Consider the following 57,671-nt stretch of genomic DNA (forward strand, 5'->3'; position numbering starts at 1 on the left):
GCCCAAAAATACCATAAAGGTGATGTAAAATGGCGCGTTTTTGAAATTGCTTCCGGACCGGATGCCGGCGGTTACCATATTGTTGAAGGACCAAAAACCTGGGAATCAGAAGACCAACGTGGTGATATCAATGTGGAGCACAACAACGACTGGCATAAAGGGGTAGCCATCTATTTAACCGATAGAGGCACAAGCGGCTATTCTGTTTATATTGATTCGCTGAGCACAGTTGCCGTAGGTGATTATTCGGACAAAGTGCAAATTTCCCATATTTACCCAAAACCGGGACGTGGTGCTAAAGTACTGACTATGTTAAAAAATTTGAGAAAAGTTTGGGCAGCTGAAGGTATTAGTGTGGCCGTTTATGAGGTTAATGCTTCGGGTGAAGCTCAATTTGCAATAGCCCGAAGATTTAAACAAGGCCTAAAAGAAAAAACAGAAGGCTTCAGACCGCCTTTTAAAGAAGCTTATGAAAAGGTACACGGCAAAGGTTCTTTTGATTTATACATCGACAATATTGCGGAATATACGAACCAAAGTTGGAGTGAATTAATTTTCTTCCGGGCAGATCTGAGTTCGAAATAATACTAATTAGTGTTGATAAAAACCTGCAAGATTTCAAGCGTCTTGCGGGTTTTTTTTAAAAATTTAAGTAAGATGAAAAGTAGGCATCATTAGTTAACAATTTAGAAAATAAAGATATAGAACAACAAAGATTAATAGTATCTTTAACATAACTATAGATAAACCAATATGAAAACCAAAAAATTTACGTTCTTTTTTATTCTAATTTTTAATGTATACTCTTTATCAATTTTTGCTCAAAAGAAATTTGAGATAACAGATTATGCTAAGTTTGTCAATATTACTGATCCACAGTTATCACCCAATGGTAAAAGTGTTGTAATTGTTGTTTCTAGGCCTGATTATACCCTGAACAGATACAATGCCGAATTGGTATTGATAGACATCGTTTCGGGTAAAAAAAGATCGCTTACGTCACAAGACAGGTTTAGTATTTCAAGTCCAAGATGGTCACCCGATGGAGAACAATTGGCTTTTATATCCAAAACCGGTTCAGGCAAGGATGCCCTTAACCAAATCTTTTTGCTTTCAATGTCTGGTGGTGAAGCAAGGCAAATCACCAAAGCTCCAAGAGGCGTACAGCATTTTGCCTGGAGTCCGAATTCAGTTGACATCGCTTATGCCTCTCTTAATGAGGCAAAAAATAAGGCCGAAATTGAAAAAGGCTTTACCGGTTTTGAAATAACCAATAATGATATGTTTGTTAGCACTCAACCACAGCCTTCTCATATTTGGTTAGCCAATACCAATACCTCTGAAAATAAAAGATTGACTGATGGCGATTGGAGTTTACCGTTGGTAATTCCGCCAAGTGCACCATCATCTCCGTTTTCCTGGTCGCCAGATGGCAAAACCATTTTGTTTGTAAAAGTAGCCACCGCTTACTCAGGTGATGGAATGAACAGAAGTATCCAATTGCTTAACGTGGCCGACGGCACTTACAAACCTTTAACCACAAGAACCAAACTCGAATCTTATCCTAATTTTTCACCGGATGGCAGCAAAATTTCGTATTGGTATAAAAAGGACAGTAAAATAACCAGTATCAATGAACTATGGCTGACCAATGCTACTGGTGGTGAAGGCAAAGCTATTTCTTCACAATTGAACAGAGACTTGTATTTGTCTGCTTGGATGCCCGACAATAGAACTCTTTTAGTTGGCGCTCATAACGACAACAAAACTTCGCTCTGGACCATGGGTTTAGACGGTAAAACGACCGCAATCAATATAGGAAATGTTTCTCCGTCATGGGCTTTTTGGTTGGATGCTACCGTCAGCAAAACGGGCGCAATAGCCTTTACCGGTACTGAACCCAATAAACCGGTGGAATTGTATTTTATGGCCTCAAGCACTTCAAAATTGGTGCAATTGACAGATTACAATGCTGAAATACGACAGATGACTTTGGGCAAAACCGAAACCATCCGTTGGGAAAATGACAATTTGAAACACTGTGGTATTGTTACTTATCCGGTCAACTATGAAAAAGGCAAAAAATATCCGTTGGTTTTGATAGTGCATGGTGGTCCGAATGCGGCCTCTGTTGAAATGTTTGCAAGACTTCCGCAAGTATTGGCCAACGAAGGTTATTTTGTTTTTGAACCCAATTACAGAGGAAGCGATAATCTTGGTGGTGAATATAAAACCGCTATTGTAGAAGACGCCGGTGCCGGTCCGGGACGCGATGTCATGGCTGGATTAGAAAAGCTCAAAGCAACCGGAATGATAGATACTGAGAGAATAGGAGTAAGCGGTTGGTCTTATGGCGGTTTTATGACTGTTTGGTTGGCCGGACATTATGGTGGCTGGAAAGCTGCTGTTGCGGGTGCTGCTGTAACGGATTGGGTAGACCAATATAGCTTTAGCGATAATAACATTGCTCGTGGTGAGGCACTTGGCGGTTCCCCTTATGTTGGTGATAATATGAAAAAATACATAGCGCAATCGCCCATTACTGAAGCCAAAAATATCAAAGCGCCAACACTTATTTTAGCCAATATCGGTGACCCAAGAGTACCTGTTACCCAATCGTATAAACTATACCATTCACTGATTGATAATGGAACTGTTGCCAAATTTATGGGATGGCCGGTACCGGCTCATAACGCTACTGACCCGATAACACAAATGGAAACCCATAAAACCTGGGTCAATTGGCTGAATACTTATTTGAAATAAAACAATCCATTCAGAATGACAGAAGCGATTACAAAAACCAGAATACAATCCATCGACCTTTTAAAAGGTTTGGTAATGGTCATTATGGCTCTCGACCACGTGAGAGATTATTTTCATTATTCGGCTTTCATTTTTGATGCCACCGATCCGGAGCAAACGACGTGGCCCATCTTTTTTACACGATTTATAACGCATTTTTGTGCGCCGGCGTTTAGCTTTTTAGCAGGAGCATCGGCGTTTATGATTGGTAAAAGAAAATCACCTGCTGAATTGTCAAGCTTCTTGTTCAAACGAGGACTTTGGTTGGTTTTTGTGGAAATCATCATTATCAATTTTGGCTGGAAATTCGATATCGAATTCAGGCATGTCGGTTTGCAAACTATTTGGCAATTAGGCGTTAGTATGATAGTACTGGCCGGGTTGATTCATTTGCCTAAAAAAGCAATTCTTGTATTTAGTCTCGTGATTATTTTTGGTCACAATTTATTAGATAGCATTCATTTTGATGGCAGTTATTTATGGGCAATGTTGCATGATCGACAAAAATTTGAATGGACTGATGGCTATTATGTAAATTTTGCCTATCCGTTAATTCCCTGGATTGCGGTAATGTCTTTGGGATATTGCTTTGGTTCGCTTTACAATAGTTCTGTTGATGCATTAAAGCGAGAGCGAATATTGAATACTTTAGGATTAGGCTGTATTGCACTTTTCTTTTTTCTTATTACGTTCAATGCCTATGGTGATCCGGTGAAATGGACTAATTATGATTATACTTCCCAAACCTTAATGTCAATTTTTAATGTTTCCAAATATCCGCCGTCTTTATTGTACTTGCTGGTCACTTTGGGTGGCTCATTTCTCTTTTTGGCGAATGCCGAAAAATTAAAAGGAAAAGTAGTTAATTTCTTTTGTATCTTCGGGAGAGTTCCTTTTTTCTACTATATCCTGCATATCTACCTCATTCATATTATGGCGGCTTTTGCGGCCTATTTTACAGGATTTGGATGGAAAGCTTTGGTATTGCCAACATTTATTACCCGGGTCGAAGCCTTAAAAGGCTACGGCTTTAATCTGATTGCGGTTTATCTTGTTTGGTTTTTAGTCATCGCTTTGCTTTATCCATTGTGTAAAAAGTTTGATAACTACAAACAATCACACAAAGAAAAATGGTGGTTGAGCTATTTATAAAACGACATTAATTATTGAGTATTATGAAAAAACTATTGAAAATCTCATGTTTACTGCTCATTTTGAGTAATTCACTTTTTGGGCAAACTTACATTACCAATGTTACTCTAGCCGATGTAGAAAAGCAAAAGCTGATTCCCAATCAAACGGTGGTTATCACTAAGGATTTGATTTCAAGTATTCAATCGAGCAGTAAAATTAAAATTCCTGTAAACGCTACTGTAATTGATGCCAAAGGTAAATTTTTGTTTCCGGGATTGGTTGATGCTCATGTTCATTTCTTTCAAAATGGCGGCCTATATACACGCCCGGATGCGATTGATTTTAGAAATGAAAAGCCATATAACAAGGAAATAGACTTGGCACACCAAACGTTTGAAGACAAGTTGCGCAGGTATCTGCAAAATGGCATTACGACTGTAATAGATGTCGGGGCAACTTACAGTTTCTTAAAGCAAAGAAAAGAGTTTGCTGCTGCAAATTATGCACCAACTATTTATATGACCGGACCATTGGCGACGACTTATGAACCATCAGTATATGAAAATTTAAAAGAAGACGAACCTTTTAATTTGGTTAAAACCGTTGAAGATGGCATTAAAATGGTGCAAAACCAATTGCCTTTGCAGCCCGATTTTATCAAAATATGGTACATCACTTCCTGGGAGAAAGACAGTGTTGAAATCAGTGCCAGAAAGAACCTGCCTATCGTCAAAGCAATAATTACCGAAGCTCATAAAAACAAGCTAAAAGTGGCAGTGCATGCCACCGAAAGAATCACAGCACAATTGGCTGTGGAAAGTGGTTGCGATTTTTTGGTGCATAGTGTTGATGATGAACTATTGAAAGATGACTTTGTGCAATTGCTCAAAAAAAACAAGACTATCCTTTGTCCAACCTTGATTGTTCATAATGGGTATGTCAATACTTTTGGCCAAAAAAACCAATTTACCAATCACGATTTATTAAAGTCTGACCCGTATCAATTGGGTTCGTTGCTCGATTTGAAGCATTTGCCCGATACGTTACGCATCAATAATTATAAGCGAAGGGTAAATTCGGAGTCCTTTATGGCTAATGATGCTAAGGAGAATGAAATCTGCTTGCAAAACCTCAAAAAACTATCAGATGCCGGCGTTATCATTGCAACCGGTACCGATGCCGGAAACATTGGGACTTTACACGCTTCTTCTTATTTAGCCGAATTAAAAGCGATGCAAGAAAGTGGCATGACCAATTGGCAAATCATTCAGGCATCGACGATTAATGGTGCCAAAGTCTTGAGTAAAGAAAATGAATTCGGAACCATTAGTATCGGAAAAAAAGCAAATCTGATTTTATTGGATAACAATCCTATAGAAAACCTTGATAATATTGCCAAAATCAATCGTGTTATTAACCACGGAATAGTTTTCAACCCGGTTGATTTAATAGCCGAAACACCTGAAGCTCTGGCACAACGCCAATTGAATGCTTATAATGTGAGAAACATCGATGCCTTTTTGGAGCCTTATGCAGATGATGTTGAAATTTACGCTTATCCCGACAAATTGGTAATGAAAGGCAAAGCACAAATGAGAGAAAGCTATTCAAAATTATTTGAAGAAACACCTAATCTGCATTGTGAATTAGTGGGAAGAATTGTTCAGGGAAATACTGTAATTGATAAAGAAAGGGTTCAGTTCGGAACTGAAATTACTGAAGCCGTTGCCATGTATCATATCGAGAATGGCAAGATTAAAAAAGTATATTTTATCAGGTAAAAAGCCCTAACCAACTAAACTTTATGACAAATTCAAAAACCAATTCTCTTAAAAAAGCACTCGGCGTTAGTTTCGGCATTGCCATTTTAGTTGGAAGTACGATAGGAGTAGGCATACTCAGAACGCCCGGAGCGATTGCCGGAATTCTGGATAGTTATTGGCTCATCATTGCCTGTTGGCTTGTTGGCGGTATTTATGTCTTAATTGGAGTCGGAACTTATGCTGAATTGGCGACAATGTTACCCAAAGCCGGTGGTTCTTATAATTATGTCAAAAGAGCTTTTGGGAATTATGCAGGCTTTCTAACCGGTTGGTATGATTATATCAACAACTCTTTAGCGCCGGCGTTGTTTTGCATTGTCATTAGCGAATTTGTAGTTGTGCTGTTCCCCGATTTGAAAAACCAAACCACGATTATGGCCATTGGGCTTTTATTATCTTTTACATGGCTTCACGCCACTGGTGTAAAAAGCGGTAGCATTATGCAACAAATAACCAGTGTAATTAAAGTTTTGTTTTTTGTTGGTTTTATCGTCGCTTGTTTTATGTATTCGGGTGTGAAGTTTAACCCGATAGAAAGTCAATCTTCCATCCTGGAAATGAGTGTGCTCATCGCTTTCTTCAAATCACTTCAGATGGTTTTGGGTACTTATGAAGGCTGGAATGCCGGTTGTTTTTTTGCTGAGGAAGATAAAGATCCAAACAGAAATATTCCTAAATCATTGTATACCGGAGCCATAGTGGTAATCCTGATATATGTGGTGATGAATATGGCTTTTCTGTATGTATTGCCTGTTTCAACCATAGCCAATTCAACTTTGGCGGCTTCAGATGTTTCCAAAGTGGTTTTTGGCGATAGTGGTGCTGTTATCGTAACGGTCATTGCGGTATTTTCCATCTTGGGCATTCTGAATGCCTATATGATGATTCCGGCAAGGATACTTTTCGGATTGAGCCGCGATGGTTTTTTTATCCAAAAAGGGACAACAGTAAACAAAGGTGGAACACCAATTGTTACGCTTTTAATTTCTTCTTCCATTGCTTTTGTTTTGATTTGTATCGGTTCCTTTGAAATATTGTTTTCTCTCGGTGCTTTTATGGCTGTGATTGTTTGGGGATTGACTTATTGTGCTTTAATTCGATTAAGAATCAAAGAGCCTAACTTACCAAGACCTTATAAATCCTGGGGTTACCCCTGGACAACTATCATTATGATATTGTTTTCAATTGCCTTGTTTTTTGGGTTTGCCTATAGTGACCGAAGAAGTTTGCTGGTTGTCGGTATTATAACCTTGCTTTCTTATCCGGTTTTTTTATTACTGAAAAGAACCAATAAAAAGTAGACAGCTTCTGTTATAAATAACTCAGCCACCATTTTTCTTTGTGGTTTTGCTTATAGTTGTCAAATTTTTTACAGAGCGGATACAGTAAAACAATTACCAATATCCATATTGCATAAGTAACCCAAAGCGGATAACCGAACTCTTTCATCTGGGGCACTTCGGTGACCCAACCTTGTAAAATTAGTTTGTCCCAACCAAAGCCTGAAACTTGGGCAAACACCATGGCTAGCAAGTGGATAAGATAAATGTGCAGGATGTAATAGAAGAAAGGCACTCTGCCAAACGTAGCAAAGAAATTCACTACTCTGCCTTTCAGGTTTTCGGCATTCGCCAAAAATAACAAAGCTACACCCAATGTCATCAGTAAATACAATAAGGAAGGCGGATACTTAGATGGATTTAAGAAGGACATTAAATCCTGACTTAACGAAGGGTAATCCTGAAATTCATTGGCATCGCCATATAGGTTGGTATAACGCAAAATTCCAAAAAGAAGTAAGGCTGTAATTCCAATGATATTAAATAATTTTCGGCGTTTTGAAGCACCAAAAGAAGCATCATAAAAAGTGCCAAAGTAATAACCCAGTCCCATAACGGCAATCCATGGCACAATCGGATAACCTACAAAGAAGTTGTGTTCTCCGTTTATATTCATAAAGAAAGGTTCGTGTAAAATAGCCCAAAAGATATTATTAAAGAAATGAACCGCATCCAAAAGATTATGCCCAAAAATAAGCAGACAGCAAAATATTAAAATTACTTTCATTGGCAGATGGATTAATCCGGCTAAGACAATCATACTGATTCCTAAGGACCAAATCACCAACAAATCATGGCTTCTGAATTGCCAATCAAAATACCACCCAAAATTCACGATGGTCATTTCAATAAAAATCAACCAAAGCCCTCGTTTGAGCAGGAAACTGGTTAAGTCTTTTTTGCTTTTTCTTTTCCCAACCATAAAAGCAGAAGTACCGGCTAAAAAGCAAAAAGCAGGCGCACAAAAATGAGTGACAAAACGGGTCAGGAAAATAGGAAAGGAAGATTGTATAGGATCTGTTGGATCAAAAAAATGGGCTGGCAGATGGAAGTAATCCCTAACATGGTCTAAAGCCATAATTACCATTACTAATCCTTTTAAAAGATCAATCGATTCAATTCGGTACTTGGTTAGTGTTGTCATTTTAGCGGTTTAGGTTGGTTAAACGGCAGGTTCTGTTTAAATGACTTGAGGGCTAACTGAAGGCAGTGCCATTTTGAGTGGCTACTTTTGTAAAAATACATTTTCTTTTTCAGAATCGCTCTTTCGTTGTCAAAAAAGAAAAACCCTCATTAAATCAATAATGAGGGTTTTTAAACTTATTTAAATTAATGTTTATCGTTTCACGACGCGTAGCGTTTTCACTTCTTCGCCCTGAGTAACAATCACGTTGTAAACACCGCTTGGGTACCTGTCTCCGATACTTGTTGTTTCCAATTCAGAAACGTTTACTTTTCTTTGTTCAACCAATCTTCCGACCATATCATAAACTTTAACGTCTATGGCAGCTTGGTTTTCGGTTTTAACATCAATCATAAAGTTTTCCGCAAATGGATTCGGGTGAGCTTTAACTTCAAATGGAGTAGCAGCCACCATTTTCGCAGGGAAAGGAACGATTAACTGACAATCTTTACCAGGATAATAGTTACCAAACAACTGAACGTCAACAATGATTGAATAAGTTGCTCCAGGGGTTAATGGTGCCAAGGCATCAAAATCACTTAATCTGAAGTTGTTAAACGTATGCTCTATGGTTTGGCTATAATCTAGTTCTTCACTGATTAAGGTAAAGCGATATAGACTGGTATAGTTTATTGTATTAGCATACAATATTGTACTCATAGTTGCAGGCGTGATTCCGTCTTCGTCACAAGCAGCCATAAAGGCTTCAGGTGCCATTGGTGTTCTTACGGTACACATTTGACCATAAGGACCCCAAACTTCCTCTCCATCAATGTTTACTTTTACTTTTACTCTTACATTATAATCTGTATCGTAAAGTAATGGTAAGGCATTAGGAGCGCTGTTTACCATAATCATTTGGAAGTTATTGTATAATCTTTCAAATTCTTTCACTACACCAGGATTAGAGGCTAATGCCACTTCAAACTGGTAAGCCAATGCATAGTTAACAGAGCTACATGGTATTGATGACGACATCGAAGTGGCTGTTAATCCACATTGTACCAATTTAGTCGTTGGAACTCCAGGTGTTGAAATTAAACAAGCTGAACTGAATGGCTGTTGTTCACCGTTCACGATAGCCGCCACCGAAACTGAATATGTAGTACCATATTCAATGATGTTGGTCATACCCAAATTGAAGTTTCTGTAGGCTCTTGGCAAATCAACAGTTACATTGGTATTCAAATTCGTTATTCTGAATAAATAAGTCACAGTATAAGGACCTGAATAAGTGGCTGCCGAAGCCGTGATGGTTGCTTTGGCTTTGGTCAAAGTGCTACCACAGAAACTTGGTAGGATAGAAGTAAGCGCTGGTGAACAACCATTATACAATGAACCGTTACAGTCATCATCGATACCATTGAAACAAATTTCAGGAGCACCAGGATGAACAGTAGCTGAATTATCATTACAATCGGTATTGTTTAATACATAGCCAGGTTCAGAAGCATTACAAGAAATTAAAGTAATCGCTGGGTTACCATAACCATCATTATCAGCATCTCTGTAGTAAGTGATGTTTTCAACCACAGTTACTGTAGCTGTTCCGGCTTGTGTTTGGGAACATGTTGACGAACTACTGTCTTGAACGCTAACTAACGAATAAGAATAAACACCTGCTGTAGCGGTTGATACAGTTAAAGTTACTGAATTACCACTTGTAGTAGATATTGTTTGGTTGGCACCACCATTTAATTTATAAGTAAATGTATATGGTGCAGTTCCGTTAGCTCCGGTAAATGTTACTGTTGGTGCAGCTGAATTTCTGCATAAAGTTACAGTACCGGCAATAGTTGCAGTTGGTAATGGATTAACTGTTGCGTTTACTGTACTGCTGGCTTTACAACCATTGCCATTTGTGATTTCTAAAGTATAAGTTCCACTGGCTGCTGTAGTAGCATTTGCTATAGTTGGATTTTGAACAGCTGATGTAAAACTGTTTGGTCCAGTCCATGAGTAAGTGTAAGTATTTGGTGCAAATGTGATACTTTGACCATTAACTAAACTAGCAGCGTTTGATGTATACTGTAATGCAGCTGTTGAACTATAATTAATACCTATAGTAGCACTTGCTCCTGCGTCGTATGTTGCATTTCCGAAAGTTATATCCTGGTAAACAAAATGGATTGCACCTGTCACAGTATTTAACTGAACCTGATAGGTTATACCACCTGTAGTGAACGCGTCATGAGACAGATTAGTATATTGTATGATAAACAAGTTACCTACAGTTTGTGTTCTGATACTTGGTGTAAGTTGTACATCCAAATCATCCCAGAATGGTGCTATGAAAGCATTTCCGGCGCCGTTCGCTGTACTTGGTAGTGCAGCATTTGCAGCGACAATGGTTCCTGAAGTTGAGCCAAATACAATGGCTCCATTGGTTCCAACTCTTGCAGTAGTATAGGCTGTACCATTGAAAGTAAAAGATGGGATTGTGATATTGTTCGAATTGTCATCACTCAACGTTCCAATAGATGTACCAGTAGTACTGATATCAACAAAGCTTACACCGCTGTTATTCGTTAGAGTATATGATGGTGTAGTAGGAGGAGTTGACGTTAAATTCAACGCGCTGCCTTGACAAATTGGTGAATTTGAACTTACAACTGCTGCTGTTGGGAGTGCATTAACAATCACAACCGCTGCACCAACTTGTGTTTGTGAACAAGCTGTTGTACTTGAATCGGCAACACTTACCAATGAATATATAAATGTACCTGCCGTCGTGCTTGGCACTGTCAACGACACACTATTACCTGAAGTGGTCGTTATGGTTTGGTTGCTGCCACCATTAATTTTATATGTAAAGGTATAGGGCGCTGTTCCCGCAGCTCCTGTAAATGTTACAGTTGGTGCTGTTGCATTTTGACAAAGAGTTGTGCTACCTGAAATTGTTGCAGTAGGTAGTGGGTTAACGGTTAATACCGCAATAGTACTTGTTGAATTCAAAGAGGTACAAGTCGATACTACAACATCATAGTTACCAGCTAGAACACCGGCACCAGTTAGCGATAATGAGCTTGATGTAGCTCCTGAAATTCCTGTTCCATTAGTTAAATTACTGCCATTTCTTCTCCATTGATAAGTCATTGTGGTAGCGCTTGTAGCAGTAACACTAAATGACGCTGATGCACCTTGACAGACTGTAGTTACTGCTGTTGGTTGAACAGTAATTGTTGGAGCAGCAGTTTGAACATTCACCAATACTGATGAAGTTGCTGTACATCCTGCATTAGAAGTAGCCGTCAAGTTATAAGTAGTTGCTACACTTGGCGTAACTGTCGGGTTTTGTGAACTCGAGGTAAATCCAGCCGGTGTTGATGTCCAGGCATAAGTAAATGTAGTTGATCCATTATTGATTGGACTAAAGCGATATAAACGTCCGTTATCCGGCAACAATGGAGCAGAGAACGTGCCTAATGCAACAGTGGATGAACTTGAAGTACCTACTGTTGGAGTTGTCCATGAACCGGTATTGCTTAAAGACCTTACGTTAGCAGCTGCAGTAGAAGCACCTTTCAAACCAACCTGAACAGTACCACTTGAAGTTCTTCCTGAACTGGTCGTGAAATCACCATAACGGATTTCAACTTTGTTTGATGTTTCATACAACCATACTTGCACATTTCCTGTATTAGGATTTACAAAAGTGGAGAAGCTTTTCAAGTTAGCCCATTCTATTTTTACAATCCTGTTAGGAGATGAACCCACTGTTTGAACATGATAGGTCTCTCCACTTGTATTATTACTGTCTAAATCTCTTGAGAAAGCAGATATTACATTAGTGATAGAAGTACTGCTTAGCGGAGTATACAGTGGAGCATAAGTCGAATTATTGGTCACAGCTGTATCAAAGCTAATCCATCCATTAGTACTCATCCTGAATGAGGTAAAGTTATTTCCACCAAAATGGAAAGTAAATGGTAAGGTTTGAGCATCAGAAATTCCATCGTCAGTTGTAGCTACCACAGGAGGACTACCAGCACTACTGTTCAAAGTTAAAGCCACAGTTCCACTTCCTCCAACAATAGAGTTGAATGAGGCTATAGTATTTTCAAAAGTATAACTTCCAACTGGAACACCTGTTGTAATTGGTTCGTTCAATACAGCAGATCCTGATAAGGAAATAGATGAACCAGGACAAGATAACGCGGTGTTATTTGTTGCAGATGCTGTGAATGAAGCACCAGTATTAACTGTAGTTGTAGCAGTATTGAAACAGCCAAAAGTATCTGTTCCGGTAACAGTGTAAGTGGTATTTGAACTTGGCGTTGCAATTACTATTGCACCGGTTGTGGCATTCAAGCTACCATTATCTGGTGTCCAAGAATATGTATTCGCACCACTTGCCGTTAAAGTAATTCCAGTTCCCGGTGTACAATAAACTGCAGATGACGGAGTAACAACAACAGTTGGATTGTTTATTACAATATTAGCTGCATTAGATTCAACATCCGGACATTTATCCGGTCCTGAACCTGATCCCGTAATGAAGGCCTTGTAGAAATAACTTCCTACCGGAGTGGCTGTAGTAGTCATAACCGCTAGGTTATAATGATTAGCTGATGGGTTAGTTGCAGAGTATGTCGTACCTGCAGGTAAACCTGCTAAGTTATTCCACGGTCCTGAAGCTGAAGTTGCATATTTCCATACTATAGCTCCAACACTACCCGAAGTCTCAATTGACAAGTTGGTTGTATTGGCAACTTTACATAAGTTAACAGCACTTGTGGATAAATTTTGTACAAAAGTTACCGGAGTATTTACCGTTAAAGTCGCGATTGAACTATCTAAGAAGAAGTCCAATTGGCATTTGAACTGATACCCGTTATGGGCTGCAGTTACACCTGAAACAAATAACGTTTTAGGGCTAAATTCATTAGCACCTGAGAACGTTAATCCAGTAGTTCCATCAAGACCATCAACAATATCGCTAAAGTTAGCTCCATTGTCGGTACTGATTTGCCACTGAACATTATAAGGTTCATCTCCAGTTGTTACAATGGTAAATGAAGTACTTGAAGCACTACATAAATTCACACTGGCCGGTTGCGTAGAGAAACCAGTATTGGTTACGTTAAGTACACCAACAATTGGCACTAAAGTAGTACATGGTGCTAAACCAGTTACTAAACATCTGTACTGATAAGTATCAAAACCTAAAGTAATATTGTTAACATTAAGAATATCGCTCGTTTCACCTGTATAATCCGGATTGGCGGCTAAAATATCCTGCCATCCATCAACATTGTTATTTACTTGCCATTGGTAAGTAACAACCCCTGTAGTTACTACTTCAAAAGTAGTATCCTGACCAGGAGAAACAGTTCTGGTAAGTGTGCTGGAAACTATTGTTCCAGGATCATTAACGGTAACAGTAACCGGTTGTGTAAACTGACAAGCAGGAGTAGTGTCGTTACTTGTAGCTGTAACATTATAAGTTGTTGTTACGGTTGGGCTTACTGAACGAGGGTTACCGGTTAGGGTAGTTCCACCTCCTACAGGAGCCCAGGAATATGAATTACTTCCGGCAGAAACAGCCGTTAATGTACCGGTTTGTCCTTTACAAATGGTAATAGGACTAACAGTAAACGAAGGTAGAGGAGTTACATTGACAATTGTACTACCAGTACTTGTACACCCAACATTGGTTGCTGTGGCTGTATAAGTCACTGATGTAGCCGGTGAACTTGGTTTAGCGTATACGGTAGTGTATAAACCAGAATCCACTAAACCATTTACTCCATCATTTACACTGGCCGCAGCAGCACTTGTATATAGATTTCCTGCAGTAGCTGACCAGGAAAGTGGAGCATTTTGTGGTGGTGTAGTATAATAAATAGTTATCGAAGAATTGCTTAATATTCCAGTATCATTAGCGAAATCATCATAAGCAGTTACTGTCCAAGTTCCATTACTGATACTGAACAAATCAGAAAAAGTAGTTGTATAATTTCCTCCAAAAGTTCCCGTAGCAATCAAACTTGATTCGGCAGTCAAATCTGCTTTGAAAGTACCTGTAAATGGAGCGCTACCTGTTGACATAGCTGAAGCACTAGTGTCAGATGTTATAATTGTATCCGTAAAATTATCACCTGTACTACCTTGATCAGCGAACAAATTAACAATTTTTCCATTTGGTGCTTTAAGGTTTACTTCAACATCTGCATCAAAAATATGTGAAATATTAACTTTAACTTCAACTTTTGTTATTGTTGCTCCGGCAGGAATTCCTGCTACCGCTATATTTTGTGAAACACCAGTTGATGAAACATCAGGTATAGCAGAACCGGTTGTAGGTGACGCTACTGTTACCGAACTCGGAGTTCCGGAAATAAGTCCTCCCGTTGCATTTAGTGTAACTACACTGCCACTACATACTGGACTCGCATTTGAAATTACAGAAATTGCAGATGGTGTTTGGGTAACTGTAACTGTAACAGTACCAGCAACTGCTGTACATCCGTTGGCGTCAATACCATTGGCAGTATAAACTGTAGTCACTGTTGGATTGACAGCCGGAGTTGCTGATGTTGAAGTAAATCCTGCCGGGTTAGAAGTCCATGAGTATGATGCTGCACCTGTAGCCGTTAAAGTAGTTCCTGAACCTCCGCTACAAATTGTAGGAGCGGCAGCAGAAGCTGAAATAGTGGCAGGCGTATTAATCGTTACTGTAATCATGTTTGAATCGGCAGAAGAACTGTTCGTACCACAAGTTACATGCAACCAATAATAGGTTGTTGTTGTCAAAGCTCCGGTAATTAAACTGGCAGGGTTGGATTGACCTGCAACGGGGCTTCCTCCGCTAGGATAATTTGAACTTGATGTTGAAGAATACCATTGGTAGGTAGTTCCTGTACCGGTAGAATATCCTGAAGCTGCAATAGTAGGAGTACCTGAGGTACAAAATTGTGTAGTACCTGTTGCAGTACCACCATTTGCAGTGATACAAGCCGGAATTGTGAATTCATCCGCTCCTAAATCAGGGGTAGTGGCATTTCTTGTTTCGCCATCAAAATCTGTAGTAACAGTTGCAATAGGCGTTCCTAAATTATCTAATCCAAGACTTGCAGCGGTGATATGTAAATCAGTAGCTGAAGTAAAGATAGGAAGAATATTAACTGAATTGGCGTCTTTTGATGTGGCAGTTTGCCAAGCGGTTAAAGTTGCCTGATCAGTAGCATTACTTGCTAAGACATTGCCAGTGCCACCGCCAACATATAAATCATTATAGTCTGAAGTTAAACTGGCCACATCTGCAATTGATCTGTAAGCATAATGCTTTCCAGTACCACCGTTACGGGTGTTACTCAAAATATTGTTCTTGAAGTTTGTCGTACTGGCAATACTGTAATAGTAAGCCGCTGAATTGCTGGCCCCTGTTACAGTTCCGGAAATAGAAATGGTATTGTGATAAATATCATAAAGTCTTCCCGTAGCATTGGTTTCGTCAAAGATACCGTACACGGTTAATGGGGTTGTTGCATTTAAGGAAATGGTATTATTTGTAATCGTTCCTGTAGTACCATTTGTCATATTAGCTAGATCAATTCCATAGACAGTCCCATTAGAAGTAGTTTTTAAATCATAGATTTTGTTTCCTGTAAACGTAAATCCTTCGGCATTTGCAGTTCTAACAATTATCCCTGTTAATGAAGTTGTTTGTGTAGCAACTTCATAGATATTATTTCCGCGGTATATTGTACCAATGGTTCCTCCATTATCTCTAATTCCATTTATAGAGAAGTTAAAGATGTTATTATTTTGAATAATATTTCCAGAGTTTTTGATGGATGCATTGGTAGTTGTACCAGAACCTGAATTCAAAATACCAACTCCAGTTGACGTTGCTCCACCGGAAATATCATTGTTACTGATAAGGTTATTGTCATTTCCATCCGTTCCGGTTGAAGTGCTTAATATAATTACACCAGATGTATTCGCAGTACTAACACCATTTAAAATAGTATTCTTAATAGTATTGTTAGCCGCGTCATTGATTAAAGTTATAGCAGAACCAGATGTATTAGTATTACTAATGGTTAAATCTTTTGTTGTTCCGCTAACGGTATTTGAACCATCGATGGTTACGAATTTCGCTCCATTCAAATTGAATAGGGTAGTACTATTGCTTCCGGAGATGGTCTTGGTAACACCTGTACCAGGTTTGATGGTTACGGTATTGATTGCACTTACTCCAGCAACTGTTCCCATTACAATTGGGAAAGTTTCCGTAGCGGCATAGTCACTTTGCAATTCAAATACAACTGCGGCACTTACACCACGAATGGTCAAATCGGCATTGGCAGCTGTGATGGAAGTAAAGTTAGGGAATACCTGTGAAGCACCAATCAAATAGGTGCCAGCCATTGGGCTAACAATTGTTCTCGCTCCCGCCGGAGCAGTAACTGTTGGGGTACGAACAATTCCGTTAACCGTTAAATTAGTAAACTCACCATCCATGACATTTCCTGTAGTAGCCAGGGCTGCAACATCATATGTTAACCAGAAATAGTTAGTTCCGTTTGATAAGGCTTGTGAACCGTTTACGATATGAGAACCACTTGGTACAGCCACTGTACTTCCATATTGAGTGGTAGTTGCAAAAGTACTGCTGGTTCCAGTATAGTAAATTTTTGCATTACTGATATCGGCTAAGTTTGTAGTACCGTTTGTATTGAAGGTCAATGAAGTTAAAGTTCCCGTTGCAGCAGACGTAACAACTTGTAATCCGATTACTTGTTGTGTGTTGCTACCAGCCAAAACATTATTTGTGTTTTGTGTAACTGTTGATGAAGTGTATGGGTCAGTTATGGTTAATGTTCCGGTGATTTCATCATTTGTACTTACAGTATCACCTGCCAATTCCGCTTTAGCATAGATAGTATAGGCTCCCGATGTAGCAATAGTAACTGAAGGGAAACTTACAGTTGTTGTAGCTAAAGAGGCCAAAGAGGCAATAGTTGCCGTTTGATTGTAAACTTCAGTTAAACTGGCATTAACAATGCGATAACGAACAGTCACGTTGGTTTGTGCCAATACACCTGCATTCGTAAATGAGGCTTGTGGCGTGAAGGCTACACCTACAACTTTAGAACCTGCATTAACAGGATCAATAAACGCAGTAGCAGCGATGTCATTATTTACAGGAGCAATGAAGTTGCCTTCATCAGCTCCAACATCTGGTGTTGTTGCATTTCTTGTATCTCCATCAAAATCGGTTGTAATTCCGACAATTGGAGTAGCAGCAGATTCAACATAGGCTGTTACTGTTGTATTGATATGCAAATCAGTAGCTGAAAGGAATTGAGGGTTTTGGCTAAGTGAAGCAGCATCTTTTCCTGTTGCTGTCTTCCAAGCTGCTAAAGTAGTTTGGTCAGAACCTAAAAACCCTAGGACAGCAGAGGCAGCATTGAAACTATTGGTTACAAAATAATCATTAAAGTTGATTAAAGTATAAGCTGTATTAGCCGCTACGGAGTAAACTGCAAAATTTTTCTGTGATGTATTTGTTGCAACTTGGGTGTTAGAGAATATGTTGTTTCTGATATCTAAAACCGAGGCGTTTGAACCAACATAGAGCGCAGTAGTTACGGCGGTTGTCGTACCTGTACCCATACTACCTGTCATGCTAACACTATTGTAATATAAATTCACACCTCCTGTTGCTGCGTTCATACCTACTGTAATTCCAATAGAAGAGGAGTTGGTAAACGAACTAAAGTTAGTACCATTAATGGAGTGAAGGATGTTGTTAGCGATAGTTAAGTTACTTGTAGCTGTTCCGGTATTTACAGAAATACCCCATGCACCCCAACCACCTGTATTGCCGGCAAAAATATTATTGATGTTATTTCTTGAAATAGTCGAAGCAGTGAAACCTGCTTGAACATCAATACCAGTGAGCGTTGTTTGTACAGTATTGTTTAAGTTAAAAATTGTGTTTTGAGATATGTTTGCATTCAAACCGTTACCTACAACAATACCTGTTTTGAAAATATAGGTTGTTGCGGCACCAGAAGAACCGATGCTATTGCCACTAATCACTAAATTATCCATACCTCCTGCTGAAACTGTAGCGTTTCCATTTGCGTAGATTCCGAAAGTGGCTTGGCTTATACTATTGTTGGTTAGGGTAACATTATCATTGTCACCACCGGCTGTTCCCGGCGTAGCACCTCCGACTGAAATGCCGTAGGAGGTAGAGGTAGTTGAGGAAGTATTTCCGGTAGTAACAATACAGTTTTTAATAGTATTGTCAGTTGCACCAGACCCGTTACCCAAACTTGAAATCGCAATGGTAGAGCCACTAGTAGAACTTGTATTCGTAAAAGTCAAGCTTCTGTCCGTTCCAGTTCCGCCTATTGAACCATCAATAGTAACTCTATCAGCACCATTCAATTTGATTAAAGCAGCAGAATTTAATGAACCCGAAACTGTTCTTGAAGACCCTGTTGGGTATAATTTTAAAGTATAAGGACTTGCAAAAGCATTTAAAGCATTTGCTCCGGTTTCAGCAGTCAAATCACTTGCAATTTGTAATTCAAGATTACCAGTTACTATTGAACCATTGATAGTGGCAAACGCACCGGCTGCATTAGTTAGTGAAGTAAAATCACATCCTGACGCACAAACGGTTTTAACTCCGGAAATGGTTGCGAATGCAGTATAAGTGCTTGGTGTAGTAGGAGGTGTACTTGCTGCAGGAGGTGTAGCAGAGAAACCTGCTGCACCAGCTGAAGGGAATACAGAAACATTTGGCGTAGCAGCCAAATCTTGTGCTACTACATAATATGAAACTACATCGTTTGGCGTTGTTGCTGCCGCTCCAAAAGTAAAGGTATATTGGTTAGAACCAATAGAAACTCCTGTTACTGCAGTATAAGAACCTGAGTTAACTTTATAATAAAGTACCGGCAAACCACCTCCGGAAGTAGGAACACCACTTCCTGAATCGGTAATGGTAGCTGTTAATGTTTGGTTGCTTCCAACCGTTGTATTGCCTAGAGCTGTATAGCTGATTATAGGAGCTGCAACGTCTTGACCGGTAAAATTACCGGCATCAGCACCGATATCAACTGGTGTTAAGCCTGAACGGGTTTGATTGTCATAATCATCTGTAACACCAACATCAACACCATTAGCTTCTACAAAAGTAATTACAGAAGGATTGATGTGTAAGTCTGGTGTTGCATTGGTCGGATCCAAATACTGAGGATTGTTTTCAAAACTTGCCGCATCTTGTCCGGTAGCTGTTCTCCAATCGGAAATTGTGGTTCTGGAAACAACATTAAATCTTCCAATCGCACCTCCAGTTCCGTTTACAAATAACATATTGTTGTTTGAAGTTAAACCAGTAGGATTAACCGTTGATCCACCAACTGCAATCGCATAGTGAGTCCCGGTTCCTGAGGTATTGGAACGACTGTTCATGAAAATATTGTTTCTATAATTACGGGTATTGACAGTTTGACTACTGTTGAATGCAAAAGTATTCACTGTTCCTGAAACTACATTACTTCCACCAATGTAAACACTGTTGTGATAAAAATTGTCAGTCCCTAAAGGCTCATTGATACCGTTGATTTGGGCACTGGTAGTTATACCGTTACCCAAAGAAATCATATTGTTTTGGTAGGTAGTTGTTCCACCGCCTACTTGAATTCCACTGATTACACCAGCTGTTGAAGTTGAAGTTAGCGAGTGCACAAAGTTTTTAGCAACAATATTGCTTGAACCTGACGGACCATTATTGTAAATTCCGGTTACCAATACCGCAGCAGTGGCTGCTGTATGGGTATTTGCCAAAGCATTTACGGTATTTGATGAAATGTTCAATGGAGCTGTTGTAGAAGTATTGGAAATTCCAATAACTGAAGCTGATAAAGAGGTACCTGTATTGGCAGATACGTTATTCAGGTCAGAAACAGTATTTCCGGTTATAGTGTTTGTTCCTCCGGTTGTGCTGATACCCAAAACAGTTACCGCTGTTGAAGGACCTGTTCCACCTGTGGCAGCATAATTCATATTTCTAACGGTATTGCCCGTAATCGAATTGGTGCCTGAGGTTGCCAATATACCGGTTAATGTATTAGCATTGGTAGTCGTATTGAGAGAACCAACAGAATAAATATTGTTGGCATTGGTTGTACTTCCAATAGTATTTCCTGAAATTGTAGTTGTTGCTGAGGCTGTTCTGACTCCATAAAAAGTATGTCCAAGAGTATTAGCTCCAGCTGCGGCAGCTAAATAGAAACCTCCAACACTATTGTTGGAAATTACTACTGTGCCTGAACCAGTATTGTAAATTCCATTACCAATTCCACCATTATTTGTCGATTGAAGCAGTGAAATACTTGCAGCAGCGGCTGTAGTTGATGTTACAGCGTTGCTACCTAAAGTATTCCCTGTAGTATTTCCAATATTAACATTTCCATTAGTAACGATGATACCGTTGAAAACATTTCCGCCAGAGACAGCTGATTGGAACTGTATGTTTCTGATAATATTGTTTTGCACACTGCTGGCAGTCGTAGTACCAACTGATAATGCTATTCCTTGGAATAAGTTAGAGGTCACAGCACCGGTTACATTCCATTTTTGGGTTGTTACAGCAGCATTAGCGCTGTCACCACCAATAAAGTTACCAGTAACAACAAAGTTATTACCTGAAGTGTAACTGATGTTAATTCCTGTTTGTGTACTACCTGAAGTAGCGGTTCTTGTTGCTGTTTGATAAATGCTATTTCCGGTAATGGTCCAATCTGTGTTTCCAGTAGAAATCAAAATACCATTTGAAGAAGTAGCCGCACCAAAAAAGTTAAAGATATTATTGTTTGAAATAGTATTTCCACTATTATTGGTTGCTGCAGTAGTTGTCGAACCGGAAGAATAAATACCATTTACAGCCACTGTTGTTGGGGAAGCTGTACCAGCAGCACCTCCATCAATATTACAGTTGTCGATAGTATTGCTGTCATTTCCGTTTGACCCGGTGGTAGTTGAGAAGTTCACTACACCCGATGCCGTGCTGGCATATAAAGCAGCTAAGTTTAGATATTTTAAGGTGTTATTATTGGCATCATTAATAAAACGAACCGCTGTACCACCTGTAGCGGTACTTGTATTACTGATCGTTAAATCTTTTGTAGATCCTGTACCACCAGAACGTCCGTCAATAATCCAATATTTACCACCATTAATATCAATTGTAGCCGTCGTATTGGCAGATGTAATGGTCTTACCGGTTACGCCGCTTGCTTCACGGATGGTTATTGTATTTGTTGCACTGGATCCCGGAACTGAAGCCAACACAAGAGGAAAAGAAGCTTCGGTTGTATAACCACTTGCAATCTCCAACACTGTTGGTTGGGAAATTCCACAAGCAACTAAATCAGCGGTAGCAGCACCAATTGTTGGATAGGATACTCCCGGCACTGCAGCAGCACCGTTGATGCTTATGGTCGCATTGAAGCTGGTACATGTAGTAGTACTTGCGCTAAAAGTTGTTGCCGTGGCACTGTAAACAGGTCCACCAGCACATGTGGTATTGTTATATGAGAATACCCAATAATAATAAGTAGTATTAGGGGTTAATCCGGTTGATGTCCATGAACCTGCTGCAGCGTTTACATATTCAATATACCCAATGGCATTGTTTCCTACGGTATAGGTAGTCGCTGTAACCGGTACCGGTTGAACGTTTGTAGCTGTTCTAACAACTAAGTAACCGGTTGGAGCAACAGCTGCGGCTGTAAAACTTCCCGGAATTGTGGTTAAAGTTGATGTACCTGCACTGGCAGTTGCTGCTAAAGAAGTTGGGACAGCACATGGTCCTGTTACAGAAACATTATCTATACCAATATTACTACCAGTGCCACCAAAATTACTAATACATTCAAATCTTACTACACAAGTTGAAGATACGGAAGTCCCCAAATTAACAGTTCTTGTGGTCCAACTTGTTTGAGCAGTATTATAAGTTGCTAATGCAGCTCCAAATGTCTGTCCACCATCAGTGGATAAATATATATTAAGTGCTGCTGTTTCTGAACTAATATGATTAAAAGTTAAAGTCTTTGTTCCAGTCGTACCTGAAAAATTCAGGTAATAATCCATGTAGCCATTGGATGAAAAAGTAGCGTTAAAACTATTAAACATTGCTGTTCCACCACTGGCAGGTGAAGAAACTGTAAAGCTACCTGATGTACTTAGCCACCCGCTTGATGAACCAGTTGAAACATTATTTCTTCTAATAGATCTATCGCCATATGATGGCCAGGTTCTCCAACTGGCAGCGCTAGGCAAATCTCCTGTACTGTAACCGTTAGCCCATGAGACTGCATCAAAATTTTCTGATGCAGGAATTGAAGCGTAAGTTGGAGCTGCCAAAGCAGCAAATGGTGTAAAAGTAAACGTTTGTCCAGCTACGGGCGAGGTTGCTGTTGCTGCTGTACTAAAACGCATTGTCAGGGTTGATGTAGCTATACCAGTTGTATTACTTACCGTTGGCGCCGTCCAAGTCGTTGCCGCAGAACCCGATAGATTTTTCCAATCATAATGAGAAGCACCTCGCAGTCCAACCTGAGGAAAGGTGGTACCTGCAGAAACTGTAGGTGTATTATAAACCAAATTTATGACATTTGTTGTTTGAGTCAAACGTATTTGAAAAGTAATTCGTTCTGTAGCCGCCTGACCGGTTCTGGCCAAATCGGTATATTGAATCACAAAATCACTACCCGAGGTGCCATAACTAATATCAGGTGCCGCTCCGGAAACCGTTGAGGCTACCAAATCCATACCGAATGCTGTAATTGCTCCGTCGTATCCACTGGAAGTTGTAGAGGAACTACTATTGGTTGAAATTGGCAATATATTACCCGCTGCCGGTGCATTACCTGCTATGTTCGCAAAGGCAATAAATCCATTGTTTGAAATGTAAATACTGTTATAACTTTTACTATTGTAGGTAAAAGCCCAAGGCAGGGTTATAGCAGGCGAAACTGCATTTGTTGCAATAGTGGCTCCACTTTGCCATGAAGTACCACCACTTAATGCGGTATAACTTCCTGAACTGGCAGCAAAAGTGTAATTCGCGACCTGCGCCTTGACACCTATACTTCCCATCAAAAACACCATGGTCAATAAAACCTGACAAAAGCGTTTTTGTGATGAACTGGTTATCAATTTGCTAAATTTGTTCAGGTCGAATAATGAAAGAATTTCATTATTAAACATGGCTGAACGTCCGTTTTTTGGGGAATTGTAGTAATTAATCATATAGCGGTAATTAGATTTTCTTAATAAAAAGACAAGACGCGAATATAAAAGATTAGTTTTCAGATAATAAAATAAAAAAATAGAATATCGATGAACGACACTTTTTTTCGGGTGAAATTGAAAAAATATTAGTGGATTGTACCAAATAATAAAGAAATGACTACTTTTTTAGAATTCATAAATCGACTTGATTTATATTTATCATAAAAGATGAAAAAGCAGCAATCTCAGCTAAAATCCTTCGAATATTCCTAATCCGAAAAGCGCAAAATCATATTTGGTTGGGTCATTACTGTCAAATTTACGAAGATTTTCGTCAAGTTCAACCAAAGCTTTTGCATCATTTTGTTTTCTAAAGAGTATTTGCAGCTTTCTGGCCACATTACCGGAGTGAACATCTAATGGGCAGGAAAGTTTTGCCGCATCAATATTTTTCCAAAGGCCAAAATCAACGCCATTGTTGTCCTGGCGCACCATCCAACGCAAGTACATATTGATTCGCTTAGCCGCTGATCCAATATTCGGATCGGAAAGATGTTTGGTTGTCCGTGGCAAATGAGGCACTTCAAAAAAGTGCTTTTTTAACGCCGAAATTGCCGGCTGCATCGAAGCTTCTTGCTGGTTTTGGGTAAAAAAAGTTTCCAGTCCGCCATATTGCAAATAAAGATTTTGCAGGGCAATGATGAAGGTCTTGAAATCGGTGCCATTAAAAGTGCGATGCACAAATGAATCAAGTGAATCCAAATGGTAATCTTTATGATTCATGACAAAATCATAAGGTGAATTGCCCATTAATTCCATCATCTGTTGGGCATTTTTGATGATCATTTTGCGGTTTCCCCAAGCAATTGTTGCCACTAAAAAGCCTGAAATTTCAATGTCTTCTTTTAGGGAAAATTGATGTGGAATCTGTATCGGATCACTTTCGATAAAGTTGGGATGATTGTATAAGGCAACCTTTTCATCCAGGAATTCCTTGAGCTCGGACTTAGTCATCGCTTTTTACTTTTTTGGCATAAAATCCTTCGCCTAATGTCTTGCCTCGCAGTTGTGGAATGACATGAAAATAAGTCTCAAAATAATGTACCTGTTCATCGTTAACACAAGGTAAGGTTCCATTCCCGGTTATCCAAAAAAGTGAAGTATTAGCAGGCGTGTTGTAGTCCAGGTTTCCTTTGGTGACTTTAATAAAGCCTAAATTTTCTTTGGTGTTAGGCTTTGGTGTGACAGCATTTTCCAATCGGAATGTGTTGTTGCTCGTCAGTAATTTATTTTGTGTTAAGGCACTGAATGACATAGGCACAAAAACAAGAAGAGCAACTGTCAATAAACTCAAACTAATAAAAGCGATAATCAATTTCTTTTTAGTGAATACTACAGCCAGGAATATCAACCCGAAAAACAGAGTAAAATAGACATAAAAGCGATATTGCGGTGAACTGAAAGCGAGTAAAATCAATAAGGCAATAAACACAAAATAAATATCGCGAAGCCTTTGTCTTGGATAGTATTTTGAAATGATAAAAGGCGAAACCAGAACCAGGAATACTGTAGTGAATGCAATAATGCTGTCTATACCGTTGTGCAAAAAATATTGTTTGAAGAAATAGAATAGCGAAGCATCCTGAAATGAGCCAAAGCCCATATAAAACGAATGCATCATTTCCTGACCAAAGAAATAACTCATGATTTCCTTTGGTACCATATAATTAGCATTCGGGTAAGGTAAAGCAGTTAATGGATAAAGCGGATAACCGGTCAGGATTATATTTTTGACGGCAAATAAAATCAAAACTAATCCGGATAAAAGCCTTATTGAAATGAATTGCCTTTTGAGTAAGGCAGAATATTTTATCAGAAACAGCAAAGGTAAAATCAAGAGGACAACGGATGTGATTTTGATATAAACAGTAAAGAGAACGAATGTCGTAATGATGCTGAATTTTTCAAGGTCGAAATCCCGTTGCAGTTCCAGATACATTGAAAACACGATAAATCCGATAAGGTAAACCGGTAAATCGGGCGATGGTGCGCTGACAAACTGGAACAGGAAAACATATGTTAATGGCAGCAAACCAAAAACCAGATCCAATCGATTTTTATAGGCAAAATAGGAGTGAAGCTTTTGAAATGCCCAAAAGTTTACCATCACGAGCAAAAAACCGTTCAGGTCATTAAACCTGTCGTAGAGAAACGACAATGAATAAACGCTTTGTGTGATATGCCAGCCACTGGTTTGGCCTAAAAACAAATGCAAATTGGCCAATCCGGGAACAAATCCATATTCGTTGAGCCATTTGATGGTTTGGATGTAATAGGTTTCGTTGTCTACAATAAAAGGTAAGGTGGCGCTTTGGGCCAAAATCAAAATGTTGATAATGCAGAAGAGTATTTTTATCGTTGCAGAAAATGAAGCGATTTGTGCTCGGACATTTTTGACAATGGTAAAAAAATCAGTTTTAAAATAGTATACCAAAGGAGCTGAAACCAGCAGAAGAAAAACATGAAACCAAAGGTTTATTGGACCAAAAATAGCCCAACAACTCGCCAATAATGTAATGCTGAAAAGACCAAGAATACTGGTAATGGTTGTGTTCAGTGTTTGAATTTGGAAAAGTTTTGAAAAGCCTATTCCAACCGCAATTGAAGTAAAGAAAACATACAGCCAGCTAAGTAGAATAAGCACCATAATGTCACACGATTAAGCCATCTTTCATGACTAATTTTCGATCGGCCATGTTGGCTAATTCTTCGTTATGGGTAACAATGACAAAGGTTTGCCCGAATTCTGTTCTCAGTTTGAAAAACAATTGGTGCAGATTTTCCGCTGAAGCCGTATCCAAATTTCCGGAAGGTTCGTCGGCAAAAATCACAGCAGGTTTATTGATCAAGGCTCTTGCCACAGCCACGCGTTGTTGCTCACCGCCCGAAAGTTCATTGGGTTTGTGGTGGATTCTTTCGGCCAAACCTAAATATTCCAACAATTTTTTGGCTTCCGTTTCCACTTCTTTTTTCTCTTTCCCAGCAATATAAGCCGGAATGCAAACATTCTCCAAAGCCGTAAATTCAGGTAATAATTGATGAAACTGAAAGATAAAACCCAAATGAAGGTTCCTGAATTTAGACAAAGATTTATCGTTCATTTTCAAAATGTTTTCATTGTTGATGGTCAATGAAGTTTCCTTTGATTTTGCCGAATTGTCTAAGGTTCCCAGTATTTGGAGCAAAGTCGTTTTTCCGGCACCGGATGCCCCAACAATGGAAACAATTTCGCCTTTCTGGATGTGCAAATCAACACCTTTTAGAACGTGTAGGCTATCGTAATATTTGTGAATGTTTTTGGCAATAATCATCAATCGAATTTTTCACAAAGTAACAAAGTATTTTCTTTTGTGAAGACATATCAATTTTTTTTATGATGGAATAAATTTTAAAGTTATAATAATCAAATTATTTTGTTTAATTATATTGTATATTTGTTAAACAAAATTATAATTAATTCTTATGAACACACCCATTGAAAAAGAATTATTTGAACTGATCGGTGACAATCATCAAATGACTTCTGCAGAAACACCCTTGCGTCCCGACGCATTTATCAAAACTGACAAGCAAAAGATGGACACCATTGAAAAACATTTTCATGCCATTATGGACGAAATGGGTTTGGATATGACCGATGACAGCTTAAAAGGTACGCCACATCGCGTAGCCAAAATGTTTATTCAGGAAATATTTTCGGGATTAAATCCTGCCAATAAACCCAAAATTTCGGTTTTTGATAATTCATATCACTATGATAAAATGTTGGTGGAGGCGGATATTAGTTTCAATTCTACTTGCGAACATCACTTTCTACCGATTATAGGTAAGGCTCACATTGGCTATGTATCGAGCGGAAAAGTGATTGGTTTATCCAAATTAAATAGAATAGTAGACTATTATTCGCGCCGCCCACAAGTGCAGGAACGATTGATTATGCAGATTTTCAACGAATTAAAATCGGTTTTAGAAACAGAAGATGTTATTGTAGTTATGGAAGCCAAGCACTTATGTGTTTCCAGTCGCGGCATAAATGATGAAAGTAGTTACACTTCTACCATTCAGTATGGCGGAATATTTAAGGAGAAAGATAACAGAAATGATTTCTTCAGCCTTATCAAAAAAGAAAAGTAGAATTTTTTAGTTAAAGTTGAGTATTTTGGTGAAAAGTCCTGAGTAGTAATTTACTTGGGATTTTTCTTTTTGGGGATCAAAAAACCCAAGCCTATGCCTCGGAGCATTTTCTTTTCGAAAGCCCAAAAGAAAGTAAACTGCCCGAAAATAAATCCGAAACTCACTAATAAAACCTGATAAATAGGGAAGATAAGAATGATGTATAAAGGATAATAAACCCAATGGGAAACACTTCCTTTTATGATGCCAAATAAGGCTAAAACCGGTTTGGAAAGATAAGCCGCAGTAGAACCTGTAACGGCAAACACCACCAATATGACAAAGACCTGCCAATTTGATTTGATGTTCCAACGTTCTTTAAAACCTGCCATATTCAAAATTTCTACAAATATAACAGATTATGGGTATGGAACAAGTCCGCCGAGTTTTTGATTATTGGTAATTTGAAAGTAAACGAGATAATTATAAATCAGATAATTGACTTCATAACCATAATGAATATTGTTATTGTAATTAATCTGCATTTCATATAGATTGTTGTAGCGTTGTGGCTGCATTGCCCTGCTGTTCCACTCGGCTACCCAATATCGGTTTTTGTTTTCAAGATATTCTTCCGAATAAAAACCTCTTGGTCTGGCTCTGCCAGCAATCCACGAACTAAAGCCGGGATCAATTATGATTACTTCGTATTCGAGTTCTTCATTGGCAATCCTAACCGTATCTGAAACCTTCGAATTATCAGGCGTACGGGCTTTTGTAGCAATGTTTTTATCAAAATGACAAGCCACAAGCCCGAAAAGAAACAGAATCGCAAAAAGTATTTTTCTCATAGCTCCATTATTTAATATAAAATTACTGAAATCCCCACAATATTAATGCCATCAATATGTTAAAGTAAAAAAAAGCCACACGGAAACGTGTGGCTTCTTATATAATTATAGAGTAGAATCTAAACCTTCTCTGCCTTTAGCAAACTGATGATTTGTTCGGCCAATTCGGTTCCGATTCGGTCTTGTGCTTCCAGAGTCGCTGCACCGATATGTGGTGTCAAAGAGATTTTAGGATGCATCAGGATTTGGATTTCGGGTGTTGGCTCGTTTTCAAAAACGTCTAAACCGGCAAACAATACTTTTTCGGCATCCAAAGCTTCCACCAAAGCCACTTCATCAATCACACCGCCACGGGCGCAATTGACAATGCCCACATTGTCTTTCATCAATTCAAATTCGGCTTTGCCAATCACATAACCTTCCTGCGCCGGAACGTGAAGCGTAATAAAATCGGAATGTTTAATCACATCTTCCAAAGGCTCAGTTTCAAATTCAACATTAATAAACTGACCGTTATAGAAATCGACTTTTACTTCGGCTTTATCCACAAATTTATCGGCGGCAATCACTTTCATGCCAAGACCTAAAGCCATTTTGGCAACCGCCTGGCCAATTCTTCCGAAACCAATGATTCCCAAAGTTTTACCACGCAATTCCAGTCCGTTGGCGTAGGCTTTTTTCAAACCGTCAAAATTGGTATCACCTTCCAAAGGCATATTTCTGTTGGCATCATGTAAAAAACGAATCCCGGTAAACAAATGCGCAAACACCAATTCGGCCACACTTTCCGAAGAAGATGCCGGTGTATTGATCACGTGGATTCCTTTGCTGCGGGCATAATCCACGTCTATATTGTCCATGCCAACACCACCGCGACCGATGATTTTCAATCCCGGACAAGCATCAATAATGTCTTTGCGAACCTTAGTCGCACTGCGCACCAAAACCACCGAAACGTTATTGGCATTGACATAATTGGCTACTTGCTCTTGTGCTACTTTGGTTGTTATTACTTCAAAACCACCCTTTTCTAAAGCTTTAATGCCGCTTTTTGAAATTCCGTCGTTGGCTAATACTTTCATTCTTATCGTCTAATGTATGTTGTAAATTTTATATTTTTTCAGGAGCTTAATCCGGCTTTCCGCGCTACATGGTAGCTTGCTTCAATCCGGGCTAAACAGTAACTTCGTTTTGTTTATTGACAACCGCTTCGAAGGCTTTCATCACATCAACCAAAACCTGAACACTTTCCAACGGCAGTGCATTGTACATAGACGCACGATAACCGCCAACAGAACGATGTCCCGGTAAACCGGAGATTCCGGCTTCCTTCCACATTTTGTCAAAAGTTTCCTGATGTTCCGGATTGACCAATAGGAAAGTCGCGTTCATAATGCTTCGGTCTTCCGGATTCGCAGTTCCGATAAACAATGGGTTTCTGTCAATTTCTGAATATAGCAAATGGGCTTTGGCTTCGTTCACTTTCTCAATTGCCGCAATGCCACCTTGGTTTTTCAACCATTGCAAAGTCAGTAAACAAGTATACACTGCAAAAACGCTAGGCGTATTGTACATGCTTTCGGCTTTGATATGTTTTTCATAATCCAAAATACTCGGAATTGTCCTGCCTGATTTGCCAAGGATTTCTTCTTTAACCACAACCAATGTAGCTCCGGCTGCGCCCATATTTTTCTGCGCTCCGGCATAGATTAAGTCAAATTGCGAGAAATCCAAAGTGCGTGAAAAGATATCCGAACTCATATCACAAACCACTGGAATATCGGTTTTTGGAAAGGTTTTCATCTGCGTTCCGAAAATCGTATTGTTACTCGTGCAGTGAAAATAACTTGCCTCTGCAGGAATTGTATAATCTGTTGGTATATGATTGTAGTTTTGATCTTTAGAAGATGCAACGACAACCGTTTCGCCAAATAATTTGGCTTCTTTGATTGCATTATTCGCCCAGGTTCCGGTGTCTAAATACGCCGCTTTACCATCAACTTTCATTAAGTTTTGTGGTACTCTTAAGAATTCAAGACTCGCGCCACCTTGCAAAAACAAAACCTGATAACCTTTGCCTTCCAAACCTAACAGTTCCAAAACCAAAGCTCTGGCTTCGTCCATTACGGCAACGAAATCCTTACTTCTGTGTGATATTTCCAATATGGATAAACCGGAGTTGTTGAAATTCAAAACTGCCTGTGCAGATTTCTCAAATACTTCCTGTGGTAGGATACAAGGTCCGGCGCTGTAATTGTGTTTTTTCATGAGAGGTATTCCAAAAATTAAAAGGCAAATTTCGTAAACGCATATCTAAAAAGCGATTACAATTCCGCAATAATAAGCCTATGTTATTAACGAAAACGATTTAGTTTATAACATTTGTTGTGAATTTTTCAATCAAATTCCCAACAGATAGGCTAAAGTGTCCACATTATCAGCATAATCCCAAAGCTCGGGTTGCTGTGTTTTACCAAACGGAATACTGTTTTCAACCACATTCTTAGAAACGATACATTGAATTTGCTCAGCATCGTTTTCTAATTGCTTTTTAATAGCGTCTAAATTCTCATAGTATTCATAAAATACCGAAGAAATAGGCGAGGCGTAGCTGGTATCTTCTTTCAGCGTCAGGAATTCATTATCGAGTAATTTGAAATTACTCATCAGGAAAACGGCTTTGTTATAATCGTAGTTGTTAGAATATTTCTCGTAGAAAATCACGTCTTTGTATTCATAAATCGCCTGAAAGAACGGTTGAAAATCGTAACCTTTTGGTACAAATAATTTGGATACATTTCGGCAACCCAAACCAAAATAGCGGAAAATATCTTCACCTAAATTCACCAAATCTTCCTTTGATTCATTTCCGGTTAGAAGTGCTACTGAATTTCTGTTTTTACGGATGATGCTCGGTTTGTCTTTAAAGTAAAATTCGAAATATCGAGCCGTATTATTACTTCCGGTGGCGATTACCGCATCAAAGTTTTCCAGTTTACCATCTGTAAACGTGATATGGTTTTCAATTTCCGGATTGACCGCGATTAAATATTTGGCCAAAAACTTGATCAGATGTTGGTCATTTGACGAAGTCTTTACCAAAACCTTATGTCCTGAAATCAATACCGAAAGAAAATCGTGAAAACCAACCAATGGGATATTTCCGGCGAGAATTAAACCAACAGTTTTAGGATGTACATTCGAGAAATCGTATTTGGATAACCACTGATTCAAATTATCTTCCGTCAAGGCTTTTGCCCAGGATTGCACTGCGTGATAAACCTGTTCGGGCGTAAACCAACCGTTGTGTGATTGCGACAATTCAATCAAATCGACAAAGCTATTATAGTGTAAATCGTTGTGGAGAACCGAATCATTTTTACTGTTTTGCTCCAAAGAGAACTGGCTTAAAAACTTTCCTAATTCAATAAAACATTTTTTTTTCTCGATTTGTAACATCAGTAGCTTGTTTATGAATGGTTTTGATTGTAATTTTGCGCAAAATTAATTAAAAATTAGCTATGGCAATCATAATAACTGACGAATGTATCAACTGTGGTGCTTGCGAGCCGGAATGCCCAAATACGGCTATTTATGAAGGTGCTGATGATTGGCGTTATAAAGACGGAACCAAATTAAGAGGAAAAGTCATTTTACCTGATGGAACCGAAGTCGATTCAGAAGCTGCTCAAACGCCATTATCAGATGATATCTATTATATAGTACCGGGAAAATGTACCGAGTGTAAAGGTTTCCACGAAGAACCACAATGCGCGGCTGTTTGTCCTGTAGATTGTTGCGTTCCCGATGACAATCATGTCGAAAGCGAAGAAACGCTACTCAACAGACAATCGTTTTTGCACAACGAATAATAACTAAACCTCAAGTCACTTGAGGTTTTTTTATGCGATAATTTGGTAAAAAATAAGCCCAAGTAGAACTACTTGGGCTTCCCTAACAAAACATGAAATATATTAAGGCTTCACAACAATATATTTTTCAAGAACCACTGTGTCTGTCTTTTCGTCGTATGTCTCAACGACTAGGTTTCCTTCGGTGTCGAAATAACCAACAGAGAGTTTGTCCTTGTTTTTAAAAATATAATTGTTATTGGAAGTTCTTCTTAAAACTGCACGGTCTGCACTATCCGGGAAAGCCATTACATAACCGCCTTTATCGATGGCTACCTGGTATTTTTGTCCGTTTAAAGTATAATAGGCAGAGCGGTCAACATCTACATATTGGGTGACACCATCAACAGCTACCTGGGTTTTTTTGGTCACATCAACCTGTTGGTCATCTTTCATTGGAATGTTCAAAGTATTAGGCTTTGCTTCTTCCAATTTGATTTTTTGTACCTCTTTGATTTCCTCAGTTTTTACGATTTTTTTCTCACCTTTATTGTCCTTGATGGTTTTAGTAGTGGTTTTTACTTCGGATTTTACGTTTGTATTTTGAGCCTGACTATTGAATGACAATAGCAATGCGAACATGCTTAAGATTAGAACTTTCATAATGATTAATTTTAATGATTAATACATTACAAATCTATTCCCAAACACGACGTTATATGTTACATCATTTTTTCTATTTGTTATAGGATATTCATAAAATGAAAAAATCCTGAGTTTTCACTCAGGATTTTTATATGGATTTTTTTTTTGGGTTTAGAATTTGAAATTCATTCTGGCGTAGTAATAAGCACCACCGAATCCCATTTGAACTGCGTCCCAATAACCACCGGCTTCAACCCAGTCGTCTTGTTGATCAGGATAAATATTGAATAGGTTGTTGCTTCCAACACTCAATTTAGTGTTTTTGGAAAGATTGAATCCTAAAGTCAAATCGGTAACAATTTTGGCACCATAAGTATCGGTTGCAGCTTTGATTTGATTGGCAAACGAACCATAATCTGCTACATCTTCATACATTTGGTAATCCAACAATTTCACTTCACTGAATCTAGTGAAAGCCAATCCTGCATCAAACCATTTGCGTGAATAATTCAGATTTAAACTGAATTTGTTATCCGGAGCTGAAGCCAAAAGGAATGCTTTTTCTCTTTCTCCAAAAAATGTTTGCTCATCCAATGCACCGTTGTTTACTTTGTCCACTTTCATATCATTGATGTTACCAACCAAAGTGGCGCCAAATGAATTATCGCCAAATTTCTTTTTCCAAGAAAGTACAACGTCTAATCCTGTGGTTTTGGTATCAACACCGTTTACGAAGAATTGAGCCTGATCAACACCAACATTTAACGCAGTAGCATCAAAATAACCAGTCAATACAATTCTGTCTGTTACATTTACCATATAACCGTCGATGGTTGCAGTGAAATCGCCAAAGCTTGCAGTAAAACCTAACGAACCATTGATGGCTTTTTCTTCGTTTAATTTACCGATGCCAAACGCCTGAGTCACCGGGCTGTTATTTGGTGACAATAAAATTTCCGAAGCACCACTTGAGGAGAAGTTAGTAAAACGAAGATTATAATATATCTGTGCCAATGACGGTGCTCTGAATCCTGAACTGATGGAACCTCTGATGTTGAAGTTATTGGTGGCTCTTAGTCTTGCTGCGAATTTTCCGTTTAAGGTACTACCGAAATCACTATAGTTTTCAAAGCGCAAGGCAGAACTTACCATAAAACTGTCGTTTATATCCAATTCACCATCAGCATATAAAGAAACATTCGAGCGGCTTCTGTCTACTACATTGTCTGGGCTGTAACCTGGGAAACCTTGAGAACCTCCAGGTCTTGGCTCTCCGGTATTAGGATCGGTTGGGATGGTTTGATTTACCGGGTCAGTAACCGGTTGGCCGTTTACATCATAAGTGGCATACGAACCTTCTTCTCCTGCGAAAATGGTAAACTGTTCGGTTCTGTATTCTGCACCAAAAGCCAAATTAAAACCGTTTAATACGCCATCATAATTTTTGGACAAATCCAAATTGATCGTGTTTTGGCTTAAAGTATGTCCACCGGCATCAAATTCTGTTGGCGATGCTTCTTCCAAAGAAGCATTCAAGGTTCCTTTAATATAGTAGTGGAATAAGTTCTTACCATAAGTATTACTGATGTCTAAATTCCAGCCAGCAGCAGTTTGAGTCCTGAATCCTGCTGAAATAGAATTGTCAATAATTAAAGAAGTAATTCTCGGTGTAAATCCGTTTGGATAAATATCCGTTACAATTCTTGGTGAAGGATTGTTTCTGGTGAAGGCATAAGCATCAGTATCTCTGTAATTTCTGCCTCCAAAAGCATAGAATTTTGTTTTGTCCGAAACCGGTATGGCTGCATTCACAAAGAAGTTAAAGCCTTCTATGGAAGCTTCTCCAAAACCTCTTCTGAAATCAAATCCGGGACGAAGTGTTTTTTCCTTATTAAGGTATTCTGCAGTAAAGTTGGCAAAACCACCTTTGTCGCCAATTTTGGTTCCGTAGTTGGTTGATATTTTAATAGAGTTACCATCAAAACTTTTGCCATCAGCGATTTTGTTTCCGTCAGCATTGGTGTCAAGGAAATTGTCGCCCGTGTTTGGTGTTCCGGCCGGGAAATCGCCGTCAGCTTTGGTGCTGTACATTCCATAACTAATGCTTCCTGTCAATTCATCGACATTGTCATTGAGGACAATGTTGATAACACCGGCAATCGCATCCGAACCATATTGCGCTGCTGCACCGTCACGAAGAATCTCAATTCGCTTAATGGAACTCGCCGGAATTGCATTCAAATCGGTACCGGTATTTCCACGGCCACGGGTTCCGAATAAATTGATCAATGACGATTGGTGTCTTCTTTTTCCGTTGATTAAAACCAAAGTCTGGTCCGGGCCCATACCTCTCAGTGTTGCCGGGTCAACGTGGTCAGCACCATCAGAACCCGATTGTTTGTTGGCATTGAATGAAGGTGCGGCATATTGCAGTAGTTCATTGATTTCAATCTTACCACTTTGTGTAGTAACACTTTTTACATCAATGATGTCAATCGGAACCGCTGAGTTCACAACAGTTCTTTTGGAATTTCTAGAACCTACGATTTTTACTTCCTGTAGTTCGTTGGTTTTGACGCTGTCTTTTTGGGTTGCATTCGGATTGTCCTGTGCGGCAATGTACCCGAATTGTAATGAAAACAATAAAAGAGTAATTTTTTTCATAAAAAGATTGGTTAGGTGTTAATTAATTGCAATATAATAATTTTTAAATATCATTTTAACAATAGAACTAAAAGCATTTCAACAATTTAACTAACATTTTGTTATTTTTTAATTTGGAACAAAATTTTACTAAATTTGTTCAAACCTAATCTTTGATGAAACAACTTTACCTACTGTTTTTATTGGTTTTAAGTGTCTCGGTTCATGCGCAACCTATCGAGAAATCATTGGTTTTGAAAGATGCCGATACTAATCTTCCGATTGAAGATGTAACTGTTTTTATTTTAAAGACAAAGCAATCTTTATTGAGTAATAGCGAGGGCAAAGTGACATTTGTACTAAACGGCTCGTCCAATATCCAGGTTACCCATTCTTCCTATATAAAAGTTACCGTACGTTCTTCGGCATTGGTAAAGACTGATAACACTATTTATCTGAAAAGCAATGTCAATGATTTGGATGAAATTATTGTGACCAAACAACATCCGCAGAAAATATTAAAAAACCTGGTTGATAACTCCACCAAAAAGCTCACGGTTCCGGCGCGGTTAAAAGTCTATTCGAGAGAGTTTTTTAAGATGGATGGTAATTATACCTATTATAATGATGGTTTGATGAATTTCCAGTTATTTGGAAAAGACAAAAACTTCAAGAGTAATATTTTGGTTGAACAGAACAGGTCTTTTGGTTTGGTACTTGACCAGATTGGTTCGGATGTTTTAGGGTACAATCTCAATGACATCATGCAGAATTATTACAATTTCAAATACCTGAATGCCATTTTAGATTCCGGCGCCAAAAAGAAATATGACTTTCTGATTAAAGGTTATTCCGCCAACAATGATTACAATGTAATGATCGTAACTCCGCTGGACAACAACAAAGATTTGCGCGATGATTTCAGGATTATTTATGATTGGAAAAAGAAAATAATCATTGAGGTAAACACAACCGTTTCCCCAACGACCATTGCCAATATTAAGGAAAGAAAATCGGTTGGTTCCAAAAACATTTACAAGTCTGTGTTCAAAAGCATTTACCGATTGGATAATGAAAATTATTATTTAGTCAGTTCCAAAGAAGAGATTGGTTTTGAGCGGGTTGACAAAGATAAAACCCGAGATATTGAAGTCCGGAATTATTTCGTTACCACCAATTTCAGCAACAAAAATTACACTTATAAAGAAAGCGAAGTATTCAAGGACAAAACGCTTTACAATAAAAAGAATACCATACTTTCCAGCTATTGGGATATCTCCGGATTGAGCACAACAGAAGAAGAGCAAGCCATCATCAGTCAACTTCAGGACAGGGCAAACTAAGTTCAAATCTCCAGCAGTTTTTCCGCTTTGTTACTTGGTTTTATTACGTTATATTTGCACACTTTTAAAAACAAGCATACTTATGAAACGCGTCAGCGTTACATATTACCGATAGAAAAAAATATTCAAGAAATATGAAAGCAGGAATTGTAGGATTGCCAAACGTAGGGAAATCAACTTTATTTAATTGTTTATCTAATGCCAAAGCACAAAGCGCGAACTTTCCGTTTTGTACTATCGAACCCAATATTGGTGTGGTAAACGTTCCTGATCCAAGAATCAACAAATTGGAAGAATTGGTAAAACCGGAACGCGTTCAAATGGCTACCGTTGATATTGTTGATATCGCCGGATTGGTAAAAGGAGCTAGCAAAGGTGAAGGTTTGGGTAATCAATTTTTGGCTAATATCAGAGAGTGTAACGCTATCATACACGTGTTGCGTTGTTTTGATAATGACAATATTGTTCACGTTGACGGGAATGTAAACCCAATACGCGACAAAGAAACGATCGATATCGAATTGCAGTTGAAAGACTTGGAAACCGTTGAAAAACGTTTAGAAAAAGTAAACCGCGCTGCTAAAACCGGAAATAAGGAAGCACAAGTGGAAAAAGCTTTCCTGGATAGAATCCGTGAAGCTTTATTACAGGCAAAATCAGCCCGTACGGTTGTGCCTCAAAATGCTGATGAAGAAGCATTGATGGAAGATTTCCAATTGATCACGACCAAACCGGTATTGTATGTTTGTAATGTAGATGAAACATCTGCCGTTAACGGAAACAAATATGTAGACCAGGTTCGTGAACTGGTAAAAGATGAAGATGCTGAAGTAATCATTTTATCAGTAGGAGCAGAAGCCGATATTACCGAATTAGAAACTTACGAAGAGCGTCAGGTTTTCCTGGAAGATATGGGATTGACTGAACCGGGTTCGGCAGTATTGATTCGTGCTGCATACAAGTTATTAAAGCAACAAACGTATTTCACCGCCGGAGTTAAGGAAGTTCGTGCGTGGACTATTAATATTGGTGATACCGCACCAAAAGCGGCCGGCGTAATCCATACCGATTTTGAAAAAGGATTTATCCGTGCGGAAGTAATTGCTTATGAAGATTATGCTAATTATGGTTCGGAAGCCAAAGTAAAAGAAGCCGGAAAACTAAGAGTAGAAGGAAAAGAATACATCGTAAAAGATGGTGATGTAATGCATTTCCGTTTTAATGTGTAAGTTAAGAGATAAGAAAATAGAATAAAAATATAGACAAGCTGCTGAAGAAATTTAGCAGCTTTTTTTTATGCACTAAATAGTCTATTCTCTTTATTCTATTTTCTATATTCTTTTTTGAAAAATTTGTCAAAAACATTCTTAATAACTTTGATAAGTATCATTTCAAAAATCAGCCTAATTCCTTTATATTAGCAGAAAATCGTTAGTTTTTAAAATGTCAGAACAAAATCAATATACCGAAGACAATATCCGTTCGCTCGACTGGAAAGAACACATCCGAATGCGTCCCGGGATGTATATCGGGAAACTCGGTGATGGTTCTTCACCCGATGATGGTATTTATATTTTGCTTAAGGAAGTCATCGACAACTGTATCGATGAGTTTGTCATGGGTGCCGGAAAAGTCATTGAAGTGACTATCAAAGACAAATTGGTTACTGTACGTGATTATGGCCGTGGGATTCCATTAGGGAAAGTCGTTGACGTTGTGTCCAAAATGAATACTGGTGGAAAATACGACTCCAAAGCGTTTAAGAAATCCGTAGGTTTGAATGGAGTGGGTACCAAAGCCGTAAATGCTTTGTCCAATTATTTCCGTGTGGAATCCGTTCGCGATAACCAACAAAAAGCCGCTGAGTTCTCTGCCGGAAATCTGACCATTGAAGAAGACGTTCAGGAATCCACCAAACGCAAAGGAACCAAAGTGGCTTTCGTTGCCGATGAAGCCATTTTCAAAAACTACAAATACCGTAATGAGTATGTAATCAAAATGCTCAAAAACTACTGTTACCTGAATACCGGTTTGACCATTTATTACAATGGCGAAAAGTATTATTCGGATAATGGTTTAAAGGATTTATTGGAAGAAACCATAGCCGAAGAAGACATGCAATATCCAATCATCCATTTGTTGGGTGAAGATATCGAAGTAGCTTTGACGCACAGTAAATCGCAATACTCAGAAGAATACCATTCGTTTGTGAATGGACAAAATACAACCCAAGGAGGAACGCATTTAGGCGCTTTCCGCGAAGCGATTGTCAAAACCATCAAAGAGTTTTACAACAAACCTTTTGAAGCGTCAGATATTCGTAAATCGATTGTGTCTGCGATTTCAGTAAAAGTGGAAGAACCGGTTTTTGAATCACAAACCAAAACTAAATTGGGCTCGACCGATATCGGTCCGAAAGGTCCATCGGTGCGAACGTTTGTAAACGACTTTATCAAAACCAAACTCGATAATTTCTTGCACAAAAATCCTGAAGTAGCCGATTTGCTATTGCGCAAAATCCTTCAGGCGGAAAGAGAACGTAAGGAATTATCCGGAATTAGAAAGTTAGCCAAAGACAGGGCCAAAAAAGCAAGTCTGCACAATAAAAAATTGCGCGATTGCCGCGTGCATTTAACCGATGCTAAAAACCCAAGAAGTCTGGAAAGTACGCTTTTCATTACCGAGGGAGATTCGGCTTCGGGTTCGATTACCAAAAGCCGTGATGTGAATACGCAGGCCGTGTTTAGTTTGCGTGGTAAGCCTTTGAATTCTTATGGCATGACCAAAAAGATTGTGTATGAAAACGAAGAGTTCAATTTACTTCAGGCTGCTTTGGATATCGAAGAAGACATGGGCGACTTGCGTTACAACAATATCGTAATCGCTACCGATGCCGATGTCGATGGTATGCACATCCGTTTGTTGTTGATTACTTTCTTTTTGCAGTTTTTCCCTGAGTTGATTAAGGATGGTCATTTATACATTTTGCAAACACCATTGTTCCGTGTGCGAAATAAGAAGGAAACCATCTATTGTTATAGCGAAGAAGAAAGAGTAAACGCCATCGAAAAACTAAAACCAAAGCCCGAAATCACGCGATTCAAAGGATTAGGAGAGATTTCACCCGACGAGTTCAAACATTTTATTGGTGATGACATTCGATTGGATCCGGTGATGTTAGACAAAGCCACATCGATTGAAACCTTACTCGAATTCTATATGGGTAAAAATACACCGGACAGACAGATTTTCATTATCAATAATCTGAAAGTGGAATTGGATGTGGTGGAGAAAAATTAATTAGAAGATTACAGAAGTTCAGCATAAATGAAAGACGAAGAAGAAGACGATAACATCCCAAATGATGACGACAACAACGAAGAGTTGAGCGAAGCTACAGGCGATGACGCAATGGATGAAGGCTTTGAAGACATCAAATCTTCAGGTGGCAACCATTTCTACGAAAACGATGAAAACCCGGAAGACACCATTACCAAAGTTACAGGAATGTACAAAGATTGGTTTTTGGATTATGCTTCCTATGTAATCCTCGAGCGTGCTGTTCCGGCCATTGAAGACGGATTCAAACCGGTACAGCGTCGTATCATGCATTCGATGAAAGAACTCGATGATGGTCGTTACAACAAAGTGGCGAACATCGTTGGACACACCATGCAGTATCACCCACACGGTGATGCCAGTATAGGTGATGCGATGGTGCAAATCGGTCAGAAGGATTTGATTATCGACATGCAGGGAAACTGGGGAAATATCCTCACGGGCGATGGTGCGGCTGCTTCACGTTATATCGAGGCGCGTATTTCTAAGTTTGGCCACGACGTTTTATATTCTCCAAAGATTACCCAATGGGGAATGTCTTATGATGGTCGTCGTGCCGAACCAATAAATCTTCCGGTAAAGTTCCCGTTGTTGTTGGCACAAGGTGCCGAAGGTATTGCCGTTGGTTTATCAACCAAAGTCTTGCCACATAACTTTAACGAACTGATAGAATGTTCGATTAAAGTTTTAAAGAATAAACCTTTTACTTTATATCCTGATTTCCCAACAGCCGGTATTGCCGATGTGTCGAATTACAATGATGGTATGCGTGGCGGACGTGTGCGTGTGCGAGCCAAAATTGGGCAGCTTGACAAGCAAACATTAGTGATTACCCAAATTCCGTTTTCAACCAATACGTCAACATTGATTGACAGTATTTTGAAAGCCAATGAAAAAGGAAAAATTAAAGTCAAAAAAATAGAAGACAACACCGCAGCAGAAGTCGAGATTTTAATCCATCTTCCGCCGGGCGTTTCTCCGGATAAAACCATTGATGCGTTGTATGCGTTTACCGCATGCGAAACTTCAGTAGCACCATTGGGCTGTGTGATTGAAAACCACAAACCTTTATTCATTGGTGTTTCGGATATGTTAAAAATCTCAACACATCGAACGGTTGATTTGCTCAAACGCGAGTTGGAAATTCAGTTGGACGAACTCGAAAACAAATGGCATTTCGCTACGTTAGAGAAAATCTTCATCAGAGAAGAAATGTACATTGATTTCAAATTGTACTCCGACAGGGAATCGCTTTACGTTTATATGTATGACCGATTCAAGCCTTTCCTAAAATCGTTTGTACGGGAAATCAACGATGACGATTTGCAAAAGCTGACGCAAATCCCGATGATCCGTATTACGCGTTTCGACTCGGATAAAGCGGATGATGCGATTGCGAAGCTGGAAGCTGAAATGGAAGAAGTAAAACACCATTTAGATCATATCATTGATTATACGATTGATTTCTTCCTAAAGCTAAAAGACAAATACGGCAAAGGCCGCGAACGTCAAACCGAGCTGAGAAGCTTTGATACCATTGAAGCGACGAAAGTAGTTTTGAGAAATACCAAACTCTATGTAAACAGGGAAGAAGGTTTCTTTGGAACCGGTTTGAAAAAAGACGAATACATTGCGGATTGTTCGGATATTGATGATGTGATTGTGTTCCTGCGTGACGGAAAAATGATGATTGCCAAAGTGGATGACAAGAAATTCGTTGGTAAGGACATTATTCATATTGCGGTTTTTGACAAAAATGACAAACGCACGATTTACAATATGATGTACCGAGATGGCAAAAACGGCTCAACGTTTATCAAGCGTTTCAATGTTTCCGGAATTACCCGCGATAAATTCTATGATTTGACACAGGAAAAAGCCGGAAGCCAGGTGTTGTATTTTTCTGCAAATCCAAATGGTGAAGCGGAAACCGTTACGATTTTGTTACGCCAAATCGGTAGTGTGAAGAAACTGAAATGGGATGTTGATTTCTCTGATATAGCCATCAAAGGTAGAGCTTCGCGCGGAAATACCGTAACCAAATATCCGATTAAGAAAATAGAACTCAAGGAAAAAGGAATTTCCACTCTGCGACCGCGTAAAGTGTGGTTTGACGATACGGTTCAAAGGCTGAATGTCGATGGAAGAGGTGAGTTGTTGGGCGAATTCAGGCCAAATGACCGTCTGCTGATTATCAACCAATCCGGGAAACTAAAAACGATTATTCCTGAGTTGACCACGCATTTTGACGAAGACATGATAGTGTTGGAAAAATGGCATCCGAAGAAACCGATTTCAGCCATTTATTTTGATGGGGAAAAAGACCGTTATTTTGTGAAACGCTTTTTGGTGGAAAACGAGAACAAAGAGGAAATCTTTATCACCGAACACGAAAAATCGCAATTGGAAGTCGTGTCAACCGATTGGCGACCAATGGCAGAAATTGTTTTTGCCAAAGTCAAAGGCGTGCAAAAAGATACCATCACAGTAGATTTGGAACAATTCATAGCCGTAAAAGGCATCAAGGCGATTGGAAACCAATTGACTACAGACAAACTGAAACAAGTCAACTTGCTGGAACCATTGCCATTCGAAGAACCGGAAGAAATCCAACCGGAAGATGTTGAAGTTACGGGAGAAGATAATGTATCCGATGATATTCAAACTGAAACTGGAGATGACGGACAAATCACTTTGAGTTTGGAATAAAAAAAAAATAATTAACCAATATACCAAAAAAATGAAAAAAAAATTTTTGCTACTTAGTTTCTTTCTTTTAAGCTTTACAGCTTTTAGTCAAGAAATAAAAATTGATAATGACATAGTAACTATTGACGGAAAACCGTGTCTCAAAATTGAAGGCGATGCCAATAATGTTTCCTTTCTGGATATGGATGGGAATGAACTATTTTTTTTAAAATTCATTCACAACAGCAAGTACGGTCGCGTTTACAATAAGATTACATTTTTGGATCAAAAACTGACTTTTACATCCCAATCCTATGTTTTCACTAAAAAACTTTTAATCAAAAAATTACTGGCCGACAAAACGTTAGTAGATTGCAAACTGGACCCAGACAAAGTTGAAAGGTTTGTTTTGAAATACGATGAAAATATAGAGAAATAAAATCCTTAATATTGATAAAAAACTCCCAATGGCTTGGGATTTTTTTATTGTTATTTATCGGTTAGTGTTTTCATAAAAGCTACTAGTGCTTGTTTTTCTTTAGCAGTCAGATTCAGTTTGTCTGAAGGTAAGGTTTGATTTTTGACTTCATAACCCAAACCGATGCCTCCGCCTTTGTTATAAAAATCAACGACTTCTTCCAAAGTATCAAAAACACCATTGTGCATATAAGGTGCGGTCTTAGCAATGTTTCTTAGGGTTGGCGTTTTAAACGCATGGTTGAGCTGTGCCATTTTGTATTGCGAAAACCGGCCTGAATCCGGGCTAATCATTTTTCCGGTTTTATCACTTGGCGTTCCAATGACTTCCTGTTCGGTTTTTTTATAAACCGGTGGAACGGTTCCGTTGAACAATGGGATAAAATGACAGGTCGCACATTTGGCTTTGCCTGCAAAAAGATTAAAGCCCAATTGCTCTTCTGCCGAATACAGTTTGGATTTGCCTTGCATATAATTGTCAAATTGGCTGTTGAACGCATTCAGCGAACGAATATAACTCGCCAATGCATTTTGCAATTGCCATTCTTCGAGATTTGAATTGGTTTTGAAAGCTTTTATAAATAGTACCTTATAAGTGTTGTCATCATTTAAACGCGAAATGCTTTCCTTGAGATTGCCATGCATTTCATCCTTGTTCTGAATCACGGCTAAGCTTTGTTTTTCTAAATCTGGCTGGCGCATGTCCCAAAACTGCGCATTCTGAAAGGCAGCATACGTCAACGTTGGTGTATTTCTGGAAAGCAATCCGCCGTTCAGCGAAGCATTTGTTTTCAGGCCGTCGGTAAAAGCATTTTCTGGATTATGGCAACTGGCACAGCTTCGGTCATTGCTTTTGGATAATTGTTTGTCGTAAAAAAGTTTTTCTCCCAATGCGACTTTCTCTTTGCTGAAACTATACTCTTTGGAAGGAATGAAGGCATTCACATCAAAGGTGTTTTTGTCAAATAAATTGGATGACTTAGGGTTGATGACATTGTTTCGGGAAACCAATTCGATTTTATTCTCTTTTTGCAAAACCGCCAGTTGTACACTGATTGGATTCAAATACTTGGTGATAAATTCCAGTCGGTTAAAAGTGTTGAAATCATTATTGTTTTGGCAATAAATTATAGCATTGTGTGTGAGTTTTTGCAAGTCTTTTTGAGTTTTTGAACTTTTTAATGATAAAGCATTTACAGTTGTTGTGATACTCTGCAAACTGCTTTCTGTTTCAGTGATGGATTGCAAAGCAATAGGAGAATCAAATCCGGTGATACCTAGTGTCAGTATGCGATAGACTTCCATGCGGGTTGCATCCATGACAAAGTCAGGAGTAATGGTAATGGCTTCAAAGTGCTTTTTTACTTGTTTTAAATTTCCGCTCAATATCCGAATCTCGCGAATCAAGTCTTTTTTTGAGGTTTTGACATAATTTGGAAAAATCATTTCTTCGATCACCTGAAAACCATTGGGTGCCAAAAATTTATTTTCTTCTACTTCGAGTTCGTCCAAAGCCGGGCCATTGATAAAACGCGCCGGATCAGGGGTGAAATATTCCACAGCCCATTCTATTTTTTTATATTGACTGCGACATTTTTGGAAGGTTTTTTGAATATCGCTTTGGTTTTTGTCTTCTTTGACTGTTTTTTCAAAATCTTCAATTTTCAATTGTAGCGAATCCATTTTGACCATCAGGTCTTCCTGAAGTGAAATGGATTTGTATTCTTGAGTGCAGCTAAAGGTAAGGAATGCTAAAAAGGTTAGAATAAGTAGATTGTGTTTGTTTCCCATTTGAATGATAATAATGCAAAAAGCAACCGAAAACGGTTGCTCTTTTTGTTTTATTTGAATTGACTATCTCTGAACATTTCTGATGATGATGGTTTGCCCACCTTCTTTATTGGTGTTCAATCCACTGCCATCGGCATTTAAGAAAGCATCATTTTGCCAGGTATGCGGGTGAATATTTACCAGGAATGTATTTGGAACATTAATGATATCTGAAATATCTTCCATAGCACCATATTCCCAGCTGCCATATCGCATTTCACCGGTTTGATTGTAAGTAGCATTCCATATTGGATCGGTGCGTTTGTGGTTCATCGTCAACCAAGGTTTGATTTCTTTAGTTTTGATTTTGTATTGCCAGATATAGGAGTCATGTTGTGCCGCAGCATAAAAAGAATCACCATCTTCCTGTATGTAAACAAAGTTGTCAGTCACGCAAATGTTATCAGGATTGATTAATGAATGTCCCGGATTAGCATCGCCATCAACGACTAATTCTAATTTACCAACTAAAGGATTATTGTCGTTCAAAACCAATTTATAAATTCTTCCCCACATAGTATAACCGGCAACAGGAGCATTTGAACTGGCTTGTCCTGTAGCAGTAAAGTAGATTTCACGGTTATTTTTTGGGTTACCTTTTCTGTAATCAACGTCTTCCACTCTGGAAAAACGAATAGCTCCTAAACCGTTAACCGCAGTATTGATAGCTGCACCGGTTAGATTTGCTGCATTTGGGATTTCCACAAAGGAAACATCATAACTGTTTCCGGCTGTGATATTGGTTTCAGTTTGGTTGTTATCGTTTCTTTTTAAAGCGTATAATTTCCCGTTAGTCAAATCACCAACCGTGTTACTCATATACATAATTACCTGTCCGGCACTGGAATGTGATGTTGTGTATGATTGATCTTCACCAATCAAGATTACCGTTTTACCTGGATATGCTTTTTTAGTTAACGGTACGGCATTTTCCATACTTGCTTTTCCTAAGGCTGGTAATACTCTGTCTGTTCTACTTCTGTCTGAAACCAAACCAAAAGGATCAATTCCATGAACCATGCTTTCTTCACCACTTTCTCCTGCAGTCAAGAATAATGGTCCAAATCCGTGTTGGTCTATGGTAGCTAAAGTGGCAGAACACAAACGGGTTTGTCCACCAATACCATCAACAATGTATTCTCCTTTAATTGGTTTTAGAGTTTCATCAAAAAACACACGGGATACCGATTTTAAAATTTCGTGGTTCGTAATCATTACATACCCATCAGAATTTGGATCTTTCATGAATCCGGCGCCGTCGGGTTGTGCTCCATATACAAAAGATGGAGATTGTGGTAGCACATCAGGGCTACTGATTAAGGAAGTGATTTCTAAATTTTCAAAACCTTCTTTTGCAATGGCCAAAGGCGGCACGCTTGAAGAATGGTTAAAATCAATTTGTCTGTTGGTTCTTGCTGAGTTATCATCATTTTGACAACTGAAAAGTGTCACTGAGACTACCGCTAAAAGAGCTGTTTTTTTTAAATAGAATTGGTTCATAATGTTGTTTGTTTAATTAGTTTTTACCTGGACCAAAATTATTTTTTTAAAACCACTTTGTGATTAACGCTAGTTTTTCAATTGATGATAAAAAAGTAAATTCATTATTAGCTAAATGTAAAATTGTAAAGCTTTTGTAAAATAAAAGGCAACCTATTGTAAGTTGCCTTTTTTTGAGAATCTCTGAATGGTTTGTACCAATAAAAAATCCCGCTATTGGCGGGATTTTCTTTATTAATCGATGATGTAATCTATTTTTGTGAAGATAAGTTGCGCTCCGGATGGATTTCCTATAATGTCAAGTTGTAATCCTTTTAATTCGGCACCGCTATAACCACCGCCTTCGGCTTCTTTAATGCCTTCGATTCCTTTCCAGTCTTTTACCTGAACCAAACCCTTAGCAGAAAAATCTGTTCCGCTTATCAAAACTTCAATATGTGTGGCATCAATGTACCTTTCGAATATATAAGTCAAATTATCCGGATTGGATTGTATCTTCTCAGCCAACTTGTTTTTATATTCCTTGCTGTCAGGTTTATAGTTGTTGAATATCGGCTCTTTGTTATCCGTAATACTATAACTATTGCAGGATGTAATTGCAATAAGACATAAAAAAGCACTAGCGATATTCTTCATAGTCTTAAATATTAATTGGTAAGATCTTCATCCTTCAACTTGGTGTCAATGATATCATTGTTATGCAGTTTGACTGCATTTCTGCTTTTCTTCATTCTCAGGTTCAGGAATTCCACGAATAATGAGAAGAAGATAGAGAAGTACAAATAACCTTTCGGAATACTATTGACTTCGACATCATTACCAAAACGGAAATGCGCCAAGTGAGAACCTTCGGCCAATAACATTACGCCAATTAAGATTAAGAAAGATAAACCAAGGATTTGAATCGTTGGATGCTCGTTGACAAATTTAGAAACCGGTCCGGCAAAAATCATCATGATGATGATTGAAATCACTACCGATAATATCATAATAATCAAAGCGCCTTCGTAGCCAAAACCGCCTTCAGCCGGTTCTTTCATGCTCACCATTCCAACGGCAGTTAAAATACTGTCAAAGGAGAAAACGATGTTTAATAAAGCAATTTGTAAAATCGCCTGACCCAAAGTACTGCTGGCTTTTCCTTTTTCGCCATCTTCTTCGCCTTCTAATTTGTGGTGAATCTCGGAAACCGATTTGTACAACAGGAACAAACCACCACCAAAAATAATCAAGCTCTGTCCGGTAATACTGGCCTCAAAAAATCCCCAATCGATATGTAAAATTACATCCTGCAGACTCAAAACCCAAGTAATTCCGAATAACAGAATAACCCTGAAAAGCATTGCCAATAACAATCCGATGCGTCGGGCTTTGGGTTGGTCTTCGGCTTTTAGTTTCCCCGAAACGATAGACAGGAAGACAATGTTGTCAATCCCAAGAATGATTTCTAAAAAAGTTAAGGTCAGTAAAGCCATTAAGGCATTTGGCGTAAATAAAATTTCCATGTTTATTAATTATAGTTTTATTCCGCTGCGCTCTGATTTATTAATTTTTCTTAATATCAAATGCCTCGGGTTGCGGTTAACGCAGTTAATTTATTTTTGTTACAGTGCCGCGTTGTTTTTTGGCATCGCCCACAAATGAATAGTCAAAAGTATAACTATTCTTGTCAGTAGCCAAAATCGTCATACTAATGGCTTTTCGTTCGTTCATTGTTTTCGGATGTAGTTTCTGCAATATGAATTCGCAGTCATTGACCCAACGAACAGAAGCCGTGTCGGTTTTACCGTCGAAAGTTTCTATCTGCAGTGTTTCAGTTCTGGTGAAAGTTGACGTATGTTTTTTGCCATCGATTTCCTGAGTGAATTCAAAGGTTCCGGTTTTAAAATCGGCACAATTGCGTTCCCTGTCCGAACAGGACACGAGCGTAAGCGAACTGGCGAAGCATATGGCGATTAAAGCGAGTGGGAGTAGTGCTGTTTTTTTACTCATGTGAGTCAATTTTTGTATTCGTGAATCTTCGATTTCATTTTTTTTTTTTTTTTTTTGAAGCTATGTCCGGCTGTCCGCGCTACAAGGTAGCTTGCTGCCATCCGGGCTAGTTTATTTTAGTTCTTATATTTCATTTCCTGATAAAACAAAAACAAAACTATTGCTAAAATAAATAGCAGATTTAATGTATATGCAAAAATCATATTTCGTTTTCTGTTTTTCTCTAATTGTTCATCAGCCAATTTAGTTTGACAAAACTTGACAAATAGCCACCAATAAAATCCACCCAATAAATTATAGAAATCAGTCATATTTATTCGTGTATTCGTGGCTAATATTACTTTAGTTTGTCCAATTCATCATCCGTAAAGTTCTTAATGGCTTTGTCTTTCGCAAATTTCTCGGCATTGTAACTGTTCGACTTGTTTTTCGGGATGGAAAGTGAATTCCATTCGCCTTGTTTCAACATTTTGGCATAAAAAACAATCTGCCCAACATGATACGGATAATGTGCCAACTGACGATTAATCGCCTCAATTACGGTATGGCCTTCGTTGCGAATGTAAATAATGGTTTCCAATTGGTCCGGTGTCAAGGCGTTGATGGCATTGAAAAAACAATCCCAACCTTTGTTCCAGGAGTTTAACAGTTCTTCTTTGGTCGTAATGATTTCTTCAAATTCAGAGTCACGATTGCGCCATTCCTTTTCGCCATCGGTCGTTAGGAAATCGGTCCAGCGTGATAACATGTTTCCGGAAAGATGTTGGACAATCATCGCAATCGAATTGGTATCTTCATTTACGGAAATGAATAATTGTTCCGGTTCCAATTGTTCTATCGCTTTTTCTCCCAATATTTTATAGTAGAGAAACTGCTTTTCGATGCTTTCTAAATAGTGATTATTTATCATGATTGAATAAGGCGTCAGTTAGTGTTTTGATTCCTTTAAATAAAAAATAGACCGCTGTGAAACTAAGGGCAATTCCAACTGCCAAAACCAAATAATGCCACACATTTTTCTTGTTGATAAAGGCATTGTAAATCACACTCGGTCCAATGAACATCAATGGCAAAGCGTAAAGCATGAATTTTATTCCCTTGTCGAGTTGTGTTTTGTTTACCGGCATTACTTAAAATTTTATTTGCACTCCAAAACCATTCTGATTGGAAATAGCGTTGAATTCATACGTGTTGTTTGAAGCGCCTAAGGTATTTTCCTTGTGTTCGGAATTATAGAGCTTAACAGCTTCTTCATATCGTTTCTTTCTTCCCATAAGTATCGGAATGGAAATCGCCATCGAACCCAATCCGGCGTAAGTCATTACCGTTGGGTATTCCTTATCGGAAAACAAACCAATGGCTAAATCGCCAACGGTTAATCCAACACCAAAGCCAAATAAAAAGCCACCCAAAGCTTCTTTGGATTTGGCTTGTTTGTACAACATTGCGGCTTTGACATTGGTGGCCAGTAAGGTTCTGGCTTCCCGGCTGTCAATGCGGTTTCCTTTCAGGTAGAATTTTCCTCTTTCTACCGTCATTGGTTGTGCATAGGAAAGCAAAGAGAAGAACAGTATGGCTAAGGCTATGATTTTTTTCATCTGTATGATTTTATAACTTTTTATAATGGTCAACCGCTTTTCTAACGCTTCCGTGTTTTTCAAGTAATTCAGCAGCTTCTTCATAACTTACCGGAATTTCACCCATAATCATTCGCACACCGCGATCCACGAGTTTTACATTACTCAATTGCATATCGACCATTTTGTTGCCTTTAACACGACCCAATTGAATCATCGTCGTAGTAGAAATCATATTTAAAACCAATTTTTGTGCGGTTCCGGCTTTCATACGTGAACTTCCGGTCACGAATTCAGGGCCAACGACAACAACTATAGGGAATTGTGCGGTTAACGCTAACGGACTTCCTTCGTTACAGGTAATGCAGCCAGTGATGATATTATTTTCATGGCATTTCTCTAAACCGCCAATCACATAAGGCGTTGTGCCCGAAGCAGCGATGCCAATCACGACGTCATTTTCGGATATATTTTCAGCAACCAAATCTTTCCAGGCTTGGGCTGCGTCATCTTCGGCAAATTCTACTGCTTTGCGAATGGCTTTATCGCCGCCGGCAATGATTCCGTTGACCAAATCAAACGGCACACCAAACGTTGGCGGACATTCTGAAGCATCAACAATGCCTAATCTTCCTGAAGTTCCGGCACCGATATAAAACAATCTGCCGCCGAGTTTCATTTTGGCTACAATTTGAGTAACCAAAGTTTCAATTTGCGGCAACGCTTTTTCTACCGCCAAAGGCACAGTTTTGTCTTCGTTATTGATATTGGCTAACAAGTCGCGAACCGACATTTGTTCGAGGCTTTCGTAGTGTGAGGATTGTTCTGTTGTTTTGGTGAAGTTCATTGTTATAGTGGCAAAGTTGTAAAGTCTCAAAGTTACAAAGTTTCGTTTAGATTTCTAGACAAAACACGCCAACAATATTCCTAAAATAATCATCGAAATCTTGGCGATATTGAATTTGTGTCCTTCGCTGCTTTCAAAGATAATCGTCGATGAAATATGAAACAGGATTCCAATGACAACGGCGGTGATTTCGGTGTAGTATTGTGTAATTGACGGTGCCGAATCGGAAATAAATGTTCCTAATGGCGTCATCACGGCGAAGGAAAGCATGAATACAAACAATACCGTTTTATTCAACTCTGCATTGAGGAAAAAAGTCGTTAAGATAATCGCAATAGGCAAGTGGTGAATCGCAATGCCATAGGCTAGATCGTGATGATTTCCAACGGGAAATCCTTCTAAAAAGGCATGAATACACAAGCTGATAAACAACAGCCATGGCATCTGACTGATCTTCCCGTGACCATGAACGTGTCCGTGTTCGGCGCCTTTAGAGAAAAACTCTAAAATGATTTGGAACAAAATTCCAACCATGATAAAAATCCCAACGTTATGATCGTGGCTTTCGTATACTTCCGGCAACAAATCCATCACGGTTAACGATAGTAAAAACGAACCGCTGAACGCCAGTAAAAGCTTTAGGTTGTTTTTCTTTTTGGGTTTAATGATTAATGCAATTGCATAACCCAAAAGCACTGATAATAAAGGAAGTATATAATTCATTCTTTATGTTAATCTGGTTATTCGGTTATTTGGTTATTTGTCAAAATCCTACGAATTAAACGAATTACCAAATCACCAAATAAACTACTTGAAAATCATTATTAATCTTTCGCTGGTATTTTTATGGAATTTCTTCAATTTATAATCCCCAAAAGTATCCAATAAATAAATGCCGGCTTCGTTCATCATGCGTTGGAAATCCTCAAGCGTATAGGCTTTTACCTTTTCTTCAAAATGAAAGGTTTGTCCATCGGCTTCAAAATCGATTTCCTTGATGATAAAATGGTCTGTATGCGAGCGCTTGATATGGAAAGTAATTCCATCTACTTCTTTGGTTTCTTCCGGAATCAAATTCTCCAATACCGTATAAACATTCATAAAGTCAATCACCGCAAAGCCATACTCAGACAAACTGTCTTTGATAGCAATCAAAGTCTGCAGATTGTCTTCTTCATTTTCAAAATACCCAAAGCTGGTAAACAAATTGAAAATGGCGTCAAACTTTTCTTCAAAAGGTTCGCGTTTGTCATGCACCACAAAATGCAAGGTTTCATTCGCATTCTTATTGGCTTCAGCGATGCTGTTTTCAGACAAATCGGCACCAATCACATCATAACCCAATTGGTTCAGATAGATGGAATGACGGCCTTTACCACAAGCCAAATCGAGGACTTTGGCTTTCTCGGGCAAGTTTAAATAATGGGTAAGATTGTCCATGAAGATTTGCGCTTCACGGTAATTTCGGTCTTTGTATAAAATGTGGTAATACGGTGTGTCAAACCAGGAAGCATACCAATTTTCGGATTTACAATTTGCAGTATCTGACATTTATTCTTTTCAAATGAATTCTTCACCCGCAAAATTAGTGTATTTTTGCCGAAGTAATCTCAGAAATCACTGAAATTGCTGTTCAAATTGCATATTGGTATTGAAAATGGAGAATTTTAAAATGGTCGCCAAAACCTTTTTTGGTTTTGAGGAAATATTGGTTAAGGAATTGCAACAATTAGGCGCACAGGATGTTGAAATCGGTACTCGTGCCGTGAGTTTTAAAGGTGATAAGGGTTTTATGTACAAAGCCAATTTGTCTTTGCGCACCGCATTGAAAATCCTAAAACCAATTTATCATTTCAGGGCTTTTAACGACCAAAGTTTATATAAAGGCATTCAAGGGATTGACTGGAGTAAGTATATGAATGCCAATCAGACTTTTGTGATTGATACTACGATTCACTCTGATCATTTCAAACATTCACAGTTTGTTTCCCAAAAGGCAAAAGATGCTATCGTGGATCAATTCCGTGAGAAAACCGGCGAACGTCCAAGCATTGACAAGGATTTTCCCGATTTAAGAATCAATATCCATATCGATCGTGACCAATGTTCGGTTTCACTGGATACTTCCGGTGCTTCGTTGCACCACAGAGGTTATAGAACGGCAACCAATATTGCACCAATCAATGAAGTTTTAGCAGCAGGAATGTTGTTGCTTTCGGGTTGGGATGGAAGCTCTGATTTTCTGGATCCAATGTGTGGTTCGGGAACGCTTTTGGCGGAAGCTGCTATGATTGCGTGTAATATTCCGGCAAACATTAATCGCAAGGAGTTTGCTTTTGAAAAATGGAATGATTGGGACAATGATTTGTTTGACCAGATTATCGATGCGTTGATGAAACGCACTAAAGAATTCCACCATAATATTATTGGTTACGACAAAGCGCCAAGTGCGGTTCAGAAAGCCAAAGACAATATTGTCAATGCTAATCTGGATGAATATGTAACGATTAGCCAGGCCAATTTCTTTGATACCAAAAAAGAAACGACCGGACCATTGCATATGGTTTTCAATCCGCCATATGGAGAACGTTTGGATATTGATTTGGAACGTTTTTACAGAGAACTGGGCGATACTTTAAAGAACAGTTACCCGAATACCAATGCCTGGTTTATTACAGCCAATTTGGAAGCCCTGAAGTTTGTTGGGTTAAGACCTTCACGCAAAATCAAGCTTTTCAACGGAAGCCTTGAAGCGCGTTTGGTGAAGTATGAAATGTATGAAGGCAGCAAACGTACTAAGTTTCAGAACACACAAGAAGAATAATAATAATTATCTGGAAAAAGTTTCGATGTGTGTGCCAACATGCGGTACCACAATCTTCCATCTTAGTATGGTTTCGGTCAGTTCCAAAATTTGATATTTGGTCACCGAATGACCATCAATGTTATTGTTCCAATTGATGATTAGGGTATTTTCCACAATATGAAATGCCCCGTTATCAATTACATCCGTATTGTTTTGTCCTTCATCCGTGTGAGTAAATTTGGCGAAAGTATCACTGGTAAATTCTGCGATGTCGTGAGAGTTTACTTCATCACCGTTAAGCTCACTTTTTTGGAGAATCCATTCGCCATATAATTTATTAATGTCAGCCGTTGCAGCATCATCTTCACAATCGGAATCTGAACAGGATAAAAGAAATAAAACAAATAGTTTTGGTAAAAGAAAGATTGTTCTCATAATGTCTCATTTTAAGTCTACAGCAAGTGCATCAATGCGTTTGAAATAAAGTCAAAACATAAACATTGTCTTTGGGATTGGATTTTAATTTATTGGCATCTAAGGTATATTTAAAAGACAAGGGTTGGTTTTGACCTTTAAATCAGATGATTAAAATTAAAAAAATATTCTAAATAATGAAAAAAAATTAACCGTTTCTTCTGGCGATTTCTTCCTTAATCTTTTTAATATTGGTAAAGTTTACAATCAGCATTGGTAAAAAAGCTAACGGTATAACAATAAATACATTAAAGCCATTTTTGAAAGTTAGGTAAATACCAATTGCAAACTGAAGTGCAATTACTGCAGCCAACATAATAGAAGCTGCTTTAGTAGTTTTAGCTCTTTTTTCGAGTTCTTCAATAGTTAAGGAAGAAAGTTCCGGTTCTTTTTTCATGATTTCAAGTTTTTTGCCTCGGTTTCTAAGGTTTTAATGATGTTTTTTACATTCGCCGCATCAATGCGTTTGGCTTTAATGACTTTATTTTTATCCAAAATATAAATCACCGGTGTAGTATAAACATCATAGGTTTCAATGGCATTGTTGTAATGTGCGCCATCATAAACATTAATCCATGGAAGCTTATTGTCGGCGATGTATTTTAAATATTTATCGCCTTCATGTTGCATATATACGCTATAGACTTTCACATCTTTTTTCTCCTGAATCATTTCATTATAAGCCTTGAGCAATATTGGGATTTCTTTTTGGCAGTGACCGCAATCAACATCCCAAAAAACCAGGATGGTATAATCGGCTTTGACATCACTCAGCTTGACAAACAGCTTGTTGATCTCGTTTACATTCTTGTAAAAGACTTTGGTCATTTCTTCACTGTTTTTGGCATCTTCAAAGCCCATGGCTTTCATCTTACTAAAATCTTCTGCCTTAATCATTGACAATTCAAGAGCTGTAGCGCCAATTAACAGCGGTTTTAATTTATCGGCACGTTTGATGATTCTTTGAACCACATCTTCGTCATCATAAATTCCTTTGGCTTTTCCTGTTTTGAAGTATTTGTCCGAAAGATGAACAAAGACTTTGTCAAATCCCATTACTTTTGAGGTTTCATAGGTATGGGTAAAATAGGCCAATAACAGTTTGAACATCAAACTTTCCGGTTTTGTCTTTAAGAGCATACGGTCAATTTCAACAGAAACAGTATCAGGATGCATCACAATAACCTGATCAAAGTAGGTTTTCACCTTACTGTACAAAAACGGATTGTTCATCATTGCGTCGTCTTTGAGATCTACATTTCTCCAAAAATTATTCTTGTAATATTGGTATTCAGCGTCAGCATCCGGTTTACCGTTTGCACCAATCGGAGTTTCCTTTAATTTCTTTTCAGTTTTTAAGTTGACAACATCAGCAATATAACTTCCTTTGTGTTGGGCAATGAAATTGGCTTCGTAGTCTACAATGCTTTGTTCGAGTTCTTTTTGCTTTTTGAGAAGTGCCAATGTGTCATTTTTGGTTGCCAAAACCTGTTGCTGTTTGTAGTTCATAAAGGCCATGTTTTGTGCGCCTAAGAATTTCAGGTAACTGAAAAATTCATTTTCCCTGACGGAATTTACAGCAACTAATTCTTTGGTGATATTTGGACCTGCTTCGCTTTGCAGTTGTAGGTTTTGGGTTTCATCATCGATGAAGAAATCAAAAAGCAATGATTTTTGTTGGCTTACCAATGAATAAATTCCTTTGCTTAACTTGTTTTTACCCTTAAAAACAACTCGTCCGTTTTTGATTGTGGTACAAGTGTCTTTTATCAAGGTCTTATCAAATCGATAGAAAGTCAGATAGGCTAAAGTGTCATTGTAATTTTTCAAATCAATGGTGATTTCATAACCCGATTGGGCAGTTGCATAAAATGAAGAGAAACAAAAAATAAAGGCTACGAGTAATTTCTTCATAAACTAACGCTTTGTATTTTTAGATATTCAAAAATAATCTATTTTTCAGATAAAAAACATGCCGATTTTTAAAGTTTCCTTAAAAAACAAAAACACCCGGGATTGGGTGTTTCTTTATTCAAAAATCCAGGAAGAATTAAAATTCATCAAAAAGCACGATGCCTTTTCTTTCCAGGTTGTTTTTTATGTTTAATTCCGATAAGTTGTATTGAACTGATAAATCGGCAATACTGATTCCTGAGAAAAACAACTCGACCAAAGTATCCAAGATGATAGGATTGATTTCATCATTGTCAACATATGCAGCATAACCATTCAATCCGGCCAAGCTTTTTTTCGATTTATGAAGCGTATCAATGATGACGTCAATATCGTTAGTTGGAAATTCAAAAACGTTGATTTGGGTGTTGTTTTGAGAAACTTGCTTAAGCACTATTGTCTTCGCGGCTTTCTTCTCATTTTTTAGATCAATACTGTAATTATAGACATTGCTCATAATAAGTAGGTTTTAAATTGTAAAATTGGGTTCGACAAAAATAACCAATTCAATTCTAAAACAAATGTTAATTAACAAAAACATCCCGACTAATACGAGCGAAAACAGCGTTTTATAGGCGAAAAGTTTTACAAATGGACATATTCCTACTTTTTTGCATGTGTCTCGATGTGATGTTGGAGTTGAGATTTCAACGTTTCGAGGTATTTTTTTAATTCAGTGGTGTGAATGACATCCGAAGTTACTTCACTGATTGTCAATGGTGTTTCGTTCAGGTATTTGTATAATTCCGGGTATTTGGTTTCTATTTCAGTGGTCAACTGAATAATGTCCTGCATAAGTTGATTGAGGGTTTTCATAGTGCATAAGGATAAGATTAAAATCAGGTTTTTGATACTATAAAATTACTAAAAATTGCCGATTTCACCATTTGAATATTTCAGTATCTTTGGCCCACAAAAAACAAACAAAATGACAAACAAGACTAAAGCCTTACTCTATAATCTTTTTGGCTTTGCAGTAATCTTTTTACTAGTACTTTTTATAATGAATATCTACTCAGGTTTAACCAATCTTTGGATGAAAATTACAGCATTTGTAATAAGTACGCTTTTGGCACCAAAATTCCAGGCCGTAAAAACCCGTGACGGAGATGTAATTTTTATGAAATGGA

Annotated in this window: 42 protein-coding genes (2 of these 42 cut by a window edge); 14 read left to right on the forward strand and 28 right to left on the reverse strand. The window is 38.4% G+C overall.

What is annotated here, in order from left to right:
• The 5 genes from P1K33_RS06080 to P1K33_RS06100 all read left to right on the forward strand — a co-directional run.
• On the forward strand, positions 1-585 hold the 3' portion of the coding sequence (locus tag P1K33_RS06080) for a hypothetical protein (protein WP_284652018.1). 159 nt of this gene lie to the left of the window's left edge; only the last 585 of its 744 coding nucleotides appear in the window; its start codon lies off the left edge, out of view; it ends in the stop codon at positions 583-585.
• Positions 586-753: 168 nt separating this feature from the next.
• Positions 754-2,766, forward strand: a complete 2,013-nt coding sequence (locus tag P1K33_RS06085) for a S9 family peptidase (protein WP_284652019.1) — start codon at positions 754-756, stop codon at positions 2,764-2,766.
• A gap of 15 nt (positions 2,767-2,781) precedes the next feature.
• Positions 2,782-3,957 (forward strand): acetyltransferase domain-containing protein, encoded by a 1,176-nt coding sequence (locus tag P1K33_RS06090; protein WP_284652021.1) that lies wholly within the window; start codon positions 2,782-2,784, stop codon positions 3,955-3,957.
• 23 nt (positions 3,958-3,980) lie between these two features.
• A complete protein-coding gene (locus P1K33_RS06095; protein WP_284652022.1) occupies positions 3,981-5,720 on the forward strand; it encodes an amidohydrolase family protein in 1,740 nt (579 codons plus the stop codon).
• 23 nt (positions 5,721-5,743) lie between these two features.
• Positions 5,744-7,063 carry an APC family permease gene (locus P1K33_RS06100; protein WP_284652023.1) on the forward strand — a complete coding sequence of 440 codons (1,320 nt, stop codon included), beginning with the start codon at positions 5,744-5,746 and terminating at the stop codon, positions 7,061-7,063.
• Positions 7,064-7,073: 10 nt separating this feature from the next.
• Here the strand turns inward: P1K33_RS06100 and P1K33_RS06105 are convergent, their stop codons facing one another.
• The 5 genes from P1K33_RS06105 to P1K33_RS06125 form a co-directional block, all read right to left on the reverse strand.
• Positions 7,074-8,246, reverse strand: a complete 1,173-nt coding sequence (locus P1K33_RS06105; protein ID WP_284652024.1) for an acetyltransferase domain-containing protein — start codon at positions 8,244-8,246, stop codon at positions 7,074-7,076.
• A 192-nt stretch (positions 8,247-8,438) separates the two neighbouring features.
• Complete coding sequence (locus P1K33_RS06110; RefSeq protein WP_284652025.1) at positions 8,439-23,570, reverse strand: NIDO-like domain-containing protein; 15,132 nt, start codon at positions 23,568-23,570, stop codon at positions 8,439-8,441.
• Positions 23,571-23,801: 231 nt separating this feature from the next.
• Positions 23,802-24,566, reverse strand: a complete 765-nt coding sequence (locus P1K33_RS06115) for a TIGR02757 family protein (RefSeq protein WP_284652026.1) — start codon at positions 24,564-24,566, stop codon at positions 23,802-23,804.
• The gene (locus P1K33_RS06120) at positions 24,559-26,259 is read right to left on the reverse strand and encodes an LIC_10190 family membrane protein (RefSeq protein WP_284652027.1); all 1,701 of its coding nucleotides are present in this window, start codon (positions 26,257-26,259) and stop codon (positions 24,559-24,561) included. The genes P1K33_RS06115 and P1K33_RS06120 overlap by 8 nt, the downstream gene beginning before the upstream one ends.
• A 4-nt stretch (positions 26,260-26,263) precedes the next feature.
• A complete protein-coding gene (locus P1K33_RS06125) occupies positions 26,264-26,923 on the reverse strand; it encodes an ABC transporter ATP-binding protein (RefSeq protein ID WP_284652028.1) in 660 nt (219 codons plus the stop codon).
• Positions 26,924-27,074: 151 nt separating this feature from the next.
• On the opposite strand from P1K33_RS06125, the gene folE reads away from it, so the two are divergent.
• Complete coding sequence (gene folE / locus P1K33_RS06130) at positions 27,075-27,746, forward strand: GTP cyclohydrolase I FolE (protein ID WP_284652029.1); 672 nt, start codon at positions 27,075-27,077, stop codon at positions 27,744-27,746.
• A 50-nt stretch (positions 27,747-27,796) separates the two neighbouring features.
• Here the strand turns inward: folE and P1K33_RS06135 are convergent, their stop codons facing one another.
• From P1K33_RS06135 to P1K33_RS06155, 5 genes are all read right to left on the reverse strand, one after another.
• A complete protein-coding gene (locus P1K33_RS06135) occupies positions 27,797-28,117 on the reverse strand; it encodes a DUF6787 family protein (RefSeq protein WP_284652030.1) in 321 nt (106 codons plus the stop codon).
• 27 nt (positions 28,118-28,144) lie between these two features.
• Positions 28,145-28,576: a DUF6146 family protein gene (locus P1K33_RS06140; protein ID WP_284652031.1), complete on the reverse strand. Its 432-nt coding sequence runs from the start codon at positions 28,574-28,576 to the stop codon at positions 28,145-28,147.
• Between the two features lie 119 nt (positions 28,577-28,695).
• Positions 28,696-29,658, reverse strand: coding sequence for a D-2-hydroxyacid dehydrogenase (locus P1K33_RS06145; protein WP_284652032.1), 963 nt, complete (start codon positions 29,656-29,658; stop codon positions 28,696-28,698).
• Positions 29,659-29,749: 91 nt separating this feature from the next.
• Positions 29,750-30,844 carry a 3-phosphoserine/phosphohydroxythreonine transaminase gene (gene serC, locus P1K33_RS06150; RefSeq protein ID WP_284652033.1) on the reverse strand — a complete coding sequence of 365 codons (1,095 nt, stop codon included), beginning with the start codon at positions 30,842-30,844 and terminating at the stop codon, positions 29,750-29,752.
• Between the two features lie 132 nt (positions 30,845-30,976).
• The gene (locus P1K33_RS06155; RefSeq protein ID WP_284652034.1) at positions 30,977-32,035 is read right to left on the reverse strand and encodes an acyl-CoA reductase; all 1,059 of its coding nucleotides are present in this window, start codon (positions 32,033-32,035) and stop codon (positions 30,977-30,979) included.
• 62 nt (positions 32,036-32,097) lie between these two features.
• Between P1K33_RS06155 and P1K33_RS06160 the strand changes: the two genes are divergently transcribed.
• A complete protein-coding gene (locus P1K33_RS06160; protein ID WP_284652035.1) occupies positions 32,098-32,448 on the forward strand; it encodes a 4Fe-4S dicluster domain-containing protein in 351 nt (116 codons plus the stop codon).
• A 102-nt stretch (positions 32,449-32,550) separates the two neighbouring features.
• Here the strand turns inward: P1K33_RS06160 and P1K33_RS06165 are convergent, their stop codons facing one another.
• Together P1K33_RS06165 and P1K33_RS06170 are read right to left on the reverse strand one after the other, a co-directional pair.
• Positions 32,551-33,090, reverse strand: a complete 540-nt coding sequence (locus P1K33_RS06165) for a hypothetical protein (protein WP_284652036.1) — start codon at positions 33,088-33,090, stop codon at positions 32,551-32,553.
• A 153-nt stretch (positions 33,091-33,243) separates the two neighbouring features.
• Positions 33,244-35,736: a TonB-dependent receptor plug domain-containing protein gene (locus P1K33_RS06170; RefSeq protein ID WP_284652037.1), complete on the reverse strand. Its 2,493-nt coding sequence runs from the start codon at positions 35,734-35,736 to the stop codon at positions 33,244-33,246.
• Positions 35,737-35,891: 155 nt separating this feature from the next.
• Here P1K33_RS06170 and P1K33_RS06175 point away from each other — a divergent pair, with 155 nt between their 5' ends.
• The 5 genes from P1K33_RS06175 to P1K33_RS06195 all read left to right on the forward strand — a co-directional run bounded on the left by P1K33_RS06175 (position 35,892) and on the right by P1K33_RS06195 (position 43,524).
• Positions 35,892-37,058, forward strand: coding sequence for a hypothetical protein (locus tag P1K33_RS06175; RefSeq protein WP_284652038.1), 1,167 nt, complete (start codon positions 35,892-35,894; stop codon positions 37,056-37,058).
• A gap of 134 nt (positions 37,059-37,192) precedes the next feature.
• Positions 37,193-38,287 (forward strand): redox-regulated ATPase YchF, encoded by a 1,095-nt coding sequence (gene ychF / locus P1K33_RS06180; protein ID WP_284652039.1) that lies wholly within the window; start codon positions 37,193-37,195, stop codon positions 38,285-38,287.
• Between the two features lie 214 nt (positions 38,288-38,501).
• Positions 38,502-40,358, forward strand: coding sequence for a DNA topoisomerase IV subunit B (locus P1K33_RS06185; RefSeq protein ID WP_284652040.1), 1,857 nt, complete (start codon positions 38,502-38,504; stop codon positions 40,356-40,358).
• Between the two features lie 27 nt (positions 40,359-40,385).
• Positions 40,386-43,106: a DNA gyrase/topoisomerase IV subunit A gene (locus tag P1K33_RS06190; RefSeq protein ID WP_284652041.1), complete on the forward strand. Its 2,721-nt coding sequence runs from the start codon at positions 40,386-40,388 to the stop codon at positions 43,104-43,106.
• A gap of 31 nt (positions 43,107-43,137) precedes the next feature.
• The gene (locus P1K33_RS06195; RefSeq protein ID WP_284652042.1) at positions 43,138-43,524 is read left to right on the forward strand and encodes a hypothetical protein; all 387 of its coding nucleotides are present in this window, start codon (positions 43,138-43,140) and stop codon (positions 43,522-43,524) included.
• A gap of 50 nt (positions 43,525-43,574) precedes the next feature.
• Here P1K33_RS06195 and P1K33_RS06200 read toward each other — a convergent pair whose 3' ends face one another.
• From P1K33_RS06200 to P1K33_RS06250, 11 genes are all read right to left on the reverse strand, one after another.
• A complete protein-coding gene (locus tag P1K33_RS06200; protein ID WP_284652043.1) occupies positions 43,575-45,353 on the reverse strand; it encodes a cytochrome-c peroxidase in 1,779 nt (592 codons plus the stop codon).
• Positions 45,354-45,416: 63 nt separating this feature from the next.
• Complete coding sequence (locus P1K33_RS06205) at positions 45,417-46,892, reverse strand: alkaline phosphatase PhoX (RefSeq protein ID WP_284652045.1); 1,476 nt, start codon at positions 46,890-46,892, stop codon at positions 45,417-45,419.
• Between the two features lie 234 nt (positions 46,893-47,126).
• On the reverse strand, positions 47,127-47,528 hold the full coding sequence (locus P1K33_RS06210; RefSeq protein ID WP_284652046.1) for a hypothetical protein: 402 nt from the start codon (positions 47,526-47,528) through the stop codon (positions 47,127-47,129).
• 11 nt (positions 47,529-47,539) lie between these two features.
• Entirely contained in the window at positions 47,540-48,397 is an 858-nt protein-coding gene (locus tag P1K33_RS06215) for a TerC family protein (RefSeq protein ID WP_284652047.1), read from the reverse strand.
• 85 nt (positions 48,398-48,482) lie between these two features.
• The gene (locus P1K33_RS06220) at positions 48,483-48,884 is read right to left on the reverse strand and encodes a DNA topoisomerase IV (protein ID WP_284652048.1); all 402 of its coding nucleotides are present in this window, start codon (positions 48,882-48,884) and stop codon (positions 48,483-48,485) included.
• A gap of 337 nt (positions 48,885-49,221) precedes the next feature.
• Positions 49,222-49,794 (reverse strand): DUF1572 family protein, encoded by a 573-nt coding sequence (locus P1K33_RS06225; RefSeq protein WP_284652049.1) that lies wholly within the window; start codon positions 49,792-49,794, stop codon positions 49,222-49,224.
• Positions 49,784-50,011: a DUF6095 family protein gene (locus P1K33_RS06230; RefSeq protein WP_284652050.1), complete on the reverse strand. Its 228-nt coding sequence runs from the start codon at positions 50,009-50,011 to the stop codon at positions 49,784-49,786. The genes P1K33_RS06225 and P1K33_RS06230 overlap by 11 nt, the downstream gene beginning before the upstream one ends.
• A 3-nt stretch (positions 50,012-50,014) precedes the next feature.
• Entirely contained in the window at positions 50,015-50,482 is a 468-nt protein-coding gene (locus P1K33_RS06235; protein WP_284652051.1) for a hypothetical protein, read from the reverse strand.
• Between the two features lie 10 nt (positions 50,483-50,492).
• Positions 50,493-51,308 (reverse strand): N-acetylmuramic acid 6-phosphate etherase, encoded by an 816-nt coding sequence (gene murQ, locus P1K33_RS06240; protein WP_284652052.1) that lies wholly within the window; start codon positions 51,306-51,308, stop codon positions 50,493-50,495.
• A gap of 54 nt (positions 51,309-51,362) precedes the next feature.
• Complete coding sequence (locus P1K33_RS06245; protein WP_284652053.1) at positions 51,363-52,031, reverse strand: ZIP family metal transporter; 669 nt, start codon at positions 52,029-52,031, stop codon at positions 51,363-51,365.
• Positions 52,032-52,115: 84 nt separating this feature from the next.
• Positions 52,116-52,859: a class I SAM-dependent methyltransferase gene (locus P1K33_RS06250; RefSeq protein ID WP_284652054.1), complete on the reverse strand. Its 744-nt coding sequence runs from the start codon at positions 52,857-52,859 to the stop codon at positions 52,116-52,118.
• Between the two features lie 106 nt (positions 52,860-52,965).
• Here P1K33_RS06250 and P1K33_RS06255 point away from each other — a divergent pair, with 106 nt between their 5' ends.
• The gene (locus P1K33_RS06255) at positions 52,966-54,132 is read left to right on the forward strand and encodes a THUMP domain-containing class I SAM-dependent RNA methyltransferase (protein ID WP_284652055.1); all 1,167 of its coding nucleotides are present in this window, start codon (positions 52,966-52,968) and stop codon (positions 54,130-54,132) included.
• A gap of 6 nt (positions 54,133-54,138) precedes the next feature.
• Here the strand turns inward: P1K33_RS06255 and P1K33_RS06260 are convergent, their stop codons facing one another.
• From P1K33_RS06260 to P1K33_RS06280, 5 genes are all read right to left on the reverse strand, one after another.
• Complete coding sequence (locus tag P1K33_RS06260) at positions 54,139-54,549, reverse strand: lipocalin-like domain-containing protein (RefSeq protein WP_284652056.1); 411 nt, start codon at positions 54,547-54,549, stop codon at positions 54,139-54,141.
• Between the two features lie 187 nt (positions 54,550-54,736).
• Positions 54,737-54,985, reverse strand: a complete 249-nt coding sequence (locus tag P1K33_RS06265; RefSeq protein ID WP_284652057.1) for a hypothetical protein — start codon at positions 54,983-54,985, stop codon at positions 54,737-54,739.
• Positions 54,982-56,502, reverse strand: a complete 1,521-nt coding sequence (locus tag P1K33_RS06270; RefSeq protein WP_284652058.1) for a TlpA family protein disulfide reductase — start codon at positions 56,500-56,502, stop codon at positions 54,982-54,984. Before P1K33_RS06270 ends, P1K33_RS06265 begins: the two co-directional genes overlap by 4 nt.
• 136 nt (positions 56,503-56,638) lie before the next feature.
• Positions 56,639-56,998: a hypothetical protein gene (locus P1K33_RS06275; RefSeq protein WP_284652059.1), complete on the reverse strand. Its 360-nt coding sequence runs from the start codon at positions 56,996-56,998 to the stop codon at positions 56,639-56,641.
• 146 nt (positions 56,999-57,144) lie between these two features.
• Entirely contained in the window at positions 57,145-57,357 is a 213-nt protein-coding gene (locus tag P1K33_RS06280) for a hypothetical protein (RefSeq protein WP_284652060.1), read from the reverse strand.
• Positions 57,358-57,469: 112 nt separating this feature from the next.
• Between P1K33_RS06280 and P1K33_RS06285 the strand changes: the two genes are divergently transcribed.
• Positions 57,470-57,671, forward strand: partial view of a hypothetical protein gene (locus P1K33_RS06285; protein WP_284652061.1) — the 5' portion only. Its footprint extends 29 nt past the window's final position; the window shows 202 of its 231 coding nt (coding positions 1-202); the start codon lies at positions 57,470-57,472; its stop codon lies off the right edge, out of view.

Source organism: Flavobacterium terrisoli, from assembly GCF_030167905.1.
Lineage (GTDB): Bacteria > Bacteroidota > Bacteroidia > Flavobacteriales > Flavobacteriaceae > Flavobacterium > Flavobacterium terrisoli.

What these genes read in the sequence shown, in the direction of transcription:
- murQ (WP_284652052.1), bottom strand. Translation starts at nt 51,308, where the DNA reads ATGAACTTCACCAAAACAACAGAACAATCCTCACACTACGAAAGCCTC.
- P1K33_RS06205 (WP_284652045.1), bottom strand. Translation starts at nt 46,892, where the DNA reads ATGAACCAATTCTATTTAAAAAAAACAGCTCTTTTAGCGGTAGTCTCA.
- P1K33_RS06125 (WP_284652028.1), bottom strand. Translation starts at nt 26,923, where the DNA reads ATGATTATTGCCAAAAACATTCACAAATATTACGATAGCCTACACGTT.
- P1K33_RS06190 (WP_284652041.1), top strand. Translation starts at nt 40,386, where the DNA reads ATGAAAGACGAAGAAGAAGACGATAACATCCCAAATGATGACGACAAC.
- P1K33_RS06140 (WP_284652031.1), bottom strand. Translation starts at nt 28,576, where the DNA reads ATGAGAAAAATACTTTTTGCGATTCTGTTTCTTTTCGGGCTTGTGGCT.
- P1K33_RS06260 (WP_284652056.1), bottom strand. Translation starts at nt 54,549, where the DNA reads ATGAGAACAATCTTTCTTTTACCAAAACTATTTGTTTTATTTCTTTTA.
- ychF (WP_284652039.1), top strand. Translation starts at nt 37,193, where the DNA reads ATGAAAGCAGGAATTGTAGGATTGCCAAACGTAGGGAAATCAACTTTA.
- P1K33_RS06135 (WP_284652030.1), bottom strand. Translation starts at nt 28,117, where the DNA reads ATGGCAGGTTTTAAAGAACGTTGGAACATCAAATCAAATTGGCAGGTC.
- P1K33_RS06215 (WP_284652047.1), bottom strand. Translation starts at nt 48,397, where the DNA reads ATGGAAATTTTATTTACGCCAAATGCCTTAATGGCTTTACTGACCTTA.
- P1K33_RS06090 (WP_284652021.1), top strand. Translation starts at nt 2,782, where the DNA reads ATGACAGAAGCGATTACAAAAACCAGAATACAATCCATCGACCTTTTA.
- P1K33_RS06155 (WP_284652034.1), bottom strand. Translation starts at nt 32,035, where the DNA reads ATGTTACAAATCGAGAAAAAAAAATGTTTTATTGAATTAGGAAAGTTT.
- P1K33_RS06250 (WP_284652054.1), bottom strand. Translation starts at nt 52,859, where the DNA reads ATGTCAGATACTGCAAATTGTAAATCCGAAAATTGGTATGCTTCCTGG.
- P1K33_RS06170 (WP_284652037.1), bottom strand. Translation starts at nt 35,736, where the DNA reads ATGAAAAAAATTACTCTTTTATTGTTTTCATTACAATTCGGGTACATT.
- serC (WP_284652033.1), bottom strand. Translation starts at nt 30,844, where the DNA reads ATGAAAAAACACAATTACAGCGCCGGACCTTGTATCCTACCACAGGAA.
- P1K33_RS06085 (WP_284652019.1), top strand. Translation starts at nt 754, where the DNA reads ATGAAAACCAAAAAATTTACGTTCTTTTTTATTCTAATTTTTAATGTA.
- folE (WP_284652029.1), top strand. Translation starts at nt 27,075, where the DNA reads ATGAACACACCCATTGAAAAAGAATTATTTGAACTGATCGGTGACAAT.
- P1K33_RS06160 (WP_284652035.1), top strand. Translation starts at nt 32,098, where the DNA reads ATGGCAATCATAATAACTGACGAATGTATCAACTGTGGTGCTTGCGAG.
- P1K33_RS06095 (WP_284652022.1), top strand. Translation starts at nt 3,981, where the DNA reads ATGAAAAAACTATTGAAAATCTCATGTTTACTGCTCATTTTGAGTAAT.
- P1K33_RS06230 (WP_284652050.1), bottom strand. Translation starts at nt 50,011, where the DNA reads ATGCCGGTAAACAAAACACAACTCGACAAGGGAATAAAATTCATGCTT.
- P1K33_RS06145 (WP_284652032.1), bottom strand. Translation starts at nt 29,658, where the DNA reads ATGAAAGTATTAGCCAACGACGGAATTTCAAAAAGCGGCATTAAAGCT.
- P1K33_RS06105 (WP_284652024.1), bottom strand. Translation starts at nt 8,246, where the DNA reads ATGACAACACTAACCAAGTACCGAATTGAATCGATTGATCTTTTAAAA.
- P1K33_RS06255 (WP_284652055.1), top strand. Translation starts at nt 52,966, where the DNA reads ATGGAGAATTTTAAAATGGTCGCCAAAACCTTTTTTGGTTTTGAGGAA.
- P1K33_RS06195 (WP_284652042.1), top strand. Translation starts at nt 43,138, where the DNA reads ATGAAAAAAAAATTTTTGCTACTTAGTTTCTTTCTTTTAAGCTTTACA.
- P1K33_RS06200 (WP_284652043.1), bottom strand. Translation starts at nt 45,353, where the DNA reads ATGGGAAACAAACACAATCTACTTATTCTAACCTTTTTAGCATTCCTT.
- P1K33_RS06110 (WP_284652025.1), bottom strand. Translation starts at nt 23,570, where the DNA reads ATGATTAATTACTACAATTCCCCAAAAAACGGACGTTCAGCCATGTTT.
- P1K33_RS06210 (WP_284652046.1), bottom strand. Translation starts at nt 47,528, where the DNA reads ATGAAGAATATCGCTAGTGCTTTTTTATGTCTTATTGCAATTACATCC.
- P1K33_RS06265 (WP_284652057.1), bottom strand. Translation starts at nt 54,985, where the DNA reads ATGAAAAAAGAACCGGAACTTTCTTCCTTAACTATTGAAGAACTCGAA.
- P1K33_RS06115 (WP_284652026.1), bottom strand. Translation starts at nt 24,566, where the DNA reads ATGACTAAGTCCGAGCTCAAGGAATTCCTGGATGAAAAGGTTGCCTTA.
- P1K33_RS06165 (WP_284652036.1), bottom strand. Translation starts at nt 33,090, where the DNA reads ATGAAAGTTCTAATCTTAAGCATGTTCGCATTGCTATTGTCATTCAAT.
- P1K33_RS06220 (WP_284652048.1), bottom strand. Translation starts at nt 48,884, where the DNA reads ATGAGTAAAAAAACAGCACTACTCCCACTCGCTTTAATCGCCATATGC.
- P1K33_RS06235 (WP_284652051.1), bottom strand. Translation starts at nt 50,482, where the DNA reads ATGAAAAAAATCATAGCCTTAGCCATACTGTTCTTCTCTTTGCTTTCC.
- P1K33_RS06120 (WP_284652027.1), bottom strand. Translation starts at nt 26,259, where the DNA reads ATGGTGCTTATTCTACTTAGCTGGCTGTATGTTTTCTTTACTTCAATT.
- P1K33_RS06270 (WP_284652058.1), bottom strand. Translation starts at nt 56,502, where the DNA reads ATGAAGAAATTACTCGTAGCCTTTATTTTTTGTTTCTCTTCATTTTAT.
- P1K33_RS06245 (WP_284652053.1), bottom strand. Translation starts at nt 52,031, where the DNA reads ATGAATTATATACTTCCTTTATTATCAGTGCTTTTGGGTTATGCAATT.
- P1K33_RS06275 (WP_284652059.1), bottom strand. Translation starts at nt 56,998, where the DNA reads ATGAGCAATGTCTATAATTACAGTATTGATCTAAAAAATGAGAAGAAA.
- P1K33_RS06225 (WP_284652049.1), bottom strand. Translation starts at nt 49,794, where the DNA reads ATGATAAATAATCACTATTTAGAAAGCATCGAAAAGCAGTTTCTCTAC.
- P1K33_RS06280 (WP_284652060.1), bottom strand. Translation starts at nt 57,357, where the DNA reads ATGAAAACCCTCAATCAACTTATGCAGGACATTATTCAGTTGACCACT.
- P1K33_RS06185 (WP_284652040.1), top strand. Translation starts at nt 38,502, where the DNA reads ATGTCAGAACAAAATCAATATACCGAAGACAATATCCGTTCGCTCGAC.
- P1K33_RS06175 (WP_284652038.1), top strand. Translation starts at nt 35,892, where the DNA reads ATGAAACAACTTTACCTACTGTTTTTATTGGTTTTAAGTGTCTCGGTT.
- P1K33_RS06100 (WP_284652023.1), top strand. Translation starts at nt 5,744, where the DNA reads ATGACAAATTCAAAAACCAATTCTCTTAAAAAAGCACTCGGCGTTAGT.